Genomic DNA, 57671 nt, shown 5'->3' with positions numbered 1-57671 from the left:
CCTGGACCGAGGCAATAAGGCGGTCGCCGCGCACCTGCGATCACCACAGTGGCGGTCCATTGCGTTCAAGTCCGCCTTGGCCGCGGACCCGGCACTCGACGACGACGCCAACGGGTTCCAGCGCGGCTGGCTGGCCCTGGTCTACACCACCGCCTACGCGCTGCGGCGTGCCAACAACAGTGACAACGACGCCCAGCAGGACCATCGGGCGCTGGCCGGCGGCCGGTGGGCGGACCACATTGATCGGATACTCAACGCCATCTACCGCAGCGACGGCAGTACCACGCCCAGCCGCCTGGTCGACGACCTGAATGCCCTCGCAGGACGGCCCGCAGTCATCGACGCGGTGGACCGTCATAGCCACCTCCTCTGGGGTGATGATGTGGCGGCGCTGACCGCGGACCTGGCCCAACGCGCCTACCGGGAGACCATCGCCGCAGCGATCCTGAACGCCGCGCAACGGGCCTGCCCCGATGCCCAGGACGGAGACCTCATCGTCGACGTCCTGCCGCCCGAAACGGCCGAGGGCACCACAACGATCTGGCTGAGCGAGACCGCGATCGGCGGCCTCGGCGTCATCACCCAACTCGTTCCCTATTACCAGCAGGACCCGCGCCGGTTCTGGGCGCTCGTCGACAGCGCACTGGCACCCAGCGACTACGAGTACCTACACACCACACTGACCCAACTGCTGCGGCATCTGGTGGCCGAACCGCAGTCCCCGGCGGCCCGCGCTGTTGCTACGCTGCGCGATCCGCCCTCGGCTGCAGAAGCCGAACAGGCGCTGGTGACGCTGCGTTCGTCCTGGGCGAAGATCGATGGCTATCCCCGTCCCCAGGCGTTGGCGGCGCTGTCCACCCGGCTGCTGCGGCAGGGCACCGACGCCGGCACCGACCGGCTGGTGCTGGACCTGATGCACGCCTGGGACAGGGTCCAGGATTGCCTTGGGTTTGAAGTCGAAGCAGCCATCTTCGCCTACCTCGTCGGCACCGGTAGCATCGCAGTTGCCGGGCTGGACCCGAGCCGCTTTGGAGCCGACCAGGTGTACAGCATGCTGTGGCCGCGGGGCGCGGAGGCCCGGTCCCAGCACTTGGTCCACTACCAGCCGTACTCGCCGCCAGCGCTGCTCGACCGCCTACTTGTCCGAGCGGCCCACGACGAGCGGCTGACTCAGGTTGACGTCACCGAGCCAGACTGGCGGGAACGCTACCTCGAGGAGGTCGCTGCGCGAGGAGCAGTGCGGCTGGTCGCACCGGTCGACCGGATTGCTGGCCTTACTGCCGCCATGCGCGCGATACCAACCATCGCCGTGGACCACAGAGCGCTGCGGGTGTATGGCGATGTCCGCGCCGTCGATCGAGAGGACGCACACGTGCGCTGTGTGGTTGAGATTCGGGAGTTCGCCCAGTGAGTGACGAGCGGGTGGTTCGGACCAGCGGCAGCACGGGGGTTCGGATCGACGGAATCCTAACCACGGTCCTGCTTGCCGAGTTGATGACGCCGAGCCGCCGTCTGTGGCTCGTGTCACCGTGGATTGGCGACGTGGACGTTATCGACAACCGCGCCGCCACCTACGACAGCGTCTTCGTCGACCCCTCAAGTCGTGTCTACACCTTCTCTGAGGTGCTGGCCGGGATCACCCACGGCGGTGGCCGGCTGTCGGTGGTGACACGATCCGACCCCTTCAACGATGCTTTTGTCGACCGGCTGCTGCGGCAGGCGGCGCCGGGCTACGCCCAGGTGGTGCGCGCCGAGGACGTGCATGAGAAGACGCTGTGCGGGGACGACTGGTTGTTGACCGGCTCAATGAACTTCACCTACCGCGGCATGAGGGTGAACGACGAAATCGTGAATTACCGGGTGGATCCCGCGGCCGCCAGCACTGCTCGGGTCGACTTTGCCCGCCGCTTCGAGAAGGCCAACTAAGGGCCACGATGGACTCCGAGACCTTTCTAGACCGCTTCTTCGGCCCGGGCAACACGTCCTGGCCTGGGCGTGACCCCCGCTCCCAGACCGCCGTATTTCTCTCCGACTACCTCGCCCTGCTGTCCGACAACTCCGATGCGCCCTACATCCTGCCGCGCAACGAACCCGGCAACCCACACAAACACATCTACGTCATCCCTCGGCTCAGTCGTCATGCAACGACAGTGCGGGAGTGGCTGGCCGCGTTCGTGGTGCCGAGCCACGCCGCCTTCGTCAACCGCCCCGAGGCGCTGCGTGCCGGTGACCCAGTCGATGACGCCGTTGCAGCATTCGTCGGCCACCGCCGCGTGTTTATCCTGGAACATCCACAGCAAGGCTCCCGCAGTGTGTGGGCGGCGCTAAGCCGGATGCGCCGCACCATCAGCCAGCGGCCGACCAGCCACTCTGATGTGCCGATGCCCGTGGGGCGCTTGCTGGCAGAATTCGACCTGGCAATGGCCGCCGGCGACCACCGCGCCACTGCGGAATTGCTGGGCCGGCTGGAGGGCACCGGCCTCAGCGGGATGAACCTCACCTACCTCACCATCAAGCGGCTCGCCCGGCTGGGCAACCACGGTGAGCTCCTACGCCTGCCCGCGCTACGCGACGTGGTCGCCACACGCCCGCCAGCGCCGGTTCGTGAGGCGATCCTGGATGCGATTTACTCCACGGTGCTTGCCGGCCCACTCGCCGACGGCAACACCGAGGCGGCATTGCAAGGCCTGGTCCTTCGCGGGGAGTTGGTGCCGGCGCTCGCCGACGGCTCGCTGTCCGGTTTCGGTGTCGAGGCCCTTACTGCGATCGCGCTCGCGGCTTTCGCTACTAACGACGCCGCGCTGTGGGATCGGCTCCGGAACGATGGCGACGCGTGGCAGCGACTCGGCGCAGCCTGGCCCGACTTACTGACGTCCGCCGGTTATCCGGCCTCGGCCGTCGAGCATCACGCCCTTCCGACCACCCCCACGGAGGCATCCCCGGGCGAGGACCAGGAAGACGACGCGCTCTCCCACGTACGGTCTATCCCGGCCCGGCCAGGATCCTGGCTAGAGTTGGTGGGGGCGATAGCCAGGGCCGAGGACGTTAGCGAGGTGATTGCCGAAGGGGCCTGGCGCTCCTGGCCGCCGGCGGCCACTTGCGATCTAGCGCTCGCCGAAATGCTCAACGGCCTCGACGACGACGGCGCCGAACGGGCTTGGACAACCGTCGGAGCTTTCGTCGACAGCGATGGATATGGACACCCAGCCAGTCACACTGCGCAAGCATTCCTGACCAACGCGCTGAGCCACAATCGGTTTCGGTCTAGTGACATGGCCGGCGTGGTCGCTCTTCTGGAAATCACTCTGCGCGGCGGCCTGCCAGCGGCAGAGTACAGAACTCTGCTGGACGACCTTGGCGCGGAAAGCGACCGCTGGATCAGCGTGAACCAGGCGTCAGTCGTCTTGGACATGTGCGACGTAGTCGCTCGCGCTCCAAGCCCCGACAAGGAGGCGCGCCTGCGACTCCTTCAGCTACTCCTGGCGCCGTTGGCCATGCAAGGCGGCCGACTGGAAGCCGACCAGTTCGCGTTGGCGTGCCTCTTGAACGACGAATTCGGCTTGGGTCTTGCCTGGACTTCCCCGGCGAACCCGCCGCCCAGCACCAAGTCGACGCTTACCTCAGCACGTCAGGTGCTGTTGTACTCCTTGGACGAAGGGGCACTGCGACGCGCGAGCAGCATTCTGGCTGGATTGGCGCCCGCGTTGAACGTGCAGCTCAGTAGCGACCACGTTGGAAGTCGGCAGCTGAAGCAGTGGGTTCATCGGGCCGACATCATCATCATGGCTACCCGTTGCGCCACGCATGCTGCCACCGGCTTCATCCGGTCGACTGCGCGTCCTGACGCCACGATTCGTGAGGCTGAGGGTGCCGGATCTGCGTCGTTATTGCGTGCCGTGATATCTGCAGCTAGCGAGCGTGGAGCGATTGCGGTATCGAGCGCCTCTTGATCTGTGGTGCCGCATTAATAGAACGCGACCGAGGTAACTGACGCTGCTGACCCCTATTCGGCGTCAGATGTCAACATCGGCTGTGTCCGCGTTTCGAGTTCCGAGGGTTTGCCTTGGCCCTGCATCCAGCAGGGCCAAGGCGGTTATCCAAAGCCTTAATCGCGTATGGCGCGGCGGCGCTTGGTGCCGACTCCTCGGCGCGGGTACCTCCCGGGAGACCAGCTAAAAGAGCCTACTCGACCGATCGTGCCGCTTTCCCTGCTTCGCATAGTATGTGGAGACCAGGAAATCGGTGATTCGTTGAATATCCCGAGGGGTGTTCTGAACATCGTTCCAGCGGCGCGGGATCCCGTCGCCCAGATCCCACGTGCCCTCGGTCCAGCGACAGTAATCCTTGACGGTCTTCAGTCCCGTGGCGAATCCCTGAGTGTCCGGCACATCGTCGCCGCTGCCGCCCGTGTCGGCGATGGCGTCCATCAGATAGCCCATGCTGATGATTCCAGCGCCGTGCATCAGCCGCGACTTGCGCGGGGGCTTGCCCCACGCATCCTCACCGAACACCTCCCGCACCGCGGTCCAGAAGTCGCTCAGTACGGTCACCATCAGTCCGATGTTTGGCAACGTGCTATCGCTGCCACGGAAGCGATACAGGACACCGTCCGAGATGCTGTTCTCAAGCATGCGCAGCATCGAGTTGTCCTTGATGACGCCCGTCGGGTTCGTCGGGGTCTGAATCATGTGACGCAGAGGCGAACGCTCGTCGAAGTTGAGGCGCTCGAGAACGGTCGCGGGGAGTTGCCGTACGCGCAGCTGGTTCGGCAGCGGGCCAGAGGCGGCCGGGAGTAACTCGTGAATGAGTCCCTTTGGAAGCGGCTTGGTCGAGTTCACGAGGATGAACTGAGACCGGTGGTCAGCCTGGTCGGCGGTGATGAAGGCCGTGACGCAAATCGGGAAGGCTGCGACGTCTGCGTCACGGATGGCCGCGCAACGCTGCTGGCCGTCCACGATGAACCCAGGCTTGTCGACGTCCTCCCAGTCGTCGCTTGCCGGTACCAGGAGGGTGCCCAGGCGGACGTAGCCGGGGCCGTCAGTCGCGGCTTCGGCAGGGACGAAGCGGACCCGGTCGTCGAAGGCGACGACGATGGCATTGGGCAGCAGGGGGCTGTCGTCGGACTCCACGTAGCGGCGGATCGCCGCCACGTGCGCCAGGACCTCGGGTCGTTGGTAGCCGTGCAGTTGCTGCTGGCTGTCGCGCCGGACCCGCGAGACGGCGGCGAACGACGGGACTTGCTTGCCGTCCACCGCAAAGGTGTAGAGACGGCGGTTTGGTCCCTGCCTGATCTCGAGAGCGGGAAGATGCAGCATCTTCCCGCGGCTGTCTGCCATGGCGCTATCGTCTTCCTGCTTAGTCACGGTCGTCATCTCCAAGCTGCCGGCGCAGTCGCTGCCCGAATACGTGTAGGTTGTGGAAGCCGCGACGCTTGTTGCGTTCCGCCCCGCGGAAAATGATTGTTTCGATGCCAGCCTTGTTGCAGATCGAGCAGTCGCAGGCCTGCCACGGCCGATTCTGGAGTGTGTCGCGGTACTGGCTGCTCCTGTCCGCCTTGCCGTCCCACACCGAGCTGTAGGCGACCAGCGCCTCCAGGGCGACCTCCACGTCGACCTCGCCCCTGTCGAATTCGCGAAGGCGTGTCAGTGCGGCGCGTTCCAACTGCATGGCCCGCCCTTGGCTGATCTCGCCGGAACGAATCCGTGCCTTGAGCTTCGCGTTTCCGTCGACCTGAGGAACGCGAAGCGCCACGTAGGTTCGGTCGAGTGCGTAATAGTTGTCCCGGTCGTCCTTGAACGCCTGCCGGAAGGGTGACGTGCTGTCGAAACTCGTCACGCCGTGACCGGCGAAGGTGGGGATTTCGTCGACGCGGCTGATGCCCAGGAGATGTAACTCCGTGTCCGGCTCGCGTACGTCGTCGATGGCGCGGAGACAGGCAAGGATGTCCTTTGTCTTCAGGGGGACCATGCCTCCGAGCGCGATGCGCCGGTACCCGATCCGCTGCAACTCCACCACAGAATAGGCGTAAGACTCCGGGCTCCAGCCCTGGGCTACGCCGAGGGGGGTGAAGTGGACATCGCTTGACGAACAGCGTTGCCAGAATTCTGTGGCAAGGTCGAGCGTGATCTGCTGGCGGCGGACCCACTCGGTGGCGCGGTCGTCGGTACGAGGGATTTTCGGCTCGTACTGGAAGATGACGTGGTCGACAGAGATCCCGTAGTCGAATCCGCACCCCTCGTAGAAGCTGACCACCTCTTCGACCGTGTAGGGCGGGTAGTCCTCCCCGACGTACGAGAAGGCTCCGCAGTCACCCATGATCTTCAACGGGGCGCTGCCGTTGTCGAGGCGGAAGAACTCCCGGGCGCCTTGCCGATACAGCCGGTGACGCTGGGGCCCGGTGTACTTGCCGGTGCTGGAGCTGGTGGTGCCGTCCACGATGGCCTTGGAGACCAAGAGACCGTTAAACGGCGGCGGCTTCAGCACTTCGTGCGCGTACAGATCGTCGCGTTGGCGTACCCGGAACGGGTCGCGTTCCTCGCTGAGGAAGTCGAACGTGGGGTCTACCTGATCCTGGCTGTCAGGAAAGAAGAACTTCACCGAATTCCCGCCCGTTCGTTCAGGTAGACGCGGATGAGGTAGTTGGACAGCTCCTGCACATGGCGGGACAGGTTCTCGATCTCGTTCCAACGAAGGTTGAGCTCGTCCCACCTTCCCCCCGTCCACTGGCAGTGGGGCGCAATTACCGCGAGGTGCTTGCTGACCAGCTCAGGCGCCTCGGGGAGTCGCGGGTCCACCGTGCCCAACACGCGATCCATCAGTCGTCCCATGGCCCGTATGCCCGCCCCGTGCATGAGTCGGCTCTTGCTCGGCGGCTTGCCCCATGCCTCGGGGAAGGTGTCGCGGACCGCTGACCAATAGGTGCAGAGGGCCTGAAGAATCCCGTCGAAGTCGGTTTCGTTGCGGCTGACGTCTCGGTAGGGGAAGAGGCAGCCAGCCGGCGAGGTAAGGCTCTCCTGGATCATCTCGACGACGACGGTATCGGTGATCACAGCGTTCGGTGACTGCTGGCGGTTGGTCGATGCCCGTTTGATCAGGCCATAGAAGGGCGATGCCTTGTCGGCGTTCAGGACGTCGCACAGGGCAGAGGGCGCCTTCCGTATGGCGAGTCGGGGAGGTAGCGGGCTGTCGACCTCCGGCAGGAGTTCGGTCACCAAACCACGCGGCAGCGGGCGGGTGTTGTTGATGCGCAGGAACTGGTCGCGCTGGAAACCGACGCTGTCCGCCACGAACGCCGTCACTGGTACCGGAAACTGCTGCCGCTGGGTACGGGACAGCGCAAGAGCTCGCTGCTGCCCGTCGACGATCCATGCCGGCTTGGGCTTGCCGGGTTGCGCGAAGGGGATGCTGAGTAGTCCGGAGGTGGCCAGTCCGTCCCCGGCGCCTGGTCCTCTGCTGGACTGGAACCGCACGCTGGAGGACAGGGCCAGGATGATGGGATTGGGGAAGACCGCGGCCTCGGTGTCGAGGTAATCGACGATTTCTTGTATGTGTTTCCGCACCTGCGGGCGTTGATAGCCGATCAGCTTCCCGGCGTCGTCCCGACTGACGCGGGAGATGTCCGCGATCTGCAGGATCTCGTCCGCTTGCAGCGCGAAGAGATAGAGAGCGGGGGTGCCGGGCTGGGCGATTCGCAGGGCACGACGCGCTAGGGTCCTGGGATCGTGTGTGGGTGGCATCAGACGCGCCGGTCCGGTGAAAGTTCGTCGAAGAGTTGCTTGAAACGTGCCTGCTCACATGACTTACCGGAGTCCCGTAGCCGTCGCAGCAGGCGCGTTGCCGAGGTTGGCCCGGCCGCTGCGAGTGGCCGTATGAAGGCTTTGACCTCGTCGTCGGTCATGCGCTCGCGATGGGCCCGAGGCGCTGGCGGGGGTGCCGTTGCGGCCAGCTCGTGGGCCAGGGCGCGGAGGTGGGAGCGACGGTGGGTTCCGGGATCCGCGGTAACGAGGCCGACGAGGCGCTGCGCGACCCGGACGTTGAGGGCGAGCAGACTGCCGCCGACCGCCGGCCTCATCCGAGCGGCCACGCCGACGACCAGTTCGTCCAGGTCGGGATCCGCCTGGGCCGGGCCGACGATCGTCAGCCGCTGCGGGTCGCGCAGTTGCCCTGCCGCCCTACGGAGGTCGTCACTACATGCCCGGAGGTAGGTGTTTGACAGGACGGCGATGATCGTGTCGTCGGGGTTCGTTCGGGCGAGGTCGTAGAACGACCGCGGCGCGCCGGGTTCCGGGCCCACCCATCCGCTCAGCCCGCGCCACCAGTCGCGGTTCTCGGTCGAGCTTCGCCCGACCGAATCTCCTTCCCGCATCGCGAAGGTCGCGGCATAAGGACGGACGTGTGCGGTGGCAGGGATCAGTCCGTACCCCGCCGAACACACCCAGAGTTGAGCCTCCACGCTTACCGTCGTGACCAGGTTACGCGCCGCCGTCCAATGCTCGCCGGCATAGAGTGAGGTCGCGGCAGTGGACGGCTGGCCTGGTTCGGACAGTCGTCGAATCCACTCCGCGAGCCTCTGTCTCGGCAGGTGGTCCGACAGGGCTCCGACGCGCAGGGCGGCGGGCACCGCGAGGTTCTTGCGGTTCGCGCAGGTCACGACGACGTGCATACGTGGCGACGCTTCCGCCAGGCTTCGATCCACGGTGGCGCCCGGTTGATGCTCGTCGGCCTTGGCTTCCGTCACGAGGCATCGCCCCGGTATACCGCACCCGACGTGCACGTCTCTCTGACCACGATGGCCGATAGCGGTAGCTGATCGACAAGCTTCATCCAGATCCACTGGGCCAGTACCTCGCTGGTCGGGTTCTCCAGCCCAGGCACTTCGTTCAGGTAGTAATGGTCCAGTTGGTCCAAAATTGGACGGAATGCTGCCTTGATGTCTCCGAAGTCCATCACCCATCCGGACGATGCTCCGACCTCGCCACGCACGTGTACCACAACTCGGTAGGAGTGGCCATGAAGGCGAGCGCACTTGTGCCCTTCAGGCACTTGCGGCAAGCGGTGAGCGGCTTCGAAGGTGAACTCACGGAAGATTTCCATCAAGCAATCCCGATGTATTTGTGTGTCTGCAGGCTCAACGACCACTGAGGATGGGCGAGACAGTAGTTGATGGCGGCGCGGGTGTTGGCCGCCTGCTCTGGGCCGTCCATGGGTTGAAGGAGAAAGTGGGCGAAATTCAGATCTTCGAATCGCTCAGGCTCCGCACCCGGCTGGGGGTACACAAGCTTGAGATCGTCACCCTCGGTGAGGACTAGATTCGTGCCAGCCTTCGGGCTGACACAGACCCAGTCGACGCCGGCGGGCGCGATTCGCGTCCCGTTCGTCTCGATAGCGACCTCGAAACCTTCATCGTGAAGTGCTTCGACGGCCGCTGCGTCAAGTTGCAGCAGTGGCTCTCCACCAGTGCAGACGACATACGGCCTACTCTTCGGGTGGGCTGCACCGGCCCAGGCCTTGGCCACCGCTGCAGCCAGGTCCTGAGCTGATCGGAACCGTCCCCCTCCGGGTCCGTCAGTACCGACGAAGTCTGTATCGCAGAACTGGCATATGGCTCGGTGCCGGTCTGCCTCGCGTCCCGTCCACAGGTTGCAACTCGTGAATCGACAGAAGACCGCCGGTCTTCCGGCATGGGTGCCCTCGCCCTGTAGCGTGTAGAAGATCTCTTTGATGCGGTATGCGGATCTCATGACTGGCTGCCGACGGCGGGGTCTGACATGCCGAGTTCGGCGAAGCCCCGAGTGCGCAGCAGGCAAGAGTCACAGGTGCCGCACGGTCGACCATCGATGGGGTCGTAGCAGCTGTGGGTGAGCGAGTAGTCGACACCGAGGCTGAGGCCGAGCCGGATCGTGTCTGCCTTCGTTAGGTGGATCAGCGGGGTGTGGATCTTCATCCGCTGACTGCCTTCGACGCCGGCTTTGGTCGCGAGGTTTGCCATCCGCTCGTATGCCTCGATGTACTCAGGCCGGCAGTCCGGGTAGCCGCTGTAATCGAGAGCGCTTACTCCTATGAAGACGTCGGAGGCGCCAAGGGTCTCTGCCCAGGCGAGCGCGAACGACAGGAAGATGGTGTTCCGAGCTGGCACGTAGGTGATCGGGATCTCGCTTCCGATCTCCTCAGCGTTCTCGTGATGAGGTACAGCGAGGCCGTCGTCGGTCAGCGCGGAACCGCCGAAGATCCTGAGGTCGATGTCCGCGACAACGTGACGGGTCGCCCCGAGAGCCTTCGCGACCCGTGTGGCGGCTTCGAGTTCTACCGTATGCCGCTGCCCATAGCGGAAGCTGAGGGCGTTGGCCTCGAACCCCTCCTTGAGGGCCACAGCAAGGGCCGTGGCCGAGTCGAGACCGCCGCTTAGCAGTACTACCGCTTGGGGCTTGGATGCCGACATCTGAGGCTCCTCGCTTCGTCGATGGTCGAGAAACTGCAGTAGCTTGCTCCGCCGATGATGCGTAGTTACTGCTCGCAGGTTGCGTCACGTTACCCGAGTACTGCGCGTTGTCGAAAGGTGGCCAGGGCGTGTCCTTCGACCTCGACACCCCTCCTTGGCGGGCGCACCAGACGAGGACCCAACCCCGGCCGCTGGCAGCTTGGGCGATGAGAAACAGCACAAGCGGAGTCAGTTGCGGCGGGATCTGTGGCTCGATGGTTCGGAGGAGTGGACGAGACGGAAGGCAGACAGTTCAAACTCCCTGTCCCTAGGAGCCAGCGACGCGTTGCTCGGGGGCATGGAGCCGGGACACGATCATCGACCAGTCCAGCTCGGCGGGCAGCGGTGTCGCGATCACGCCCGCGTCCCGAAGCAGCTGCAGGTGTCGGTCGTAGCTCGGGTGGGCAGCGAGCTCTGCCTTAACGTTCGAGAACGCGTACACCGGGATGCCGGCACCGAGCGCTTCGTTCAGGATGCCGAGCGCCAGCGTGTCGTTGATCCCCTGCGCCCACTTGTTGATCACGTTGAATGTCGCCGGTATCACGGCAGCGGCAGTAGCCGGCGGATGCGGCTCCGGATCGCCGGGCATCCGCCACTCGGCCCGGACCGGATAGCCAGTCTGCCGCTCCAGGGCTTCGCGGTCGATCCAGGTCACAGCGGTCGGCGTCGCGGTGAGGCATACGGTCCACCCGTCTTCCTGGAGCAGCTCGATCAGTTCGCCGATTCGTAGCACCGGAGGAGCGGCGCAAACGACCAGAGCCAGCACTCGCTGCTGACTCATGCCAGCAGCCCGGCTCGTTCCGCCAGTGGTCGCAGCCCCGGCGTCGCCACCCGTCGCTCCTTCGCTAGGAGGTCAAGCAGGAGCGTGCGCGCCTGGACGTTGGCGCGGACCACCTCGGCAGCTATCCGCTCGGCTTCGAGCAGGTGCAGCACCGACACCGATCTGTCGCCGGACGACAACATGGCGGCTGCCGCCAGGTCGATATGCACCTGCGCCCTTCTGCCCACCAGCACAGTCGGCAGCCGCGAGGTGTCGAGGCGCGTTCCGATCTCCAGGGCTTGCTCCGAGTTTCCGGCCCGAACCGCTGCGGAAACCGCGTGAATCACGACGTTCGTCGGACCGAAGCCGGTCCACAGCCGGTTGCAATCGGCACCCAGCGTCGTTGCGAGATCTTCGGCTCGCGCCAGGAAGTGAGCTGCTTCCTTCGGGTTGCCCTGCCCGGCGGACAGCACGGCGGCCAGAAGCAGCAGGGCACCGTGAGCAGATAGCAGGTCAGGATCGCCAGTGGGGCCAACGGAGGCCAAGCGCTCAATGCTGCCCCGCACAACCTGCTCGGCTTCGGGCGCCCTCCCAGGCAGCCGCATGAGACCACAGGCCGCTTGGTACGCCGCGACCGCCGCCAACGCCTGGTCATCTGCGAGCCTAGCGGCGGTTGAAGCCCGGTCGGCGGTCAGCAGGGCGGTGTCGCCGTCACCAAACTTGGCGGAAAGCTTCGACGCCGCGATGTACGCGGCGGCAAGCAGCCGAAACACGTTCCCACGATGCAGGCCGGCCGACCTGCTGGACAGCTCCGTGGCTTGGCCTAGCACGTCGGGCAGCAGGCGGGCGGTCGACATGTAGTTCGCCCGCTGGTAGAGGTGGTGCACCCGGACCACAGACCGCCGCACCTCGACAAGCGACTGAGTCGGCCGGGCGGGTGAGGTCAGGTAGCTGGTCAGGAAGGCCCGGAGGCCGCTCAGCGGCTCTGGCCGGACCACGGCGGAAGCGGGACCGCGGATCTCGTTTCCCATGGCCTGCCCTCGATGCGCTGCCACCGACACGTCGACGAGCATGTCGTCGAGTTGTTCGAGCGTAACCCCCAACGCGGAGGCGATCCGAGTTCGATGCCACGGCTGCGGATCCGTCTCGGCGTTCTCCCAGCGCACCACGGTCGAGCGCTCCACGCCGAGGATGCCGGCCAAGCGCTCCTGGCTGTACCCAAGGGCCTTCCGCCGTTGACAGAGCCGGTGCCGCTTCAAAGCCACGCCCGATCTCCCTCCGTTCTATCGCAACTGTAGTAACAGTCCGTCGATTGTGCGGGCACGCAGAAGCCTCATTTCTGCGTCACACAGGCCCCGCCGACGCTGTAGTTCCTGGTCAGCTCCTCGCCGAGGCTGAATGCACGGCCCGGGGCGGGTGCCGGGCTCCGGTCGCGTCGACCCGAACGGCGGCGGCCGTCCCCGCCCGCCCCGGCGCCGCTCCACGCACCATGACGCCGGAGGCGACCCGGGGCCACGCCACCTTCGAATCTGCCGGGCCTCGCCGACGACCAGGTCAGCGCAATGGTTAGGCCAGATGGTCCGGGGCTGTAGTACGTGGGTTCAGAGTCCTGGTCGCGGCAGAGGAGGTAACGAAGGATGATCTACGTGACAGGGGAACGTCTCAAGGCCCACGAGGTGCGGGTCGCCGCATTCGACACCTGCTGGCGCGGCCTCGACCCCGACCAGGTCCACGCCTACCTCAACCAGCTAGCCGACGAACTCGACCGACTGCACCGCGAGCTGACCACCGCCAACATCGAGGCTGAGCGCATCCGCCAGGCGCTGCGGCAATGGCAGTCCCGCCACACCGGCTGCCGTCACACCGGTCCCGGTTCTCCCAACAGCATGTGGCGCTGATGACCGCACCCCGTTGGATCATCCACCTGCCCACCACCCTGACCAGCCTCGACGCCGCCGCCGAGCTGGCCGTCGCACTGCGCGACTCGCTCGGCCACGTCACCGCTGTCGACTTCGGCGAGACCACGCTCAGCGAGGAGAATCGTCAGTTCCTGCGTAGCCGAATCTGGTGTGACGCCAAGCTCGACGGCGCCAACCGCTGCCGACGTCGCAACGACCACGCCGGTCCGTGCGGAACCACGGCAGAGTAACTTCCCGGCGTGCCCGACCCCTTGATCGACGACCTGCTGGTCGGCTTCACGGCTCCCAGCCATACACGATGGAGGCCATCGCCAACTTTCCCCGCGCCCGCCGTGCAAGTGGTCCTCGACGGCGGCACGGTCATCTACGTCGGCCGGACTGGGAATCTGCGCAACGTCTCCGGCAGCACCTGACCCCCGGCAACCGCGAGTCGTTGGTGCTGCACGAGCAGGTCGGCCAGCTCCTCGACAAGCAGGGCCCGGTAGCAACAGCACAGGACATCGCCGGCTGGCTGAGTCGCTGCGCGGTCCGCTGGCAGGAGACCGACAACGCGGAGGGTGCGAAGGAAGCCGTGGTCCTGGCCCTCAAACCCCGTTTCAGCCGGGCAGGTGCCGAAGCCCCGGTGACCGAGCGAAGCCAGCCACGCTGGTGTGCTCTCGGCTCGCCCATGAACGTCACACCTCAGGGAGAGGCCCTCGCATGGCAGGAAGCTTCTTTTGCTCGGTCACCGCCAGCGGGCTGCCCTTCGGAGAGAGCAGCTTGACCAGGTCGAGCAGATTGTCCTGAAGCCTTATCAGACGCGTGTTGCCGTCGTGGCCGACTGACTCCACGGTGTCCACTTCGGCCCGCAACCGGTCGAACCACTTTGCGAACTGAGGGTCGTTGTCCAGCTTGCCACAGAATGCGGCGTACCCCATGACCTCGAGGCCGCCACCCTGCGGCGACTCTTCGCGGATCAGCATGAGCTCCCCGATGGCCCGTTGCTGCCCTCGAAAGAGCCGAAACGGTCCGGTGACCGAGTCGGTGGCGAGGATGTGGGACGTCCGGCCGATAGCGTCGAACAGTGGCTCGACAGTTTCCAACGCCCTTCTGTCCCAGAAGCGCTGGTCGCGTCGGATGATTTCGAGCCAGCCGAGGTATTCGGCGAGGACGAAGACGGTGTTGTCCCGTGCGTATCGCTGCTCCTCGGCGTCCCCGGAACAGAGGTAGCGAGTGAGGAAACCCAGGCTGATCCCGTTGTAGAGGCGGGATTGCAGCGACTGGGCCGACCAGAGCAAAGGCTCTCGGTAGCGCCGGAACAGATCCTCGGCAAGGTGCCGTTTCGCCTGTTGGTCAGCCTGCTGTTGCAGCTTGTAGCCGGCGACGGTCGTCCGATGACTGGCGATCGCCGACACGAGCGCGCAGGCGAGGGCCACGCCGGCGGACAGGACTGCTACGGCGACTTCGGGTTGCATCTATACAGCATGCCGTAGTCGGCCCGTTTCCGTGGGTGTTGATAAATGAAGATGCTGCCGGCGCCCGTCGAGGGGGTCAGTCCGCCCCGGCCGGGGAGTGGTCTTGCGCCCCGGCATGCGGATGATGCCCGTGTCGATGCCCTCCTGGCGGGGCGCGACGAACCAGCCCTCCTCAGTGTCCGGGTCGTAGTGCAGGACGACGTTCTCCTCCGTCAGGCGGCGCAGCCAAGCATCCAGTACGCGCGGTCAACCTCGACGGTGGCGGCTCCACCGCGATGGCTGTCGAAGGCGCCCTGGTCAACCGGGCGAGTGAGTCGGCCGAGCGGGCCGTCGGCGACGCGCTCGTTTACGTGGACGGGCCCGTACCGCAGCGGGAGCTGACTACCACTAACAACAGCCGACGGCACGTGTCCCAGGCAATGTCGGCCCACCCTCGGGTGCTGCGGATCTCAGGCTCTCTACAGCTTTTGTGGCAGTGGTTCCAGGATGGGGAGTAGCCGCGGCCGCTCCCTACGGGGCCCATCCAGGCGCGACGCCCCCTTAGTCATAAGTCGACTACTCGCCGTAGTCGGCTTGGAGATAATGCCGGGTCGAGCGACTACCTAGCGTGAGTGCTCATTGACGAAGCTCCGCGGCGGGCACCGAGGAAGAGCCAAGGGCGCCGCCGCGGGCGTGACAGACAGGAGAGTCACATGTCAGCGCAGCAAGCTTCCCGCCGGATCGGCCCCCGCGCGCTCAGCCTCACCGTCGGCCTCGCCGTCGCCGGCGCGGTCATCGTCCCGGCCGCCCCGGCTTCCGCCGCCGTCCCCGGCCTCGTTCGCATCTCCGCGACCAGCGCCAGCAACTCCACCGACTTCCGCAGCGTCACCGCTACCTGCCCCGCCGGCAAGGTGCTGACCGGCGCGGGCTACGAACTCAACGGGGCGACCGGCGAAGCGGTCGTCGACGACTTCCGACCAAACGGCGGCGCGGCCACCGCGCCGACCGCCGTCACCATCGGGGCGTACGAGGCGGAGGTGTTCGCCGGCAACTGGTCGGTCACCGCGTACGCCATCTGCGCCAACCCGGTCGCCGGCCTGGTGCGGGTGTCGGCCACCAGCGCCAGCAACTCGAACGACTTCCGCAGTGTCACCGCGACCTGCCCGGTCGGGAAGGTGCTGACCGGCACCGGCTACGAGCTGAACGGCGTCACCGGTGAGGGCGTGGTCGACGACTTCCGGCCCAACGGCGGCGTGGCCGCCGCGCCGACCTCGGTCACCGTGGGCGCGTACGAAGCCGACGCCTTCGCCGGTAACTGGTCCGCGACGGCGTACGCGATCTGCGCCAACCCGCTCGCCGGCCTGGTGCGCAACTCGGCGGTGAGCGCGAGCAACTCGAACGACTTCCGCAGTGTCACCGCGACCTGCCCGGTCGGGAAGGTGCTCACCGGCGCCGGCTACGAGCTGAACGGCGTCACCGGTGAGGGCGTGGTCGACGACTTCCGGCCCAACGGCGGCGTGGCCGCCGCGCCGACCTCGGTCACCGTGGGCGCGTACGAAGCCGACGCCTTCGCCGGTAACTGGTCCGCGACGGCGTACGCGATCTGCGCCAACCCGCTCGCCGGCCTGGTGCGCAACTCGGCGGTGAGCGCGAGCAACTCGAACGACTTCCGGAGCGTCACCGCGACCTGCCCGGTCGGGAAGGTGCTCACCGGCGCCGGCTACGAGCTGAACGGCGTCACCGGCGAGGCGGTCGTGGACGACTTCCGCCCCAGCGGCGGCCCGGCCACCGCGCCGACCGCCGTCACCTCCGGTGCGTACGAGGAGGACGCGTTCGCCGGCAACTGGAGCAACACCGCGTACGCCATCTGCGCGACCGCCTAGCCCGCGACCGCCTGGGCGGGGCCGGCCGGTGGGAGGGCGGGGTTCTCCCGCCGGCCAGACGGCCGGGTGCCCGCAGGCGGCGACCTCTGCCTTCCGACCTCCGCCTGCCAGCAGGTGAATTCCCGTGCGTCACCGCCCCGGCACACCGCTGTCCTCGCCGTTGAGGAAGTGGTGCGCGGACGCTTCGAGGGTCGTCGCCGTCGCGGGTCCATGCGAGCGGCACGTAACACGACCGGTCGTCCGGCCGCTGAGGTTGACGAGAGCGCCGACCTGGGAGCGGTGCGGTTGCGGAACGCAACTTACCGATAGCACATTGCTATAGTCAAGTATTTACATGTACTGATCTAGCCCCGTACGATCGCAGCGTTTGCCCAGCGTGGTCATCGGGGGTTGATCAATGCACGTGTCGCTGTCGGAATCCGTCCGCACTCTCTGGACCTCACTGATCCGGAACCTGAGGCGGCGACGCGGCGCAGGCCGCTCCCGCCGTGGGATCGCCGCAGTGCTGGCCAGCCTGCTGGTGCTGTCCCTGCTGCCGGCGTCGTCGGTGGTCGGGCCGCCCGGCGGGACCGGCAACCCGGTCTCCTGGCTGGCCGACCGCCTCAACGGCCTGAAGGACGTACTCACCGGCAGCGGTCCGGAGGACCGCCAGGGCGAGCTACGCGCCGGCGCCGACTGGTCACCGCCCGGACGGGCCGCCCTGGTGGCCCAGGAAAAGCCCAAGCCGCCGGGCAAACGGGTCAAGGAAATCACCCGGGGCCGCACCGCGACCCGGACGGTCTACCAGCTCGATGACGGGCGGTTGCAGACCGAGCTCTCCAGCGTCCCGGTGCGCTACCGGGACCGCTCGGGGGCGTGGCGGGACATCGACACCCGCGTCGCGCCCGTGCGGGACAACGGATACGTCTACGGCAACGACGGCACCGGATTCGCCACCCGGTTCGGCGACCGGTCCGACGCGCTGCTCAAGGTCCAGCTCGGCGACCGCTGGCTGACCGTCGGGGTGGCCGGGCCGGCCCGGCAGGTCAGGCCGACCGTCAAGGGCTCCACGGTGACGTACGCCGGGATATGGGACGGCGCGGACCTCGTCTACGACGTCGCCCCCACCGGGGTGAAGGAGTCCATCGTCCTGTCGAAGGCCCCGGCCGCCGCGCCGTCGTACGACTTCACCCTGCGCACGGCGGGGCTGACCACGCAGACGCTGCCGGACGGGTCGGTCGGTTTCTTCGCCACCGGCAAGGACACCACCGGCCGGCCGGTCTTCACCTTCCCGAAGCCGTTCATGATCGACGCCAAGCGGGAAGCCGCGTCCCCGCACGGGCACGCCTACTCGGACAAGGTGGCACTGAGCACCGCCGGGTCGGGCGCGACCAGCACGATCAGCCTCAAGCCGGACCAGGGTTGGCTGGCCGCCGAGGAGCGGAGGTACCCCGTCGTGCTGGACCCGACGATCAGCGTGCAGCCGGACGTCTCCACCGCCCGGGACGCGATGATCGTCTCGTACGGGGCCACCAGCAACTACGAGGGCGACCCGCGGCTCGGCGTCGGCGTCGACCAGTGGGGCCGGATCCGGAGCCTGCTGGCCTTCGACCTGACCGGGGTGGTCCCGACCGGGACCCCGGTCGACGCGGCGGACCTCTCCCTCTACTGTGACAACAGCGTGCTGGCCGGCACCAGCGCCAGCACCCCGGTCGCGCTGGAGGCGCGCGCGGTCACCCAGGCGTGGACGCCGTCCACGGTGACCTGGAACTCGATCAACGCGGCTGTGGGCGACCTGGCCGGGACCGCCACCTACACCTCGAGCCAGACCAACTCCTGGACCAGCTTCCCGGTGACCACCATGGTCCGGGAATGGGTGGCCGGGACCCGGCCCAACCACGGGTTCATGCTCAAGGCCGCCAACGAGGCGCAGGTCGCCGGCGGGCCGATGTTCTGGGCCGGCGAGTTCCCGGTGGCCCCGGCCGGTGAGTGGCCGACCTACACCACCCGGACCGCGCCGAAGCTCACCCTCACCTTCGGGCTGCCGGCGGTGACCCTGGCCGACGTGCAGACGGTCCGCGCGACCGGCGCCGAGCTGTCCTGGTCGGAGTACGCGGACCCGTCCACCGCCTCCGGCGACGACCTGGTCGAGTACCAGCTGCACCGCGGTGGCACCGCCGACTTCGCGCCCTCCGCCGCCACCCTGGTCGCGCCGCTGCCCGACGGCACCACGACGTACGCCGACAGCACCGCGACGCCCGACACCACGCTGTACTACCGGGTGGTCGTGGTCCGCAAGGACGGGCAGCGGCCGGCGTCCCCGTCGGTGGCGGTGAAGACGCCCCCGGCCGGCTACGTCGACGCGATGCTGCCCACCGTGGCGGACACGACGCTGACCGCCTGCCAGTACACCCAGCCGCACGACCTGCTCAACGGCCGACCGATGGTGGGCGTCGGATACGTGCCCGGCGGCGCCGGCATCACCCGGGCGCTGCTGAAGTGGGACACCTCCCAGATCCCGGCGACCGCCCGGATCACCCAGGCCGAGGGGCGCCTGTGGCGCACCCTGCACAACGGCAACGCGGCCTACTTCGCCACCCACGCGGTGACCCGTGCGTGGGACGAGGCCACCGCCACCTGGCTGAACGCCACGGCCGGCACGCGGTGGACGTACGCCGGTGGGGACGCGGTGTCCGCGCCGATCCAGGTGGTCGGGTTGGTCCCCACCCTCAACTCGGTGTGGGTCAACTTCGACCTGACCTCCCAGGTGCAGGCCTGGCGGGACAATCCCGCCGCCAACCACGGCATCCTGGTGCGGGTCACCCAGGAGCCGAACAAGGCCTGCCCCGGCAGCGGTGAGGGCGCCACGTTCGTGTCGGCGGAGGGCGCCGAGCCGTCGGTGCAACCCCGGCTGCACGTCCGCTACACCGACACCACCGTCACCTACCACGCCGCGGCCACCCCGCCCCGGCTGAACCCGGGCGAGACCGTCACGGTGCCGGTGACCGTCACCAACACCACCGCCGAGACCTGGCCGGCCGCCTCCACCCGACTGGGCTACTGGTGGAAGAACCCGGACGGGACGAACGCCAGCAGCCCCGACAACCAGCTGCTCAGCACGCTCCCGGCGGACCTCGCGGCCGGCCAGACCATCACCGTCAACGCGCAGGTGAAAGCCCCGAACCTCTCCGGGACGGCCAACAAGGCCGAGGCGTACACGCTGGCCTGGGACCTCTACGACACCAGCACCAACAACTGGAAGTCCGCCTCCCACCAGCTGCCGCAGCTACCGCAGCAGATCCGGGTCGAGGACCCCACCAGCGACCTGCTCGGCCTGGAGAAGTTCTACGCCTACACCGGCAAGAGCACCGGCGGTGGCGGCACCCTCATGACCAACCTGTACGCCGGCAACACGGTGTGGTCGTACAACGCCTTCAGCAACCCGTCGCGCGGCCCGCACACGTTCGTCCGGATGAACTACAACAGCCTGGACACCTCGGCGTCCTCGATGGGCTTCGGCTGGTCGCTACAGACCTCCACCATCCAGCGGCTGGGCTCGCAGCTGTCCTTCCATCCGCCCGGCCGGAAGTGGCCGAGCCAGGTCCGGCTGACCGACGGCGACGGCACCACCAACGTGTGGGTGCTCGACACCCACGGCCTGGACGTCAAGGACTGCACCCCGGCCACCTGTGACTACACCCACCCCCGCGGCGTCCACCTGTACCTCCAGCAGACCGGCTCGGCCGACGCGACCCGCGCCTGGGTGTTCACCAAGCCGGACCGGACCCAGTTCTTCTTCGACGAGGACGGCTTCCAGTCCGCGATCGTCGACAAGAACGGCAACACCATGTCGTTCGTCTACGAGCGGCGCAAGTCCAACAACAAGCCGACCAAGTTCCTGCGGTACATCACCGACGCCACCGGCCGGCGCACGCTGACCCTGGACTACTACGACAAGGGCGACAGCTACCGCTACATCGACGACGACACCTGGCAGGAGGTCGCCGCCGACAACCTGACCAACCCGCACATCATCGACAACGTCAGGTCGGTGACCGACGTCGCCGGCCGGACGATCACCTTCACGTACACCGGCAAGGGCCTGATGGCCAAGATGATCGACGGCGCCGGCTCCGCGCAGCCCAAGGTCTTCGGATTCCGGTACGACGCGACCCAGGGCAACAAGAACGTCAAGCTGATCAAGGTCACCGACCCGCGCAACCACGACACCCACCTGAGCTACTACACCGCGCCGGTCGACCCGCAGAACAAGTGGAAGCTGCAGGACCTGACCGACCGGATCAACGGGGTCACGCACTTCGACTACGTCGACCCGGACGGCCCGCAGGGTGGCAAGATCCACGCCACCGCCACCGACCCGCTCCAGCACGACACCCGGTTCGTCCTGGACGCGTACGGGCGGCCGGAGTCGGTCACCAACGCCAAGAACCAGAGCGTCGCGGTCCAGTGGGACGGCGACCACAACGTCACCCGGCTGACCGACGCCAAGGGCGGCTACCAGACCTGGGACTACGACCCGAAGACCGGCTACCCGCTGACCGTCAGGTCGGCGGAGGCGAACAAGAACGGCTGGCCCGGCACCACGCTGAACTACCGGACCAGCCTCAACGGGTACGTCGCCGACCTGACCGAGAAGTCCTCGCCGGAGGGCCGCACCTGGCGCTTCACCTACGACACCAAGGGCAACCTACGGACCGTCACCGACCCGGTCGGCACCACCACGGCCGACCCGGTCGACTACACCACCAGCTACGACTACGACAGCGCCGGCCAGCTGACCCGGGTGACCGACGCCAACGGGCACACCACCGACCACGACCTCTTCGACCCGAACGGCTACCCGCGCACCATCACCGACCACCTGGACAACGCCACCACCTTCGTCTACGACGCGCGGGGGCGCGTCACCCAGGTGACCGACGCGCTGGGCACGAAGACCACCCAGGCGTACGACCTCTTCGGCCGGCCGTTGGAGCGCACGGTCCCCAAGGACCAGGACGCCGGTGACCTGATCACCACACCTGCGCCCGAGTACGACCCGAACGACAACATCCTGAAGGCGTTCGCGCCGAACGGCACGGTCAGCGTGGCCGAGTTCGACCCGGCGGACCGGGTGACGTTCATCCTCGCCCCGAAGGACGAGCCGGACGACCCGGAACGGAAGACCTCGTACACCTACGACGCGGTCGGCAACCAGCTGACGGTCACCGAGCCGAAGGGCAACCTCACCCCGACCGCCGGGGACTACACCACCACCAACACCTACAACGAGATCTACCAGCTGGTGACGGTGACCAGCGCCAACGGCGACAAGATCACCTCCAGCTACGACGAGGTCGGCAACCTCACGATGGTGGTGGACCCGCGGAAGAACGCCACCGCGGACCCGGACGACTTCACCGAGAAGCGCGCCTACGACCTGGACCACCGGATCACCACCGTCACCGACGCGGCCGGCCACACCAGGTCGACCGAGTACGACCGGGACGGGCTCGCGGTCGCGACGATCGACCAGGAGGGCAACCGTTCGACCGTCCGGCACAACGAGCGCGGCGACGTGATCGAGCAGAAGGTGCCGTACCGGAACGACAACGGCACCATCGTCCACAACACCACGCAGTACCACTACGACGAGGTCGGCAACCGCACCAAGGTGGTCACCCCGCGCGGCGTCGCCACCGCGACCGCCGACGACTTCACCTACCAGACCGTCTACGACGAGCTGAACCGGGTCAAGGAGCAGTGGACCGCCTACGACCCGAACGACTCCCGCTACAACAAGCCGGACAAGACGATCTACGAGTACGACCCGGTGGGCCGGCTGGCCACGGTGTCCGCGCCCCCCTCCAGCGGGGAGTCCGTCCGCAACGACACCACCTACACCTACTGGGACAACGGCTGGACGAAGTCGTCCACCGACCCGTGGGACATCGTCACCTCCTACGACTACAACGTCCTCGGCCAGCAGACCGAGAACACGCTCACCTCGGCCGGCGGGTCGGTGTCCCGGACGATGCGCTGGGACTTCTACCCCAGCGGCAACCTCAAGGCCCGCAGCGACGACGGCGTGCCGGTCGGCCAGCAGGCCGTGCTGGTGGACAACTCCGACTTCAACAACGCCGCCAGCGCCGGCGCCTGGCCGGCGGCGACCGCCGGCACGTTCCAGGGCTACGACTACCGGACCAGCGACGCGGGCACCGGGGCGGAGACGTTCACCTGGGACCTCGTCATCCCGCAGGACGGCGACTACGACGTCTACGTCCGGTACCCCGCCGTCTCGGGAGCCGCCTCCGACGCCCCGGTCACCGTCGAGCACGCCGGCGGCTCCGCCATCACCCGGGTCGACCAGACCGCCGGGGCCGGCACCTGGGTGAAGCTGGGCCGGTACGCGTTCACCGCGGCCGGCACCAACCAGAAGATCACCCTGACCGACGACGCGAACGGCACGGTCGTCGCCGACGCGGTCAAGCTGGTCCGCGACAACAGCGCGGACGTCGACAACGAGAAGAAGAACTTCACCTACCGGTACGACCCGAACAGCAACCTGGTCGAGGTCCGCGACCTGAGCCCGGACGCCCGCGTCGACAGCTACGTCACCAGCTACGACGGGCTCAACCGGGTGACCACCGTGGAGGAGCGCGTCGGCAGCGACGTGCGGAACCGCACCGCCTTCACCTACGACCCGAACGCCAACGTCGACACCCGCACCCACGACGCCACCTGGTCGCGCTTCGAGTACGACGCACGGGACCTGCTGACCACGGTGACCAACGCCGCCTCGGCGTCGGCCACCGACAAGCGGGTCACCACCTACCGCCACACCCCGCGGGGCCAGGTGGAGCACCAGGTCAAGCCGGACGGCAACACCGTCGACTTCGACTACTACCTGAACGGCGCGATCCGGCACCAGGTGGAGAAGCGAGCCGGCGGCGCGGTCGTCGCCGAGCACACCCTCGAGTACACGGCCAACGGCGATCCCGCCCGGGACGTGGCCCGGGTGATGAACGCCGACGACAGCGCGGCGTACGTGGACAACACCTACACCTTCAGCTACGACCCGCAGGACCGGATCGCCCGGCTCGACAAGACCGGGGCCAGCCCCACCGTCGAGTCGTACGTCCACGACGCCAACAGCAACGTCATCACCCAGACGGTCAAGGACGTCACCACCAACCACAACTACGACCGCAACCGGCTGATGACCTCCACCGCCATGGGCGGGCTGACCTCGAAGTACAACTACGACCCGCTGGGCCGGCTGGACACCGTCTCCACCGGCGGGCAGGTCACCGAGAAGTACCGCTACGACGGCTTCGACCGGATCGCCGAGCTGCGCTCGGGGGCCGGGAGCGCCGCGAAGACCACCCGGTACGTCTACGACCCGTTCGACCGCACCGCCGCGCAGACCACGAACGCCGGCGGGACGGGGGAGAAGACCACCACCTTCACCTACCTGGGCACCTCGGGTGACGTGCTCTACGAGGAGGTCGCCGGCAAGGTCACCAAGTCGTACGAGTACTCCGCCTGGGGCAAGAAGCTCACCCAGCTGAAGAAGAAGGACGACGGCGCAACGGAGATCTCCCACTACACGTACCACCCCAAGGGTGACGTGGAGGCGATCACCAAGCACGAGGACGGCACCACCCGGGCCACCTACGGCTACACCGCCTACGGCGACAACGACGACAACAAGTTCACCGGCGCCGACAAGCCCGACGCGCAGAACCCGGACGCCGAGCCGTACAACTCCTACCGGTTCAACGGCCACCGCTGGGACCAGGCGTCCGGCACGTACGACATGGGGTTCCGCAACTACGACCCCGGCCTGAACCGCTTCCTCAGCCGCGACATGTACAACGGGGCGCTCGACGACCTGACCCTGGCGATCGACCCGTTCAGCGGCAGCCGGTACGCCTTCGCCGGCGGAAACCCGATCTCCAACGTCGAACTCGACGGGCACGGGTTCTTCGACGCGGTGAAGAGCTTCGCCTCGGGCGTGGTCGACCACATCAAGGAAGACCCGCTGCAGTTCCTCGGCGAGGTCGCGGTCGGCGTCGGGGTGGCCCTCGCGGTGGGCGCCATCTGCTCCACCGGCGTCGGCTGCGTGATCCTCGCCGGGGCGGCGGCCGGGGCGGCGAGCGCGGCCTACGGCTACGGCACCGACGTGGCCCAGGGCGAACACTCCTGGGACTGGGGCGACTTCGGCAAGAACGTGCTGATCGGTGGCGTTGTCGGCGGGGCCACGGCCGGCATCGGCAAGGGCATCAAGGGCGGCTGGAACAAGATCCGCGGCAAGGGTGGCAACCCGTCGGCCCCGCCCGCGCAGGGAACGCCCGCGCCCCACGCGGGCGCGCCGGAGCCCACCTCGACCCCGGCGCCGCCGGCGGCCGCTCCGGCGCCGGCTCCGGCCCGGCCGGCCACCGTCCCGTCGCCCCGGGGCACCGGGGGCAGCAAGCCTCCCGTGGTCGAGGTGCAGCCGCCCTCTCCCGGTCTGACCCAGGCCGAGAGCCTCGCCCAGTTGGAACGCCGGCTCCCCGCCTTCGCGCTGTTCAGCCGGACGGCGGCCACGTCCAGCCGGACCTACGTGGGTGCGCTGAACACGCGGACCGGGCAGACCGCCCTCGCCTCCTCGGGCGGGATGCCGGGGTGCGCCGCCTACTGCGCCGAAGGTAACGCCCTGTTGGCACTGGGCGGGAACCCGAGTGAGGTCCTCTTCACGGGAGCCGTCACCGTCCGGAGGAGCGCGCAGGGCGCGCTGGAGGCCGTGCCGATGCCCGTCTGCGTGAAGTGTCAGCTCGACTATCCGAGGTCCAACTTCCTACCCGGGGTCCGCGGCGCCCCTGGTGGGTCCTGGTGAACCTGACGATCGGACGTATCGAGCAGTAGCGGGTGAGCCGCGGCGGCGGCCCTGCCCGGTCTCTCCGACATCGAGTCGGAGGCGACCGGCGGGGTCGCCGCCGCGGCACGGAACGCCACCGGAAACGCTGACGGCTGCGGGCCCGGCGCAGGGTATGCCGCCGACGGTCGGCTCGTGCGAGGATGCCGACCGGTGTCGAGGAGAGGCGTGGAGGCAGTGTCGACGGAGATCGTTGAGCTTGAGATCGCACGGTACGACTGGGACGCTCTGCGGTGCGGCTGCGGCGGGAGCGCGGCCCACGTCGCGGAGGAACTCGTGGCCCTGGCCCGGGCGGCTACCGAGGACGACGCGCGCTTCGAGGTGCTCGAGGGGCACGTCATGACCCCCGAGGTGCTGCTGGAGCCCGCGCTTCCGGTGGTCTCCGTGGCGCTGGCGGCACTGGCAGACAACGTGTCGCCCCCGGCCCGCTTCAAGTTCCTCGAGATACTGCTGCTCATCGTGTCGGCGGAGAGCCAGTCGGCCGAACTCGCGCTGCTCGGCAGGGACCTTCCCGGCGAATGTCGCGCGGCGGCAGGAGGCGGCCTGTGGCTGCTCTATTCGGAGGTCTTCTCCGGCGGGTCGGTGGGATCGTCGAGCTACGCCTACGAGATCCTGACGATCCTCGAGGAGGACCCCGACCGGCTCGAACGCGTGCGGGAAGCCGCTGGCGACCGGTTGAGCTGGGATCTGCGCTGAGCTTCGAGACGACCGGCTGACGTCACAGATTTCGGTACCCGAAGCATCAGGTCGCGCGAAGATCGCGGCCTGACGCTTCTGGCGCGACCACCTCGCGGGGCATACCGGCGTCTACTTCGGTGCGTGGGACTGCTATCAAGGGCGGCGTGGTCATCCAGGCAATCGCCGTCGTCTGCCTGATCTTCCCGCTGATCGGGATCTGGCTGATGCTCGTGGCGGCGTACGCGTCCTTCGTCGTCCGGCCCGTCTACGCGCACCTGCTGGCGAAGCGGCGGTTCGTTCTCGTCCGCCGCTACGGCCCGGCCGGCGCCCTGCGCCGCCTGCCGCTCCGGCGGCCCGATCCGGCGCGGATCACGGCGGCGATCCGGCACGCCGGACCGCTGTACGTGGTGCCCTGGGCCGGCTTCAGCGTCGGCGCGGCGCTGCCGCTGCTGCTGAGTTTCGCGCTTCCCAGCGACGAGAAGCAGCTCCAGGAGGCGCTCCTCGAAGCCGCCCTGGCCGCCGGGGCCATCGGCGCGCTGATCGCGGTGCTCGCCTGGATCCGCGGCCTCGGCTACGTCGCCCGCCCCGACCTGCCGCGCCGGGGAAACCTGCCCCGGCTGGCCTTCCCGCCCGGCACCACCGCCGAGGGCCGCGCCCGGGTCGCGCTCAACGCCTTCGGGTACGCGCAGATCGGGCCGCTGGCCATGGTCGGCTTCCTCTACCCGTGGCTGCTGCTGTTCGCCCTCGACGCCGGCCTGCCCGACACGTCCCCCGACCAGCAGGGCGGCCCGCCCGGGCTCTCCATCTCACCGCTGGTCGGGGTCGGCTACCTGCTGCTGTTCTTCGTGCCCACCGCGCTCGCCGTCCGGGCGACGGCCGGGTTGCTGCGGCGGCGGCTCGCGGCCAGCGCCGCCGTGGTGGCCATCGCCGAGTTCCTCGGCCCGCCACCGGACCCGAAGCCCTCCGACGCCGCCGACCGGCTGGCCGACCGTGTGCCCGACCCGCTGCGGCACACGCGGGACCGGCTGGTGCGGGTCGCCGAACGGCTGACCGAGACGGCCCGGCAACTGGACGCCCGGCAGCGCCGCGGCTTCACCCCGCACCCGCTCGCGACGGTGCTGCGGGGCAGCGCGAACCGTGTACACGAATTCCTCGCCAGCGACCGGGCACTGGCGCCGGCACCGCCGGACGACCTGGCGCGCGTGCTCACCCTGACCTTCCAGGTGCTCGTCGGGCCGGCCCGGCCCGAACCCCTCGCCGAGCTGGCCGACCTGGTGGCCGCGTTCGACGAGGCGGGCGCACCGGCGGTCGCGCTCCACGCCCGACCGCCGGGTCGCCTCGCCGCGGCCCTCACCCGGGCCACCACCGGCGTCGAGCGCGCGGTGCTGCTGCTCGGCGGTACGGCCACCATCGTCGGCCTGATCCTCGCCGTCGTCCTCGCCGCGCTCGGCAGCGGCAATGCGAACGACCTCGTCGGCCACCTGATCCGCTGACCCCGAACGAAGCTAGGCGATGGTGGGGTAGGCGAACTGGACGCCGGTCAGCTGTTCGGACACGTCCCACAGGCGGCGACCGGTGTCGGCGTCGGTCGCCGCGGGGGACAGCCGCACCAGCGTCGGCCGGCCGCGTAGCTCGGCGAGGCCGTCCGGCCCGATGAACTGGCCGCCCTGCACGTCCGGGTCGGTCGCCGCGTAGAGCTGCGGCAACGCGCCGTCGGACGGGGACTGGGCGAGGATCGGGTTGCCGATGCGGCCGAGCGCCACCCGCCACAGGCCGACCGGCGCGCCGCTCTGCAGGTTGGTGGCGGTGTAGCCGGGATGGGCGAGCACGCTGCGCACCGGGCTGCCCGCGGCGGTCAGCCTCCGGTGGAGTTCCCACCCGAAGACGGCGTTGGCGAGCTTGGACTGGTTGTAGAAGGCCATGGGGGAGTAGCGGCGCTCGCCGGTGAGGTCGTCGAACCGGAGCCGCCCCTGCCGGTGGTTGATCGAACTCACGGTGACCACGCGCGGGTCGCGTCCCGTGGCCAGCAGGTCGAGCAGCAGCGCGGTGAGCGCGAAGTGGCCGAGGTGGTTGCTGGCGAACTGCAGCTCGTGGCCCTGTGCGCTCAGCGACCGGGGCGGCGCCATCACGCCGGCGTTGTTGACGAGCACATCCACCCGTGAGTGGTCGGCGCGAACCCGGTCGGCGAAGGCTCGGACCGAGTCGAGATCGGCCAGGTCGAGGTGGCGTACGTCGAGGCTCGCGGCCGGGTGCTCGGCGGCGATCTCCGCGACCGCTCGGCGGCCCTTCGCCTCGTCGCGTACCGCGAGGATCACGTGCCCGCCCCGGCGGGCGAGCGCCCGGGTGGTCGCCAGACCGAGGCCGCTGTTGGCTCCGGTGACGACGAAAACCCGGCCGGTCTGGTCCGGGATCCGTTCGGTGGTCCAGCCTTTCCGCATCATGCGGCATATCATGTCGCCGATGGCACCCAGTGTCAATAAATGCCCAGGATGTCATCCGTGGCATCGCTTACCATTGGCCGGTGACCACCCGCCCGGAAGCCACCATGGCCCAGCGCAAGCGTCAGCTCGTTTCGGACGAGTTGACCGAGGCGGCGCTGCAGCTGTTGGCGCTTAACGGGTTCGACGTGGTCACCATCGACGAGATCGCGGCCACGGCCGGCGTCTCCCGGCGTACGTTCTTCCGCTACTTCGCGTCCAAGGAAGACGTCGTCGTCCAGTTCCTGACCGGCATGGGCGCCGACATCCGCGCGGAACTGGCGGCCCGCCCCGTCGAGGAGCCACCCTCCGTCGCGTTGCGGCACGCCGTCTGGGTCCCGATCGCGGCCTGCGCCGACCACCCGGACCGGGCGCTGCGGGTGGTCCAGCTGATCCTGCGTACCCCCGCACTGCTTGCGCGTTTCCTGGAGCGCCAGGCGCAGTGGCGCGACGACCTGGCGGCGGAGCTGGGTGGCCGGCTGCGGCTCGACCCGGCGACCGACCTGTATCCGCAGCTGGCCGCCGGGATGGCGCTGAGCGCCTTCGACGCCGTGCTGCAACGCTGGAGCGACAGCGACGGCGTCGAAGACCCCGCCGACCTCACCGACCGGGCCTTCGCCGTCATCGCCCCGGCGCTGGACGCCGTCGCAGGGCGAGTCGCCGGCGCATCGCGATAGAGCCGGTCACCGGCCCGGGGGCTGGTATTCGAGCCGTTCCCGGGTCGCCTCGTCGATCTCGTCCGCGGTCAGGATCGGGGTGACCCGGGTGTCCACCCCGCCGGCCGCGCGGATGTCGATGGCGAGCGCGGCCGCGGTCTTGTGGTCCGGCAGGTCGCACACCACGTAGGTGTCGTCCGCGCCGAATCCGAAGTACATCGACTCCATGCTGCCGCCGGCGCCTTCGATCATCTTCCGGACGACCTCGACGCGTTTGGTGCCACCGTCGACGGTCAGCCCCTTTATCCCCTCAACCGTGTAGCTCGATTTCAGTAGGAATTTGGCCACGCCGCCATCACCTCCTGAGATTGATCGCCCAGGGCTCAGCCCGTGCCCTGCCGCTGGACGCGCTCGGCGCCCTCGACCTTGGCCCGGCCCTGGTCGCGTTCGCTGCCCGCGGACCCGGTCGCGGTGCGCAGGTGCCGGGCCTTCGGCGAGTGCTCCACCGGCGAGCCCTGGTGGCCCCGCGCGCCGCTGCCGGGATGCTGCCGGCCGCGCGCCGATTCGCCGCCGGGATCATGCTTGTTTGGCTTGTGGCTACCCATGGCCGGCGCGTACCCGGTACGCCGGCCGCTACGCATCCGACGATCCGGGTCGGGCGGGCGCGCGAGTCACGATCAAGGCAGCAGTGGCTCATCGATGATCCGCTCGCCGACGAGCTCGGCCAGAAGATCAACGACATCGGTTTCTGGATGCAGAAGTGACGGACGCCGTCCACCGGCCGGATCTGCCGGAGCGGATGTGCCCGAGTACGCCCGCGGCCAACGCCACGGTCTTCCTCGGCATGATCACCCCGGCGGGTCGGGTCGCCTACGTCACACCGCAGCTGCCGGCCGAGGTCGCGCTCGCCACCCAGGCCGACTCGGACACTCCGGTGGAGTCCCGCTACCGGCTCGCCGGCCCCTGCGTCACCTCCAAGTGCGGCTTCTGGACCGGCGACCACTGCGGCCTCGGCGAACGCCTGGTCGCCTCCTACCAGGAGACGGCCGGCGCCCCCGAGACCGCGCTGCCTGGCTGTGCGATCCGGCGGACCTGCCGCTGGTTCGCCGAGCAAGGCGCCGCGGCCTGCACTCCCTGCTCCCACGTCATCACCGACGCCCACTGACGACGCAAGCGTCGCGAGGGAAACCCTGCACATGTCCTCTCTACGTGTATAGGGTTTCCCTCATGGGGTCGGCAGACGAGGCAGCGGCTGAGACGGCACCTCTGCGCGCACTCCCGCAAACCTTCACGTATTCCCAGGCCAAGGCAGCCGGCCTCTCGGACAGGCGGATCTACCGATTGCGTGATCAAGGGGCCATCGCCGCTATCGGACGAGGTCTCTACCGCCGTAACGACGCCGAGGTGGCGGACGTGGATCTCCTCGAGATCGCCCGCCGAGCATCGTCCGCAACCCTGTGCCTCACTACCGCTCTGGCGCGCCATCAGCTGATCGACGAGATTCCTGCCCGCATTGACGTCGCCTTGCCGCGTGGACAGCATCAACCGGCCACCGCGGCTCCAGTCAGCTGGCACTCGTTCGACAGGGCCACCTTTCATATAGGGCGTAACGAGCTTCGCCTCGACGCGGAGACGTCGATCGGGTTGTATAGCCCAGAACGCAGCATCATCGACGCGATCCGGCTGCGGCATAGTGAGGGCTCGGAACTGGCGTACTTAGCGTTACGGCGCTGGCTGAGACGCGGCGGCTCGTCGCCGTCGCAGCTGCTGACGATGTCTCGGCGCTTCCCCCGGGCAGAGCGACCGCTCCGAGAGGCACTGGAGATCCTGCTGTGACCGCACGTCCGACCCGAGCTACCGTCGCTGGTTGCGCCTATCTCGACTTGCAGAACCTTGCTCGACGCACTGGGCGGCCCACGGACGAACTTCATCAGGTCTACGCCTTGGAGGGCTTCCTCGCCCGCTTGGCCCTGTCCGCCTACGCGGACAAGCTCGTACTCAAAGGCGGCGTGCTGTTGGCGGCCTATGCCGCCCGCCGCCCTACCCGCGACGTCGATCTGCAAGGACGATGGATGTCAAACGACGTCGACCAGGTTCTCGACATCGTCCGTAGCATCGCGCGTCAGGAGATCGACGACGGCCTGATTTTTGATACCGACAACGCGGCAGCGGAGACGATCCGGGACGATGACGTCTATGCCGGGGTACGCGTCAGCCTCACCGGCACGCTCGCCGCAGCGCAGTTGGCGTTCCACGTCGACGTGAATGTCGGCGACCCGATCTGGCCCGACCCGCAGCCGATCAAGCTGCCCCGCCTACTCGACGGAGAGATCGTGGTCGCCGGCTACCCGCTCCCCATGGTGTACGCGGAGAAGCTGATCACGGCTCTCCAGCGAGGGCCGGCGAACACCCGATGGCGTGACTTCGCGGATGTCTTCCTTCTGGCAGGACAGCACGATGTCGACGGGCATGAACTGGCGGTGGCCATGCGACGGGTGGCCGAGTACCGCGAGGTGACGCTCACGCCGCTGAGTAACGCCCTTGACGGCTACGCTGCCCTGGCAGAGCGGCGGTGGGCCGCGTGGCGACGGAAGCATCGCCTCGATGATCGGCTGCCACGAGACTTCGGCGAGGTGCTGCAGCGGGTGTACGCACTCGCCGATCCGGCGTTAACCGGCACGTGTGACGGGAGGACCTGGAGCTCAGCCTCTCTTGTCTGGACGGCTGGGTGACGCCGGCAGACCGGCCACCCGCCGGACCGCCAAGCCATCTCGCGCGGCTCAATCAGTCGGTGACACGTCGAGCCGGGTGATCTGCTCGGGGTCGGCGACCAGGTCGATCGTCGTGATCCAGCCGTCGGTGAGCGTGAACCGCATGACCATGCGTGACGTGTCGCCGGCCGCCCACACGGGCGCCGGACACCCCGTCGAAGAACGCCGGCCGCGCCGCCCGGCCGTCCGGGTGGCTACGTCCCCGCTCGCTTCGCTTGCGGCGCTGATCGCCGTCGCCGCGACGGTCGCGGGGTGTGGGACGCTCCGCGCGACTGGTCTGCCGATAGTGTTCCGGAAACGGCGGGTAGGGGTGAGGACAGGTGCTGGCTGGGTTCGCGGTGCCGCCCGCGGTGGAAGCGGAACAGGTGGTCACGGCCGTGCTGGCCGACCTGCGGTCCGGCGACCATCGCGGCGTGGTGGTCGACTCGCCGCCCGGGGCCGGCAAGTCGACCCTGGTGGTAAGCGCCGCCGTCGAGCTGGCCGCCGCCGGCGAGCCACTGATCGTCGTCGCGCAGACCAACGAGCAGGTCGACGACCTCATCGACCGCCTGGCGCGGCAGGCGCCCGAGCTGCCGATCGGCCGGCTCTCCGCCACCGACTACCAGCCGTCCGAGCGGGTCACGGGGCACGAGACGGTGCGGGTCGCCGCGAAGGTCACCGACCTCGGCGGTGCGGCCGTCATCATCGGTACGGCCGCCAAGTGGGCGACGGTCGGCGAGGGCACCTGGCCGTGGGCGATCGTCGACGAGGCGTACCAGATGCGCTCGGACGCCCTGCTGCGGGTTGCTGGCAGGTTCGAGCGGGCGCTGTTCGTCGGCGACCCCGGGCAGCTCGACCCGTTCTCCACGGTCGACACCGCGCGGTGGACGGGCCTCACCTGGGACCCGATGCAGTCCGCCGTGGCGGTGCTGCTGCGCCACAACCCCGAGCTGCCCGTGCACCGGCTGCCGGTGTCCTGGCGGCTGCCCGCCTCGGCGGCGCCGGTGGTCGCCTCGGCGTTCTACCCCTTCACCGGGTTCCGCGCCGGCACCGGCCCGGAGGACCGGGCGTTGTCGTTGACGAAGGCCGGGCCGGGCGACGCGGTCGACGCGGCGGTCGAGCTGGCCGCGATGTCGGGCTGGGGCCTGTACCAGCTGCCGGCGGGACACACCCTCCGGACGGACGTGGCGGCGGCCTCGGCCTGCGCGGCGCTCGCCGTGCGGCTGCTGGAACGGGGAGCGGTCGCCGTCTCCGAGCACCGACCGGCGGGTACGCCGGTCACCGCGGACCGGATCGCGATCGGCGGGGCGCACCGCGACCAGGCCGCCGCCATCCGCGCGCGGCTCGGCGCCGCCGGAGCGGGCATCACCGTCGACACCGCCAACCGGCTGCAGGGCCGCGAGTACGACGTCACCATCGTGCTGCACCCGCTGTCCGGGCGGCGGGACGCCACGGCGTTCCACCTGGAGTCGGGGCGGCTCTGCGTGCTGGCGTCCCGCCACCGGCACGCGTGCATCGTGGTGGCGCGGGACGGGATCGGTGAGCTGCTCGACGCCCACCCGTCGACCGAGCCGATGCACCTCGACGTCGCGGTGAAGTTCCCCGACGGCTGGGAGGCGAACCAGTCGATGATGACCCACCTGGACCGGCACGCTGTCCGGGTCGGCGTGCTGGGGAATTCCCGGTAGCGGATCTCGTCGGTCACCCCTGTCGGGCCTCGGGAGCGACCTCCAGCCCGAGTGCACCTCGACGACATCCGGGGCCGGGTCAAGCTGCCGGACGCCGGCGCGGAATCGGTGCAGGACGTGGGCGGCGGGAAGCTGACCGCCACCCTCCGGGACGCCGACGCGCACCATCGGCCTGCTCCGATCGGCATGACCCGGGGGAGTGGACGAGGCCTTGCCGGTGTCCACTCCGGACGGGCCAACGCGATTCGCCGCGCTTCACTACTGTCACTGCGGTGACGGGGATTAGGCTGCGCCGTGCCGGTCGACTGGGTTTCGTGCTGTTCGCTCTCGCGGCGTTCGGGCTGTTCACGATGCCGTGGTTCCGCGGCGACGGCGGAGAGGTGATCATCGGCCTGGACCTGGGCTACGTCGAGCCCGAGCTGCCCAGCACCCCGAATCCGCTGACCCAGTACTTCCTGGAACTGGCGCCGCTGCCGGCGTACGTCGGGCTGTTGCTCGCGTTCACCGTGGCGGTGCGGCGGCGGTGGGCACGGATCGTCGCGGTGGTGGTCGTCGTACTGGCCGCCGCGCTGACCGTGGCGGCGGCGGCCGGGCTGCTCACCAGCGTGGAGGACTACTGGGAGCCTGCCGAGGTGGGCCGCTACCGGCTGTTCGCGCTGGTGACCGTCGCGCTGGCGGTGTTGCTGCTGGCCGCCGCCGGCACACTGGCGGTCGGGTTGCGCCAGGTGTACCAGGGGGTCGTGGTGGCGCTGCTGCTCGCCTTCACGGCCTTCCACGTGGTCAACGTCGCGATCCTCGCCGGGTCGGGGGTGGGGGAGAGGATGACGGTGGCGGCGTGGCTGCCGGCGCTGGCGTACCTGCTGGCGGCCGGCTGCGCGGTCCTCGCCGCGACCGGCGCGGCGGCGGCCGAGCGGTCGGAGTTTGCCACCGCTCCCGCACCAGTCCCTCAGCCGGCGGTACGCGCGTAGCCGCCGTGGGCGACGCCGCCGCTGGGGTCCTCGTCCGCCGCGCCGGGGGCCTGCACCACCCCGTCCAGGCTCATTCACTCGTACGCGACCACCCGCCGGCTCATGCCGCCCTACCTTCCATTGCAAGCCCGACGGTGGTAGTCGTACGGGCTGACGCGGGCGAGGCAGGTATGGCTTTCATGCTGGCTGCCGCGGATGGCTTCGGTGGCATGGCCGCCTGTCTCGTCTGCTCTTGCTGACTGCTGATTGGGCTCTGCGATCGATCGCTGTGTAGGGCGTTGACGGCGGCAAGAGCATGCGCGTGTCCGCGACGGGAGAAGGGAGTCACATGGCGGTCGCGATCGGGGTGGACGTGGCCAAGGAGTTCCATTGGGCCACGCTGGTGCACGCCGAGACGGGCCGGCTCCTGGTCAGCCGGAAGGTCGACAACGACCCGCCGGCCATCCAGGCGCTCATTGACGACATCCGAGCCGCTGAAGCCCAGCATGGATCGGCCACGGTGGCCATCGACGTGCTCGGCGGCATCGCCGGGCTGCTGCAGGTCATGCTGGGCGACGCCGGACTGCGGCTGGTGCACGTTTCCGGACTGGCGGTCAACCGCGCTCGCCGGGCCACCCGCGGCGGGGAACACAAGTCCGACCCGCGGGGATGCGAAGGTCATCGCTGACCAGATCCGGCTGCGCGCCGACGAGCTGCGTCCCGTCGAGCCGTCCACCGACGTCGACAGCGAGTTGCGGCTGCTGGCGGCCCGCCGCCGGGAGCTGGTGGTCGACCAGACCCGCCGCATCGGCCGGCTGCGTGACCTGCTCGCCTCGATCCATCCCGGCCTGGAACGCGCCACCGACCCGACGAACAAACTCGTCTCGGCGCTGCTCGCCCGCTACGTCACCCCGGCCGAGATCCGCCGCGCCGGCCGACGCCGCATCAGCGAATACCTGCGCACCACCGGCCGGCACACCACCGCGACCATCGACGCTCTGGTCGACAAGGCACTGACCGCCGCCGGCGCTCAACACGTCGTCGTGCCCGGCGAAGCGGTCGCCGCCGACCTCGTCCGCGACCTCGCCCGCGAAGTGCTCACCTGCCGCGACAAGCTCACCAACCTGGACAAGCGCATCGCTGAACTCCTCGACCGCCACCCTGACGCGGCCCTCATCCAGTCCCTGCCCGGGATGGGGGCCACCCTCACCGCCGAGTTCCTCGCCGTGGCAGGCGGCATCACCCGATTCGCCACCGGCAACCAACTCGCCAGCGCCGCCGGCCTCGCACCGGTGCTGCAACAATCCGGCAAGGTCCACTACCTGCGCCGCGCCACCAGCGGCGACAAAACCCTCAAACGAATCTTCTACCAGTCGGCGTTCTGCGCCCTGCAACGCGATCCCGCCAGCCGCGCCTTCTACGACCGCAAACGCGCCGAAGGCAAACGACACCACCAAGCCCTCATCGCCCTGGCCCGCCGACGCATCAACGTGCTGCACGCCATCCTGCGCACCCGCCAGCCCTACCGACTCGATCATGCTCTCGCGGCTTGACTCAGTCATTAGGCTGCCACCACCGCGAGCTTGTCCAGCGCCGACGTCCAGCCGTCCTCGACGTTCTCGGCGACGTGCGGCATCGCCTCGGCCAGCGCGTCGAGCCGTTCGTGCAACAGGGTCAGCGCGGTGCCACCGCCGGGGGCGGGACGCAGCGTGACGGTGAGCCGGGATTCGTAGGTCGTGCCCTCGGTGCGCTCCGGGCCGACGAACGTCCACCGCCAGACGATCCGCACGTCCGGGACCAGTTCGACCAGTTGGCAGTCGAAGCCGCCGACGTCCGTGCCGGCGTCGGTGTGCCAGACCTGGTACCGGCCGCCGACCCGCTCGTCGACCTCGACCCGGGTCGCCACCAGGTCGGCCGGCGCCATCCAGCGCCGCAGCAGCTCCGGTTCGAGCCAGGCCCGGTAGACCCGGTGTGGTGGCGCGTCGAGGGTGCGTTCCAGGCGTACGACAAGACTCATCTCTGCTCCTCCGGATGCTCGCGCAGCAGTTCTTCGAGGGCGTCGAGGCGCTCGGTCCAGTGCCGCTGGTAGAAGGTCAGCCAGGCCGAGGCGGATTCGAGTGGGCGCGGCTCCAGCCGGCAGACGTGCCGCCGGCCGGTGACCGTACGCCGGACCAGGCCGGCCTGGCGCCTGCACGTGCTTGGACGCCGCGGCGAGGGACATGTCCAGCGGCTCGGCCAATTCGCCGACGGTCAGCTCGCCCTCGGCCAGCCGTCGCAGCACGTTATCAACTCCGGCACGACCGCCCGACCGCGTGTCGCCCGGCCTTGACGGCGCTGTGCGACAACCGGCTGGTCAGACGGGGGTGTTCGAGGTTCCGACGTGTCTCCATGACGCCGGCAGTCAGGGCTGATCCAGTAGTAAGCCTTCGGCGACGCGGCCGCTGCCGCGAGCCAGTAGGCCGGGCACGAAACTTAACGGGTTCGACCTGCTGGGCGGATGGGTGCCGGTGCGGCGTGATGAGGTAGCGGCTGGGTCGGATCCTGCGGCCGAGGTTGCGTCATCCTGGGAGCCCGGCACATCTTCGCTGGGGATCTCAAGGTCTAGCTTGAGCCGCCTGGTTTCCTCGTCTAACGCCGCCAGGAACCCCTCAGTATCCTGCGGGCTCATCTGGCGCAGCCGGTCGCTGACGCGCTCCATGCCGGCGGCGAACTCGTACCGCTCGATGTCAGTCATGTGCCAGCACAGCATCGCCCGTTCGGACGCCGTCGGCTCTCCCCGATAGGCGACAACCGCGTTATGCGGCAGTGACTTCAGCAGGACGTGGCCGACGCCCGGCTTCTCGTCCAGGTCGAGCGTCATGTCGTCTGCATCTTCGAGGTCAAGGTCGGGTGGCGTCGTCGACGCATCTTCTCCGTGGACATCGGTCATCGGAACATCCTCGCCGTGGTGTTCTTGGCTGTCAGCAACTGAAGGTAGTGAGTCAGCTCGTCTTTTAGGCGCCAGCGTAGATAGATCGCGTTGATGATGGCAGCAAGTCCGACGAACAACACGCCAACGTTGACCGAAAGGTGACCGATCACTGGATCAAGCGCGGGAAGTCCAACGTTCTTGATCATCCATTCGGGAGGCGGCTTGACGTATAGGATGGCGGCGGCAACCGAGGTCAGGCCGGTGACCAGCAGGCCAGCGAAAGTTGTCAATGAGGACCGCTGAAGTTTTTCCATGGAATATCCGACGAAGGTGGCGGCGACTGGGGAGATCGCCAAGAGGAAGGCCAAGACATCCCCGGACACGTCCGCCCCGTTTCTCGGAACGAAGAACGCGAGAACGGTTATCACGAACGCCGACAAGGTGGCGAGCCAGCACGTGAGCCCGAGTGCTCCAGGTGGGACCTCATCGAAGATGATCTGCATGACAAGGTCCTTAGGTTTGCAGGTGTCGAAGCGTCGCGTGTATAGGTGTGCGTACGGCAAGGCTTGATGGTGGCGAACCCGTAAATAGGCCAGCTTACTCATTGTCTTGATGTCGTCCTGCCGAATCGTGATACCTGTCTTCGCGGACTGGACGTAATGCGCCTTTACGTAACTGTTGGGACCGGCGTGCATGCGGAAGTGGTAACTGTTAGTAATGAATGGCAGGTTGAGCGGGATAACGAATGAATTTGGTTGAAGGCCGTATCTCACGCGACGCCGACGTTCGGGAGTGGCCACGCGCCCGTAGAGCGGAACCGTCTTCGTGTATCGCAAGACCCACTTATAGCCGGTCGGAAGGGGTGCCTCAGCCACGATGACGTAGTTGCGTACCAGGAAAGCGCAGATCCGCCGCAGCTTCGTCAACTGCTTCTCGTCGGCAATCCCCCTCACCGGCGCCACTGCCTTGTCAAAGTATGTGTGTGCGTCTGCTAGACGCACGCGACCCTGCCGGAAAACGAGCCGCAGTAACGCGTAGAGCACCGATGGGTGGTCCTGACCAAACGTCTTTTCGAACTCTGCCTGTAAAATATGTGCCACTACCCCTCGCGCATCTTCCTGTGAAAGGAACGGCAGGGCACTTCCGCCACCATCAGAGGTGTCCACGTTGTCCATCATCGTGCCCTTTGTGGCGGTAATCATCGGCACGAGCATGACGGGCGGCTCGCCACCGTTCTGAGCATTACTCTGCGTCAGTACGTCCACTGACGCGCGGACGCCACCGGCGTTGCTGCCGGAGTTCATCGGATCCGCGGCCTGCATCGACTGAGGGGCGGCCTCCACTACACCTTGGGCAGCAGACTGCCGCTGGTGCGGGATCGGCGGCTCACCTGCCTGGCGTCGTAAGTCGGACAGGTCGTCCAGGGAACTGGTATACGTCGTCGATACGGTGACACGAAGACACTCGCCCACCGGCTCGACTTCGTCAGTCACCCGCACGTGGTAGCGAGCCGGCTCCACCAGCATCTGCCCGAACAACCGGATCGACGAACTCGGGTACTTCTTGCTGACCCGGACCATCGCCTCGATGATCTCCCGGTCGGCCGCCCGTCGGTCCCCCGGATCGATCGGCGGCTTGCCGGGCGCCTCCTCGAAACGCTGCTGCGCCCTCCAGTGCCGCTTCGCCGCCCGTCGGGCCCGCCAAACCAGAACTAGCGCGAGCAACCCCGCGCCAATCCGAGTGGCCGATTCGTCAAGCCATATCGGACGCGCCGGCACGGACGGCATTAGCCAGCCAGCGAGCCCGTCCACGACGGCTACAGCAACTAGCAGCCCTGCCAGGATCAAGTAGGTAATGGATGCTGTTGCCGGTCTGGCAAGGCCCACGCCGACCAACCCCTTCCGCACCACCGGCGGCATCGAAGATTCGTTTCGTTGGGTAACGACAGCCTCGCGCAATGTGAGGTCGATCACATCCTCCAGACGGGTGAATCGCTCGGAACTACGGACATGGATCCCTCCGGAGTTCGACCCGTTCCACAGCCCCGATGACATGGGCAGCGTGGCGTGTGCAACGGGTAGGGAAGATTGCCGTCTGCTCTCACTAGGCCGGAGTCCGCACAGGCACGGAACTCGTCTGTGACCGCAATCCTTACCGGCGGTCCGGAGCGGGTACCTCATCCAGAGTCGCTCGCTTATCAGCAGGCCCGGCTGTGGCGCGGATAGGGCCGACCAGTAGCTGACCGCCGGTAAGTGCAAGTCACCTGGGTCCTAGCCCCTTACGCCAGCCCCGATGCTGGGCGCCGGGGAGCCGGCCACCACCGCCTCTGCGCCCTCTGCCCAGGCCGGATGGTTGGTGGGCCCTAGGCTAGCTGTACTACAGGGCGTCAAGAAGTGGTTGTTTCCGCTGTGGGCTGGCGAACTCAATCCACACCCCGTGACGGGCTGCCTCGCGGTGTCGGGGTCTTCCGCTACCGTCTGGTCGTCATGGAGCCGCGGTTCGGCGAGGTCGTCATCGGGCGGGAGCACCCCGCGGGGCTGCTGCGCGCCGAGGTCGACCGGGCGGCCGCCAGCCACGGCGGCCTCGTCCTGGTCGCCGGCGAGCCCGGCATCGGCAAGACGACGCTGGTCACCGCCGCCGCGAAGGAGGCACGCCAGCGCGGGGCGCTGGTGCTCGGCGCGGCCTGCTGGGACTCCGACAGCGCGCCCGGCTACTGGCCCTGGGTGCAGGTGCTGCGCGGGCTGCGCCGCTCACCCGACGACTGGGCGGTGGCCCGGGAGACCGCCGAGCCGGGCCTGGCCCCCCTGCTCGGCGAGACGACCGACCGCGCGATCCGCGAGGCGATAGACCGCGCGGGCGGCAGCGCGCTAACCCAGGTGCGCGGCGACGAGCACGGCGACCGGGACGAGTTCGACCTCTACGACGCGGTGACCACCGCGCTGGTCGCGGTCTCCCAGCGCCGGCCGGTGGTGGTCGTCCTCGACGACCTGCACTGGGCCGACCCGGCCTCGATGCGGCTGCTCCAGTTCGCCGCCCAGCACACCTGGTTCGAACGGCTCCTGCTGGTCGGCACCTACCGCGACGCCGAGGTGGAGGCCGCCGACCACCCGCTGCGGCCGCTGCTGATGCCGCTGGTGGCCAAGGCGACCACGATCACCCTCACCGGCCTCGGCCGCGACGAGGTCGGCGCGCTGATCAACCGCACCGCCGGCCGCGAGCCGGACGCGGCTCTCGTCGACGAGGTGCACCGGCGCACCGGCGGCAACCCGTTCTTCGTCGAGCAGACCGCCCGGCTCTGGCGCGCCGACGGCCAGGTCAGCACCATCGCCCCCGGCGTACGGGAGGCGGTGCGGCGGCGGCTCGGCCAGCTGCCGGCGGCGGTGGTCGAGGTGCTCACCGTCGCCGCCGTGCTGGGCCGCGAGTTCCACCGGCAGGTCCTCGCGGCCAGCGCCGGCGCGCCGGCGGCGCAGGTCGACCGGCTCCTCGACCGCGCGGTGACCGCCCGGCTGGTGCTGGCCCGCGGCGGCGGCCGGTTCGCCTTCGCCCACGACCTGGTCCGGGAGACCCTCTACGACGGGCTCGCCGACGACGACCGGCGGGCCCGGCACGCCGCCGTGGTGCGGGCGGTCGACGGGTCGGCGACGCTCGCCGAGCGGCTGATCCCGGCCGACCTGGCCCGGCACGCCCACCTCGCCGGCGACCAACTCGACCCGTCCCGGGCGGCCGAGCTGCTGGTCGCCGCCGCTCGGGACGCCGGCCGCCGACTGGCTGTGGACGAGGCGCTGACCCACTTCCGCCGGGCGCTGGAGGTCGCCACCGACCCGACCCAACGCGTGAAGACCATGGTCGAGCTGGGCCAGCTGCTGCACCACGGCGGTGACGGAGACGAGGCCCAACGCCTCTTGGACGCGGCCGCCGAGCTGGCCCTCACCGTCGACGACCCGGTGGTGCTGGCCCGCGTCGCCCTCACCGTCCACCGGCACCACCAGGCCGGCTCCCGGCGCACCACCGATCCGACGGGTCTGCTGCGGGAGGCGTACCGGCGGCAGATCGGCGAGCCCGATCCCGCCGCGCCGGCCGGCACCCTCGTCACCGACCTGATCACCGCCACCGAGACGCGCGCCCGGCGCGGCCACGACGACGAGGCGCTCACGTTCAGCCTGTGGGCCCGGCACGACACCACCTGGGGGCTCGGCACGGCCGCCGAGCGAGCCGCGATCACCGCCGAGATCCGCGAGGTGGCGCGCCGGAGCGGCGACCGGGAGACCGCGCTCTGGGCGACCTCGCTGCGTTGGGTCGCGCTGCTGGAGCTCGGCGACCCGCGCTACCACGCCGAACTCACCGCCTTCGTCACGGAAGCCCGCACGGGCGACGCCCGGCACCGGTTCGCCGCGAGCATCGACGGCGGCATCATCGCCGCGTTCCGCGGCGACTTCAGCCGAGCCGGCGAGCTCTTCGCCGAGTTGGGCGACCTCAGCGAGTGGGAGCACTCCGACTTCGCTTTCATGCGCCACCACCTGCGCTGGTCGTGGCTGCTGCTGCAGGGCCGGTTCGACGAGGCCGACGCCCTGCTCGACGGACTGGACCCGACCGACTACCCGTACCTGCAACTGGTCCGGGCGATCAGCGCCGCCGAGCGCGGCGGCGGCGCGACGGCGCTCCGGCTGACCGCCGCCATCGAGGCGGCCGGCACGACCTATCCCCGGGCAGTGTCGCCGCTGTGGCTGCGGCTGCGCGCGCAGGTCGCCGCCGCGACGGGCGACCCGCGGCGCTGCGCCGAGGCGCGCGACGCGCTGGCGCCGCATCGTGGGCAGTGGCTGGTCGCGCTGTTCGGCTGCGACGTCAGCGGCCCGGTCGACCACTGGCTGGCCCTGGTCGACGCGGCGCAGCAGCGCTGGGACGATGCGGTGGCCGGGTTCGCCGCGGCCCGCGACACCGCCGACCGGATGGGCGCCCGGCCGTGGTCGGTGCTCGCCCGCGCCGCGCTGGCCGACGCACTGGCCCGGCGGGACCGCCCCGGCGACGCGGCCGCCGCCACCGCGTTGCGCGCCGCCACTGCCCGCGACGCCGCCACCCTCGGCATGCACCAGGTTGCCGGCGCGCCGCCCGGCGCGGTGCTCACCCCCGCCGGCCCGCTGACCGGCGCGTCGCCGCCCGCCGGCCATCCCGCGGCCGGCGCGTCGGCCGCCGCGGCGAGTCCCGCGCCCGCTGGCCAGCTCTCGACCGTAGCGTCCGCCGCCGGGGCGAACCCGGCGCACGCGGGCGTCGTCGGGCAGCAGCCGCCCGTCGAGGCGTACGAGTTCCGCCACGACGGCCCGGTCTGGCAGCTCGGCTACGCCGGCACCGTCGTGCACCTGCCCGACGCCAAGGGCCTGCACGACCTGCACCTGCTGCTGAGCCGCCCCGGCGTCGACGTGCCCGCGGTCGAGCTGCTCGACCCGGCCGCCGGCCCGGAACTCGTCGCCGCCCGCCGGATGGGCGGCGACCCGGTCCTCGACGACGAGGCCAAGGCCCGCTACCGGCGGCACCTGGCCCGGCTCGACGACGAGATCGACCGGGCCGCCGAGCGCGGCGACCAGCAGAAGGTGGCCGCCCTCGACGCCGAGCGCGCGGCGCTGCTCGCCGAGCTACGTGCCGCCGCGGGGCTGGCCGGCCGCAGCCGCCGCCTCGGCGACGAGGCCGAGCGGGCCCGCAAGACGGTGACCGCCCGGATCCGGGACGTGCTGCGCAAGCTCGACGACCGCCACCCGGCGCTCGCCGCCCACCTGCGCGAGACCGTCACCACCGGCGGCACCTGCCGCTACCTCCCACCCGAACCGCCGCCCTGGCGGCTATAGCTGTACTGACCGGGACGTTGATCGAGCATCGGCGTCGTGAGTCCACGATCACAGGCGGTGAATGAATCAGGACCGGTGGCTCTTCGCCCTCTGTCGGGCGTAGTAGGCGCGGGCGCGGTTGCGGTCGCCACAGTCCTTCGTGTTGCACCAGCGGCGGTTCCGCCGTGGTGAGGTGTCGAGATAAACCCAGCCGCACTTGGCGTCTTCGCACTGGTGGAGGCGGTCGAGGTCGTGGCGCTGGGCGAGAGCCACGAGCCCGCGGACGATGCGATTGCGGGGCAGGCGGAGGTCGGTTTCCCGGTCTTGCCATTGCCAGCGGTCGCCCGTGCGGACCAGGTCGGCTGCGGCGATCGCCGCCCGGTACATGCCCGCGAGGTCTGCGGCGGCTTCGGGGTCATCCTCGAAGAGAGCTGCGTAGACCCTCTCGCGCGCTTCGATGACCTGTTGCCGTTCCCGCTCGGCCCGGGCGTCGTCCTGGCCGGCGAGGTCGCGCAGGGCCACGGCCTCGTCTCCGCTGATCAGGTCGGACTCGATGCACCAGTCGACGACGTCGGAGAAGGTCTTCAGGTTCTCAGTGCGTTCGCACCCGCCGAGGCGCCAGTCAACGGTGTTCACCAGGTCGAGCATGCGGTCGCCCGCGATGTGGCCGAACCTCACCGTCAGCTCCTCTCATGGCCAAAAGCTTTGTTGCATGTGAGACTACCCAACTGGCATGCTCATTCCCAATCGGCCAATCACCCATGAGAACACCACCGGGAGCCCGATCGTGCCTGCCGCCGCCCCACGCAGATCGTTCACTGCACTTTGGGCGTCCCAAGCGTCCTCAAACCTCGCCGACGGGCTGCTGCAGGCCGCGGCGCCGCTGCTCGTCGCCACGCTGACCCGTGACCCGCTCGTGGTGGCCGGTATGACGGTGGTGCAGTTCCTGCCCTGGCTGGTCGCGACCCTCCCCGCCGGCGCGATGGCCGACCGGATGGACAGACGTCGGATACTTACCGCTGGCAACTGGCTGCGCGCGGCCGCGTTCGCGCTGCTCGCCGTGGCCTTGGCGAACGAATGGCGCCATGTCGCACTGCTCTACGCCGCAGTGTTCCTAGCCGGTTGCGCCGAGACGATGGTCGACAACGCCGCCCTGACCATCCCGCCCCGTCTCCTGCCACGCGAGCAGCTCGAACGCGCCAACGGCCGGTTGTTCGCGACCCAGTCCGTCATCAACACCTTCATCGGTCCGCCTGCCGGGGCGGCGTTGTTCGCGCTGGCAGCATCAGCGGCCTTCTACACCGGCGCGGCCGCGTTCGCCCTCGCCGGCCTGGCAGCTCTGCTGCTGCCCACGCTGCGCCCCACCAGCGAGGAACACGGGCGCCGCCGCTCGACCCCGACCACCATCACCCAGGACATCCGCTCCGGATGGGCCTACTTCTGGCGCCACGACCTGCTGCGCCGAGTCGCGTTCATCTCCGCGGCAATCAACTTCTTCGGCGCGGCCACCGGCGGTTTGCTCGTTCTGCTGATCACCGGCCCGTACCAAATGCCCATGTCGCACTACGGCCTGTTCATCGCCGTTCCCGCCGCCGGCGCGATCGCCGGCTCGCTGCTCGCCGAACACGTCGTGCCCCGCATCGGCGGCGGCCCCATCACCTGGCTCGCCGCCCTCGCCCCGGCCGCCAGCTACGCCATCCTCGGCCTGGGTCAGAACACACCCCTCGCCCTTGCCGGCATGTTTTGCGCTGCCATTGCCACCTCGCTGAACCAGATCGTCGTCAGCACCCTGCGCCAAGCAGCAGTCCCCGACGAACTCCTCGGCCGCGTCACCGCCGCCTACCGCCTGGTCGTCCTGGGTGCCGTTCCCCTCGGAGCCCTCGCCGGCGGCTTGCTCGGACGCAGCCTGGGAATCCGCGCCACCTTCATCGCCGCAGCCCTCGGACTCATGCTCGCCGCGCTCCTGCTCGCCTCCCGGGTCACCACCCAAGCCCTCCGTGACGCCGAAACAACCCATCGCACCACCCGAGCCCTCCGTGACGCCGAAACAGCCCATCACCCCTGATCCTCGTCGCCGCCGAGGGCGCGAAGCTGAGCTACCGCGTCGGCGCCGGGCGGCGGCACGACGCGGGGCGCGGCGGGCGCTGCTACCCGCCGACGCCACCGAGGTACGCGTCACCCCTGCCGGCGGCACGGCCACCACCGTCCCCGTCACCCCGTAGCCGGCCACCGGATCGACGACGGGCACCACCACGTCCGTGGCGGTGCCCGTCGTCGTCAGGATCAGCGGCGGTTGTAGCGGTACATGGTCAGGGTGCCGAAGACGACCACGAACGCGGCGCTCCACACCAGCGTCCACATCGTGCTCGACGGGTCCGATTCCCCCGACATCACCGCCCGCACCGACGCCACCAGCTGGGTGATCGGGTTGACCTTGACGAACGCCTGCAGCCAGCCGGGCATGGTGGCCGGCTCGACGAAGACGTTGCTCAGGAAGGTCAGCGGGAACAGCACCATCATGCTGACCCCCATCACCGACTTCTCGCTGCGCAGGACCAGGCCGAAGAATGTCCACACCCAGGAGAACGCGAACGAGAAGACCACCAGCAGGCCGATGCCGCCCAGCACGCCGAGCAGCCCGCCGTCGGGGCGGAAGCCCAGCGCCAGCCCGACCCCGAGGATGACCACGGCGGCCAGCACGTAGCGCAGCACGTCGCCGAAGATCATGCCGACCAGCGCGGCCGGCCGCCAGACCGGCAGCGTCCGGAACCGGTCGAAGACGCCCTTCTCGATGTCGGTGTTCAGGCCGACCCCGGTGTACATGGTGATCATCACGACGCTGGTCACCATGATGCCGGGCAGGAAGAACTGCAGGTAGTCCCGCGGGCTGTCGGCGAGGGCGCCGCCGAACAGGTAGGTGAACATCAGCACCATGATGATCGGGAACGCCGTCACGTCGAACAGCTGCTCCGGCACGTGCTTGATCTTTAGCATGGCGCGCCAGCCGAACGTCAGCGACGCCGACATCGGGCTCGGGCGCGGTGGCCGGGCGCCCGGCGCGAGGACGGTCGACAGCGCCTCCGCCGACGGTACGTAGACCGTCGGGGCCGGCCCGGTCGTGGTGGTGGCGTTGCTGCTCATCGGGCTGCCTCCAGCTGCTCGTCCCGCTCGTCGGCCGGTGTGGCGGGGTGGTCGGTCAGGGCCAGGAAGACCTCGTCCAGGCTCGGCTGGCCGAGGGAGAAGTTGTCCACCACGATTCCGGCGCGGGCCAGGTCGCCGAGCACCCGGGCGGCCTGCTCGCTGGCGTCGAGGTCGCTGCCGTCGCCGCCGACCCGGGCGGTCAGCGCCACCGGGTCGGGTTCGAGCTGCACCGGCACGCCGAGCGCCGCCTGCAGCAGCCGCTCGGCCTCGGGCCGCTGGTGCGCGTCGCGCAGTCGTAGGTGGACGGTGCCGGAGCCGACCGAGGACTTCAACTCGCCCGGGGTGCCCTCCGCGATCACCCGGCCGTGGTCGACCACCGCGATCCGGCCGGCCAGTTGGTCGGCCTCGTCGAGGTACTGGGTGGTCAGCAGCACCGTGGTGCCGTGCGCCACCACCGCCCGGACGATCTCCCACACCTGGTTGCGGCTGCGCGGGTCCAGGCCGGTGGTCGGCTCGTCGAGGAACAGCAGGTCCGGGGTGTTGAGGATGCTGGCCGCGATGTCGATGCGCCGCCGCATGCCGCCGGAGTACTTCTTGACCTGCCGGTCGGCCGCGTCGGTCAGCCCGAACGCGGCGAGCAGGCTCTCCGCGCGCTCGCGGGCGGCCGGCTTCTTGTGACCGAGCAGCCGGCCGAGCAGGATCAGGTTCTCCAGCCCGGTCAGGTCCTCGTCCACCGAGGCGTACTGGCCGGTCAGGCTGACCCGGGCCCGGACGACGTCGGCCTGGTGAACCACGTCGTGGCCGAACACCCGCGCCCGCCCGGCATCCGGGCGCAGCAGCGTCGCCAGCACCCGTACCGCCGTGGTCTTGCCGGCGCCGTTCGGGCCGAGCACCCCGTAGACGGTGCCGGCGGGCACCGTGAGGTCCAGGCCGTCCAGCGCCCGGGTGTCCCCGAACGACTTGGCCAGGCCCTCGGCCTCGATGGCCGGGCCGGTGCTGCGTCTACTCATGATCCCTACCTTCCTTGCGTACCTGTCAGGAGACGTACGGGCGCGCGGCGCGGCCGTCGCGCAGTGCCAGGCCCCACCAGCACAGCTGGTCGAGCAGGACGCGGGCGGACCGGCGCAGCTGGTCGGTGGCCAGCGGCGTCGGCTCGCCGCAGAGCAGGTCGACGCCGACGACGTCGCGCATCGTGACGGCGTGCAGAGCGGTGAAGACGGTCCGGAGCTGGTCGACCGCGTGCAGGCCGACCGAACCACAGCCGTACGACACGAACCCGACCGGCTTCGCCTGCCACTCGTCGTACGCGTAGTCGATCGCCTGTTTCAACGAGGCCGGGAAGCTGTGGTTGTACTCCGGGGTGACCACGACGAACGCCTCCGCCCGGCCCACCTGCTCGGCGAACGACCGCATGGCCGGGGTCGGCGCCGCCGGGTAGCCGGCGGGGAAGTCGTAGTCGGCGAGGTCGACCACGGCGACCGCCAGCCCGTCGTGCCCGTCCGCCTGGTCGACGAACCAGCGGGCGATCCGGTCGCCCGCCCGCCCCTCGCGGGTGCTGCCGATGATCACGGCGAGTCGCAGTGGGCTCATGGTTCCTCCTCCCGGCCGCTCCGGTCCCACCCGTCAGGCGCGAGAAGCCGGCCGGCGGCCCGCTAGTTCGGATCTAGCGGGCCCGCGAGGCTCGGCGCGTTCCGGCGCCGGAGTGTCGGTGGTGGCTGTTTGAATGCGCCGGAAAGAAACGGGGGGACACGATGACCGACGTGGGCATCGCGCCGTGGAGCGAGGACGACCTCGACCTGCTGCGGCAGCTCAACGCGCCGGAGATCCGGGCGCACACCGGCGGCCCGGAGACCGATGAGCAGGTCCTCGCCCGGCACGAGCGCTACGTGCGTTTCGGCGACACCGGCAAGGGCTGCATGTACGCCGTGGTGCTGCCCGACGGGGCCCGGGTAGGCAGCGTCGGCTACTGGGAACGCGAGTGGCGTGGCCAGCAGGTCTACGAGCTGGGCTGGGCGATCCTGCCCGGCTACCAGGGGCGAGGGTTGGCCACCGCGGCGGTGCGCGCGGCGGTCGACGTGGCCCGCGCCCGGCGCACCCGCCGCTTCGCGCACGCCTACCCGTCGGTCGACAACGCCCCGTCGAACGCGGTCTGCCGCAAGGCGGGCTTCACCCTGCTCGGCGAGACCGAGTTCGAGTTTCCGCCCGGGCACCTGATGCGCTCCAACGACTGGCGGCTCGACCTGACCGGGTAAGCCGTGGCGGCGGGCCGCAGCGGAAAGCACCGGGCCTCAGGCCGCCGCCCGCCCCGACGGGTCGGGGCGGCGGGCCAGCAGCCGGGCGTTGGCCGCCTCGACCAGCGCCTCGGGGTCGTCGGCGTGGAACCGCAGCTCGGTGACCTGCTCGCCGCGCGCCTTGCGCGTCGGCACCTCGATCGGCTCGCGCAGCAGCAGGTCGATGCTGGTCTGGTTGGCCATGCCGAGGCTCACCGTCACGTCGTCGCCGCTGCGCTCCACCTGGACGCTGCCCTCCGGCGGCATCGAGCGCCGGTTGACCCGCAGCCGCTCAACCGCCGACCAGGGCACGGTCATGTCGAGGGTGATGCCGTTGCGGATCCGCAGGCCCGCCTCGCCGACCACGTGCGGGTGCACCTTCAGGCTGGCCAGCAGGCCGAACATCCAGAACAGGCCGTAGATGCCGAGGCCGAGGACGATGTTGCTGACGATCTCCCAGGGCAGGATCATCTCGAAGATCGGGATCTCCACCGCGGAGATGATGATGAAGATCCACATCAGCGTCATCACCGCGCCGCTGTAGCTAAACGTCCGGTCGCCGGGGCGCAGCGCCTCCGGCCGGCGGAAGATCCACCGGTAGAGGCTGCGCCACATGCCGATCTCGTAGCGGGTGGCGAAGCGCAGCAGCTTCCAGGCCTTGGCGATCACTGATCCTCCTCGCGGATCTCGTGGGCGAGGCCCTGCTCGCGCAGCCGGCCGAGGATGTCGTCCAGCCCGGCGACGAGGCAGTCCAGCCGCTCGGCGGGCATCCCGCCGAAGAGCAGGTCGGCGAAGCCCTGCTGGTCCCGCTCCATCGCCTCGATGGTGCGGGCACCCTGCTCGGTGAAGGTGACCAGGAACGCCCGCCGGTCGGTGGGGTGCGGTTCGCGGGTGACGAAACCGGTGCTCACCAGGCCGTCGACCAGCCCGGTGACGGTGCGGGGGCTGACCCCGAGGGCGTGGGCGAGTTCCCGCTGGGTCACCGGGCCGCTGCGGCGCAGTTCCCAGAGCAGGGTGGCCCGGGAGGTGGTCAGCCCCTCCCGGGCCAGGCCGCGGCTCATGTCGTCGCTGAGCACCACGACCAGTTCGAGCACCCGGTCCAGCGCGGTGGTGAACCGGTCCCTGTCCGACACCGTTACCTGCCTTCATAGTGAGTGTGCATCACTATGATGCCACGTCACTGAGTGCCCCGACGAGTCGGGGCGCCGCTACCGCGCCTCGTCCAGCCGGGCCCGCTGCTCCGCGGTCAGCTCCAGGTCCACCGCGGCCAGCGACTCGTCCAGCTGGGCCACCGAGGACGCCCCGACCAGCGGGATCGCCGGCACCGCGGCGCCGATCAGCCAGGCCAGCACCACCTGGTTCACCGTCGCCCCGGTCTCCTTGGCCACCGCCTCCAGCGTGGCCAGGCGGCCGGGGACGCTCGGCAGGTTGTACGCCTCACCCAGCGCCTTGTCCGGGCGGGTGTAGCCGCCCCGCACCAGCGGCGAGTACGCCACCAGTGCCAGCCCGGGCTCGGCCCGCAGGTAGGAGAGCAGGTCCGGGCCGGCCGAGCCCGGGTCGCCGTCCCGGTCCAGCTCGCTCGGCAGGTCGGTACGCCGGTGCAGGTAGGTGTGGTGGTACTGGAGCACCTCGTAGCCGGGCAGCCCCGCGGCGGCGGCCAGGTTGCGGGCCCGTTCCACCCGCCACGCCCGGTGGTTGCTCGCCCCGAGCAGGCCGACGGTGCCCTCGGCGACCAACTCGGCGAAGCCCTCGACGGTCTCCCGCAGCGGCACCCGGTGGTCCTCGATGTGCGCGTAGAGCAGGTCCAGCTTCGCCACGCCGAGCCGCTCGCGGCTGCGCTCCGCCGACTCCCGGATCACCCTCGCCGACAGCCCCTCCGGGTTGTCGAGGTAGCTGGTGCCCGGGGCGAGCGGGCGGGCGCCGAGCTTGGTGGCGACCACGATCTCGTCGCCGACCCCGCGGCTGCGTCGCCACCGGCCGAGCAGTTCCTCGCTCTCCCCGCCCTGGCCGCCGTTCATCCAGAACGCGTAGTTGTCGGAGGTGTCGATGAAGGTGCCGCCGGCCTCGACGTACCGGTCGAGGATGGCGAACGACGTCGCCTCGTCGGTGGCCGTGCCGAACAGCATGGCGCCGAGGCTCAGCACGCTCACCTCGCGGCGGGTCTTCGGGTCGGTGCCGATGGTGCGGTATCTCACGGATGTCCCCTCTCACGCGGCCCGCCAGCGCAGCGCTGCGGGCGGACAGGGACGAGCCTCGGTGCTGGAGTGCACTCCAGGTCAACCCCGGCTCAGCAGGCTCGAGGTCGACCCCCGCTCACCAGGGCAGCACGCCGTACCCGCCGCCACCGTCGGCGAGGTGCCCCCAGAGCTGGCCGGAGGGGCCGTCCCCGGGCAGCGTGGCCAGGTGCACGCTCACCTCGGCGCCCTCGTCCGCGCTGCGATAGCCGTGGTGGCCGTTCAGGTCGGTGGCGCAGTAGCCGGGGTTGGCCGCGTTCACCTTGATCGGGGTGTCCCGCAGTTCCTTGGCGTACATCGCGGTGACCATGTTCAACGCCGCCTTCGACGACGGGTACGGCACCGAGGTCAACGGCCAGAAGGAGCTCTCCGGGTCGGTCATCGTGCCGATCGAGCCGACCTCGCTGGAGACGTTCACGATCCGGGCCGCGGGTGCCCGCAGGAGCAGCGGCAGCAGCGCGTTGGTCACCGCCACCACCCCGAAGACGTTCGTCTCGTACACCAGGCGCAGCGTCTCGACGGTGGTCTCGCTGGGCAGCGCCCGCTCGCCGTCGCCGAGCACGATGCCGGCGTTGTTGACCAGCACGTCGAGCCGGCCGTACTCCTCCTCGACCAGCTTGGCGGTGGCCGCCACCGACTCGGCGTCGGTGACGTCCAGCGGCACGAACCGGGCGTCCGCGCCGCCGGCCCGTAGCTCCCGCTCCGCCGCCCGGCCCCGCTCGGCGTCCCGCGCGCCGACCAGCACGGTCATCCCACGCGCGCCGAGCTGCCGGGCGGTGGCCAGCCCGATTCCCTTGTTGGCCCCGGTGACCAGGGCGATCATGTTCGTCATGACCTCGACGCTGCCTGCACGGCCGGGCCGGCGGGAGAGACCGGCCGAGGCTGGGACCGGCGGTACCACCCTCGCCGCCACCGGCTGGGGCAAGCTTGACGACATGACCAGCACCGGCCTGCGACGCGACGAACTGGCGGCGTTCCTGCGCAGCCGCCGCGCCCGGCTGCGCCCGGCCGAGGTCGGCCTGCCCGACGGCGTGCGCCGCCGCACCCCGGGACTGCGCCGGCAGGAGGTGGCCCAGCTGGCCGGCATGTCGGTGGACTACTACGTCCGCTTGGAGCAGGGCCGGGGCCCGCACCCGTCCCGGCAGGTGCTCGCCGCGCTGGCCCGGGCGCTGCTGCTCACCCGGGACGAGCGGGAGTACCTGTTCCGGGTGGCCGGGGAGAGCCCGCCGCCGACCGTCGGGCCCAGCCGGGAGGTCAGCCCCGGCCTGCGGCACCTGATCGACGCGATGACCGAGACTCCGGCGTACCTGGTCGACGCCAGCTACCAGATCCTGGCCTGGAACCGGCTGGCCAGCTATTTCGTCGGGGATCTGGCGGCGGTGCCCGCGGCCGACCGCAACATGATCCGCTGGATGTTCCGGACGTCCGACGACGGGTACTGGGACGACCCCGAGGTGTTGCGCTTCGCCCGCACCTCGGTCGCCGAACTGCGGGCCGCCTACGGTCGCCACCCCGGCGACCGGGGCCTCGCGGAGCTGGTCACCGAGCTGCTCGGCACCTCACCCCGGTTCGCCCGACTGTGGGCCGAGCACGACGTGGCGGAACGCCGCCCGATCGTCAAGCGGGTGCCGCACCCCGACCTGGGCTCGCTGGAGTTCGAGTGTCGGGTGCTGCACGTGCCGGAGACCGAACAGCGGCTGATCGTCTACGTCCCGGAACCCGGATCACCCACTGCGGCGATCTTCCGCCGGCTCGCCGAGCGCATCGGCACATCCGGCTGACCGGGGCCGGTTGCCGCACGGCAGTACTGCGTCGGCTTGGGTTCGCGGATGCGGCGCTCAGGCTGGGTCGAGCGAACTGAACTGGATGCCGGCGAGTCGCCACCCGTCGGGCAGTTCGATCCATACCTGGCTCAGTCGGACTTTTAGTGTCATCAGCTCACCACGCCAGGTCGCCCGGCTGTGCTGGGCGCAGCGCACGATCGCGGCGCGGTCGTAGCGGCGCACGTCGAGTTCGGTTGTCGTCAGGGATAGGTAGGCGAAGTCAGCGTGTCGGTCGATCCACTGCCGTTTGTCCAGTAGGTAGCCCCGCTCGCCGATGGACATGAAGTCATCCGCCAGCAGGGCGTTCAAACGGTCCGTGTCGGCGTGCAGTTCGGCGTGGTCGAATGCCTGCTGGAGTTCGCGGATGTCAGCTGTCACGTGGGGGTCCTGTCGTGCGTGGTGTCGTCTGGACGGTCAGATTGCCGAGAAGCGCTGATGGCAGTGTGTTTCACATCGTGACGACGAGCTTCCCGGTCGTGTGCTGGCGGACGAAGTCGACGCATGCTTGAGCGCCCTGGTCGAGGGTGTAGCGGCGCCCGATCGTGGCCGGTAGCTCGCCACTGACCGCCAGTTCACCGACCTCGCGCATCCCGCCGAAGGTGCCGTCCATGTCCAGCACGAAATGCAGACCGACGTCGTCGCGGTCGATCCAGTCCTGCTGCGGTACTGGGTAGGTGATCGTGAGGAGGCGTCCGCCCGGGCGGATGGCGCCTGCGACTCCGGCAAGGTGGTCACTCGGCAGGCTCAGGTTGAAGGCGACGTCGACGTCGGACGGGTACCCGAATTCCGCGTATCCGATGGTCTTGTCGGCACCGAGAGCTCGGAGGAGGTCGGCGTCAGCGACAGTCGCCGTGGCGATCACCCGCGCCTTCGCGGCGGCGAGCAGCGGGATCACCGCGGTTCCGACGCCGCCGGTCGCGCCGACGACCAGGACGGTTTCGCCGGGCTGCACCGCGGCGGTGGCCATCAGCGCCCGTGCGGTCAGGCCGACGGTGGGCAGCGCGGCCGCCTGCTCGATGTCGAGGCCAACCGGGCGGTGCGCCAGGAACGGCGTGTCGGCCTCGAAGACCGTGTACTCGGCCAGTGAGCCGGTGCTCAGCGACGGCCGGATCGCGCCGGCCATCGCCCGCAATGCCCGCGGCACGGCATGACCGAAGATCTCGTCGCCTACCTGGTAGGCCGTCACGCCAGCGCCGACCTCGCTGACCGTGCCGGCAAAGTCGTTGCCCGGCACGTGCGGAAACCCCAGCGGCACGACGTCGCGGAAATCGCCGCTGGGCAGCCGGACGTCCGCCGGGTTGATCGAGGCGGCGGCGATCCGGACCTGAATTTGTCCCGGCCCGGGCCTGGGCGCCGGCACGTCCCCCACGGTGTATTCCTCGGGCGGCCCGTAGCCGGTCACGACAACTGCCTTCATGCGCTTCCCCCATAAACGGACCGAGCGGTCATGTTATCGGTCGCGAAGCTAGCAATAAACGGACCGGGCGGTCAACTTGCTAGGGTGGCAACGTGACCACCGCCCGCCCGTTGCGTGCCGACGCCGCCCGCAACCGACGGCTGCTACTGGCAGCCGCCGCCGACGAGTTCGCGGAACGTGGCCTGGACGCCTCGGTCGCCGACATCGCCCGCCGGGCCGGTCTCGGAAAGGGCACCCTGTTCCGTCACTTCGCCACGAAGGACGACCTGCTCGCCGCGATCGTCCTCGACCGGATCGACGAGCTCAACGCGGTCGGCGAACAGTTGCTCGACGCAGCGGACCCGGGCGTCGCGCTGCTGAAGTTCCTCACCGTCGCCGCGGACCAGCAACAGCAACGCGACCTGTCGTTCCTGCAGGAGGCCGGCGAACTGAACGCGGACGTGACCAGAGCCCGCGAGCAGATGTTCCGCACCGTGCACAAGCTTGTCGATCGGGCACGTGAGCACGGTGCCGTACGAGCCGACGTCACCGGCGCCGACGTCATCCTGCTGATGTGCGCACCCAACTACGTCACCAGCTACCTGCCAGACGCCCCGACCGACCTGTGGCGGCGATACCTCGCCATCATCTTCGACGGCCTACGCCCGGAAGGCGCCCACCCGCTGCCCCACCCGCCGCCAGCCGCTCCTTGACCGGCATTGATGAGTCGGGGCCAGCGCGGGTTCGCCGGCATGACCAACATTGCCGCCCTTGGGCTTCTTGACCGGGTGGCGGAAGCCGTCGCCGGCGTTCTCGCAGCCGAGGTCGGTCAGGGTGGGAATGTCCAGGGTGCAGGCGAGCCGGTTGAGGGCGTCGACCAGGCGTGGGTGCGGGCGCAGGTGGTGTCATGCTCGCGGCCGGGGCGGACCGGGCGAGCCCGTCTGATGGCCCTAGTCAGCCAGGAAGATCGCGGATCTGTCGGACGGGCGGCCTGGCCAATACTCTGAGCCCCATCCGCACTGCCTGGGGAGAGTCATGACAAGTAGGTTCACCGAGTTGGCCGTTGACTGCCACGATCCGGAGAGGCTTGCGGCCTTCTGGTGCGAGGTCCTGGACTTCAAGGTGATCGACCGGAGCGAGGGCAAGGTCGAGATCGGCTCCTGGGTGCCGACCGTCGAGGATGTTCGGGCCCGTCAGATGCCGCCCACCCTGCTGTTCATCCAGGTACCTGAGGGCAAGACCGTGAAGAACCGGCTTCACCTCGACGTCAGCCCAATCGACGGCAGCACCGAGGACGAGGTGACCAGATTACTCGGCCTCGGCGCCACCAAGACGGATGTGGGCCAGGGGTCAGACCGAAACTGGGTGGTCATGGCAGACCCCGAGGGCAACGAGTTCTGCGTCCTACGCACCCTGGCACCGCAGACCTAGGCTGCGAGCGGCCACCGCACCCCATCACACACCGCAACCGTCACGTTGCCGAGAAGACCTCAGTCCGCTGCGGACTCGGCCACGATCCACAGCGTGCCCGATCGCAGCGACCCTTCCCGCTTCCCGGCGAGGTCGGGTCAGGCGGCTGGTTTGTCGCGGGAGATGAGGTCGGCGTCGGCGTGGGTGCGTTGGAACTCGAGATCATTTGAGGTGTAGGCGTCGGAGGTGATGTTGGAGTGCGGAGCGCTTCCTGGATCTCATTGAGGGGCGACGCCGACGTTGGGTGCGGCCGGCTCGGGGTCGACGGGTTGGGTGGGGGTGCTCGCGATGCGTCGAGTGCTTCTTCATGTGGTTCGACTCCGCGCCGCGGTGATGCGCTGACACTCTCAAACCGGCGTTTGTGTGCTCTGGCGAACGCCCTCCGATCTCACAGACGTCTCACGATGCCTCACAAGGTCCACACAGTCCCGGTTCGACACGTTTCGCCGATGGCGGGCCAGGACGTCGGCACGGCGCGGTGGTGCGGGCCGACGGTCGTGTCGGTCCGTGCCAGCCGGGGTGGTCGTAGCTGAGGCCACAGCTGCTGTCGATGACATTGGTCGTCGGTGGCGGGCATGCTCAGACCGGCAACACGGCAATGATCCCCACTCGTGTCACTGTCCATGCGATGGCACTGGCATGCGATCTCATTGTTGACAGAACGGTGTCATGTCATCCGGCCCCGGTCGGTGCGATGCCCGTTGTCAATCCGCAGCTCACCGTCGGCCTGTCCCACACATGTCAAAGATGCGGGTCGATTGGTGAGTCGTGTGCCAGCGACGGTGTCAACCACGGCGACAGGCAGGCGGTGCGGGTGCCGCTGTCGGGAGACGTTCGGGTAAGCCGTCTGCCTTGCGTCGGCTTTGCGGCGCCGGCGTGTCAACCGGCCCATGACACTCGATCGTGGCGCCTGCCAGTTATGACACCGCCTGTTCGTGTCATGACATCTCCGGCGTCGCTGGGTGCCACCCGTGGTCCTTCGTTGACCACCCCTACGGCCGGCAGGGAGCGGCCCCCCAACCTCGCGGACCACCAATGAGGCCATGTCGTCGCGATGCGCCAGCGCCTCGCGTCTGCGGCCCGGAGCCCCTACCACGTGCGCCGCACGATCTCATCAAGCAATCACAGGGATGGGTGACCGCTGTTGAACTGCGTTGTGAGCACGGAATTGTCCTCAACGATGAGGCGGGAGCGTCACGAGCACCGGACTCACAAAAACCCCCGACCTCTCACAGGCGTTTCTCATTTCTGGCGGACCTGCTCGACGACGCGCCCCGCCCTTGCTGACTGGCGAGGTCCACCAGGGCGCTGCCTGCAGTCATGTCCGGTCCCGTCCGCGGTGCCGGGTAGCTGCGCATGCGTGACCTGCACACACAGGCCGCCGACAAGCTGACAGCACTTTCCGTACCAGTCGTTGGCTGATGAAGGTCGGCGGGGTGCCCGCCGTGTGAGTCGCTGTGAGATCGAGGGGCGTTCGCAGGAGCACACAAAGTGCGGTTAGAAGGTGACGGAGTCTCGGCGCAGCCGCTGCCTCCGAGGCTGTCATCACCGCAGTTGGCACAAGCCGCAGCAACGCGCCTACCACGTTCGACGGGACAGACGCCTCTACCGCGCCACCTCGGTGTGCTGGTCACTCTCCTGCTGGCAGCCGTGGTCCTGCCCCGCCGCCTCCAGAGCGGGCTCCTGGCAAGGTCGTGCGTGACGGTTTCGGCCCTGCGTCACTGTGTCCAGTGCTTCCCCACCGCCGGGTTCCCCATACGCAGGGCCCGGTGTGGCAAGACCCTCTCCGCGCGTCTGCCGCCCTCGGGCAACGGCTTGCTGTCCGTGGTGCGGTCCGTGCTGGTCGACGATCCGGGGTCCGTCTTCAGATGGACGGCCACACGGACTCCCACCACGGGCTGTCAGTGCAGCACCCGGCCGGTGTGACAGCTTCGGCCGCTGCTCAGAGACACCTAGGTGTCATCTCTTCCCCTACCGCAAATTCCGGAAGGAAACCGCTGTGCCTGACCAGGTCCTGCGCGTGCAGTCCGTCCTGACCGCCCGCGA

The 57671-nt window shown here is 69.2% G+C and carries 50 protein-coding genes and 3 pseudogenes (1 of these 53 running past the window's edge); 26 read left to right on the top strand and 27 right to left on the bottom strand.

Annotated elements, in window-relative coordinates; all coding sequences use genetic code 11:
* The 3 genes in view from dpdJ to ACVCAH_RS17825 are tightly spaced (at most 8 nt apart) and all read left to right on the top strand, a layout consistent with a single transcriptional unit that may run on beyond the window.
* Nucleotides 1-1411: the 3' portion of a protein DpdJ gene (dpdJ, locus tag ACVCAH_RS17835; protein ID WP_447137273.1), read on the top strand. It extends 3011 nt beyond the left edge of the window; only the last 1411 of its 4422 coding nucleotides appear in the window; the start codon falls outside the window, past its left edge; the stop codon is at nucleotides 1409-1411.
* Nucleotides 1408-1926 (top strand): phospholipase D-like domain-containing protein DpdK, encoded by a 519-nt coding sequence (gene dpdK / locus ACVCAH_RS17830; RefSeq protein WP_447137272.1) that lies wholly within the window; start codon nucleotides 1408-1410, stop codon nucleotides 1924-1926. Before dpdJ ends, dpdK begins: the two co-directional genes overlap by 4 nt.
* 8 nt (nucleotides 1927-1934) lie before the next feature.
* On the top strand, nucleotides 1935-3950 hold the full coding sequence (locus ACVCAH_RS17825; protein ID WP_447137271.1) for a protein DpdD: 2016 nt from the start codon (nucleotides 1935-1937) through the stop codon (nucleotides 3948-3950).
* A 222-nt stretch (nucleotides 3951-4172) separates the two neighbouring features.
* On the opposite strand, the gene dbpB (ACVCAH_RS17820) is transcribed toward ACVCAH_RS17825, so the two are convergent.
* The 9 genes from dbpB (ACVCAH_RS17820) to ACVCAH_RS17780 all read right to left on the bottom strand — a co-directional run bounded on the left by dbpB (ACVCAH_RS17820) (nucleotide 4173) and on the right by ACVCAH_RS17780 (nucleotide 12502).
* Nucleotides 4173-5363, bottom strand: coding sequence for a DGQHR domain-containing protein DpdB (gene dbpB / locus ACVCAH_RS17820; RefSeq protein ID WP_447137270.1), 1191 nt, complete (start codon nucleotides 5361-5363; stop codon nucleotides 4173-4175).
* Nucleotides 5356-6597 carry a tRNA-guanine transglycosylase DpdA gene (gene dpdA, locus ACVCAH_RS17815; RefSeq protein WP_447137269.1) on the bottom strand — a complete coding sequence of 414 codons (1242 nt, stop codon included), beginning with the start codon at nucleotides 6595-6597 and terminating at the stop codon, nucleotides 5356-5358. Before dpdA ends, dbpB (ACVCAH_RS17820) begins: the two co-directional genes overlap by 8 nt.
* Complete coding sequence (gene dbpB / locus ACVCAH_RS17810) at nucleotides 6594-7736, bottom strand: DGQHR domain-containing protein DpdB (RefSeq protein ID WP_447137268.1); 1143 nt, start codon at nucleotides 7734-7736, stop codon at nucleotides 6594-6596. The genes dpdA and dbpB (ACVCAH_RS17810) overlap by 4 nt, the downstream gene beginning before the upstream one ends.
* A complete protein-coding gene (locus ACVCAH_RS17805; protein WP_447137267.1) occupies nucleotides 7736-8737 on the bottom strand; it encodes a hypothetical protein in 1002 nt (333 codons plus the stop codon). The genes dbpB (ACVCAH_RS17810) and ACVCAH_RS17805 overlap by 1 nt, the downstream gene beginning before the upstream one ends.
* A complete protein-coding gene (gene queD / locus ACVCAH_RS17800) occupies nucleotides 8734-9093 on the bottom strand; it encodes a 6-carboxytetrahydropterin synthase QueD (protein WP_447137266.1) in 360 nt (119 codons plus the stop codon). Before queD ends, ACVCAH_RS17805 begins: the two co-directional genes overlap by 4 nt.
* Nucleotides 9093-9740 carry a 7-carboxy-7-deazaguanine synthase gene (gene queE / locus ACVCAH_RS17795; protein WP_447137265.1) on the bottom strand — a complete coding sequence of 216 codons (648 nt, stop codon included), beginning with the start codon at nucleotides 9738-9740 and terminating at the stop codon, nucleotides 9093-9095. Before queE ends, queD begins: the two co-directional genes overlap by 1 nt.
* On the bottom strand, nucleotides 9737-10438 hold the full coding sequence (gene queC / locus ACVCAH_RS17790; RefSeq protein WP_447137264.1) for a 7-cyano-7-deazaguanine synthase QueC: 702 nt from the start codon (nucleotides 10436-10438) through the stop codon (nucleotides 9737-9739). The genes queE and queC overlap by 4 nt, the downstream gene beginning before the upstream one ends.
* 307 nt (nucleotides 10439-10745) lie before the next feature.
* Entirely contained in the window at nucleotides 10746-11258 is a 513-nt protein-coding gene (locus ACVCAH_RS17785; protein WP_447137263.1) for a flavoprotein, read from the bottom strand.
* On the bottom strand, nucleotides 11255-12502 hold the full coding sequence (locus ACVCAH_RS17780) for a helix-turn-helix transcriptional regulator (protein ID WP_447137262.1): 1248 nt from the start codon (nucleotides 12500-12502) through the stop codon (nucleotides 11255-11257). The genes ACVCAH_RS17785 and ACVCAH_RS17780 overlap by 4 nt, the downstream gene beginning before the upstream one ends.
* Before the next feature lie 372 nt (nucleotides 12503-12874).
* Here ACVCAH_RS17780 and ACVCAH_RS17775 point away from each other — a divergent pair, with 372 nt between their 5' ends.
* From ACVCAH_RS17775 to ACVCAH_RS17765, 3 genes and pseudogenes are all read left to right on the top strand, one after another.
* Nucleotides 12875-13135, top strand: a complete 261-nt coding sequence (locus ACVCAH_RS17775; RefSeq protein WP_447137261.1) for a DivIVA domain-containing protein — start codon at nucleotides 12875-12877, stop codon at nucleotides 13133-13135.
* A pseudogene (locus ACVCAH_RS17770) lies at nucleotides 13135-13374 on the top strand (hypothetical protein); the annotation flags it as partial. The gene ACVCAH_RS17775 and the pseudogene ACVCAH_RS17770, both read left to right, overlap by 1 nt.
* Nucleotides 13375-13395: 21 nt before the next feature.
* Nucleotides 13396-13569 carry a hypothetical protein gene (locus ACVCAH_RS17765; protein WP_447137260.1) on the top strand — a complete coding sequence of 58 codons (174 nt, stop codon included), beginning with the start codon at nucleotides 13396-13398 and terminating at the stop codon, nucleotides 13567-13569.
* A 261-nt stretch (nucleotides 13570-13830) separates the two neighbouring features.
* On the opposite strand, the gene ACVCAH_RS17760 is transcribed toward ACVCAH_RS17765, so the two are convergent.
* Complete coding sequence (locus ACVCAH_RS17760) at nucleotides 13831-14610, bottom strand: hypothetical protein (RefSeq protein WP_447137259.1); 780 nt, start codon at nucleotides 14608-14610, stop codon at nucleotides 13831-13833.
* 242 nt (nucleotides 14611-14852) lie between these two features.
* Between ACVCAH_RS17760 and ACVCAH_RS17755 the strand changes: the two are divergent.
* The 5 genes and pseudogenes from ACVCAH_RS17755 to ACVCAH_RS17735 form a co-directional block, all read left to right on the top strand.
* Nucleotides 14853-14966: pseudogene (locus tag ACVCAH_RS17755) on the top strand (phosphodiester glycosidase family protein); the annotation flags it as partial.
* Nucleotides 14967-15302: 336 nt separating this feature from the next.
* A complete protein-coding gene (locus tag ACVCAH_RS17750) occupies nucleotides 15303-16472 on the top strand; it encodes a hypothetical protein (protein ID WP_447137258.1) in 1170 nt (389 codons plus the stop codon).
* A 502-nt stretch (nucleotides 16473-16974) separates the two neighbouring features.
* The gene (locus ACVCAH_RS17745; RefSeq protein ID WP_447137257.1) at nucleotides 16975-25329 is read left to right on the top strand and encodes a DNRLRE domain-containing protein; all 8355 of its coding nucleotides are present in this window, start codon (nucleotides 16975-16977) and stop codon (nucleotides 25327-25329) included.
* Between the two features lie 207 nt (nucleotides 25330-25536).
* Nucleotides 25537-26064, top strand: coding sequence for a hypothetical protein (locus ACVCAH_RS17740; protein WP_447137256.1), 528 nt, complete (start codon nucleotides 25537-25539; stop codon nucleotides 26062-26064).
* Between the two features lie 146 nt (nucleotides 26065-26210).
* Nucleotides 26211-27539 carry a hypothetical protein gene (locus ACVCAH_RS17735; protein ID WP_447137255.1) on the top strand — a complete coding sequence of 443 codons (1329 nt, stop codon included), beginning with the start codon at nucleotides 26211-26213 and terminating at the stop codon, nucleotides 27537-27539.
* Between the two features lie 12 nt (nucleotides 27540-27551).
* Here the strand turns inward: ACVCAH_RS17735 and ACVCAH_RS17730 are convergent, their stop codons facing one another.
* Nucleotides 27552-28484 (bottom strand): oxidoreductase, encoded by a 933-nt coding sequence (locus ACVCAH_RS17730; RefSeq protein ID WP_447137352.1) that lies wholly within the window; start codon nucleotides 28482-28484, stop codon nucleotides 27552-27554.
* Between the two features lie 83 nt (nucleotides 28485-28567).
* Here ACVCAH_RS17730 and ACVCAH_RS17725 point away from each other — a divergent pair, with 83 nt between their 5' ends.
* Entirely contained in the window at nucleotides 28568-29200 is a 633-nt protein-coding gene (locus tag ACVCAH_RS17725) for a TetR family transcriptional regulator (protein ID WP_447137254.1), read from the top strand.
* Between the two features lie 6 nt (nucleotides 29201-29206).
* On the opposite strand, the gene ACVCAH_RS17720 is transcribed toward ACVCAH_RS17725, so the two are convergent.
* Nucleotides 29207-29527 carry a GYD domain-containing protein gene (locus ACVCAH_RS17720; protein ID WP_447137253.1) on the bottom strand — a complete coding sequence of 107 codons (321 nt, stop codon included), beginning with the start codon at nucleotides 29525-29527 and terminating at the stop codon, nucleotides 29207-29209.
* A 35-nt stretch (nucleotides 29528-29562) separates the two neighbouring features.
* Entirely contained in the window at nucleotides 29563-29685 is a 123-nt protein-coding gene (locus tag ACVCAH_RS17715) for a hypothetical protein (protein ID WP_447137252.1), read from the bottom strand.
* A 12-nt stretch (nucleotides 29686-29697) separates the two neighbouring features.
* On the opposite strand from ACVCAH_RS17715, the gene ACVCAH_RS17710 reads away from it, so the two are divergent.
* The 8 genes from ACVCAH_RS17710 (at nucleotide 29698) to ACVCAH_RS17675 (ending at nucleotide 36117) form a co-directional block, all read left to right on the top strand.
* Nucleotides 29698-29943, top strand: a complete 246-nt coding sequence (locus tag ACVCAH_RS17710; protein WP_447137251.1) for a hypothetical protein — start codon at nucleotides 29698-29700, stop codon at nucleotides 29941-29943.
* A complete protein-coding gene (locus ACVCAH_RS17705) occupies nucleotides 29940-30344 on the top strand; it encodes a hypothetical protein (RefSeq protein ID WP_447137250.1) in 405 nt (134 codons plus the stop codon). Before ACVCAH_RS17710 ends, ACVCAH_RS17705 begins: the two co-directional genes overlap by 4 nt.
* Before the next feature lie 62 nt (nucleotides 30345-30406).
* Nucleotides 30407-31015 (top strand): type IV toxin-antitoxin system AbiEi family antitoxin domain-containing protein, encoded by a 609-nt coding sequence (locus ACVCAH_RS17700; RefSeq protein ID WP_447137249.1) that lies wholly within the window; start codon nucleotides 30407-30409, stop codon nucleotides 31013-31015.
* 107 nt (nucleotides 31016-31122) lie between these two features.
* Nucleotides 31123-31911: a nucleotidyl transferase AbiEii/AbiGii toxin family protein gene (locus ACVCAH_RS17695; RefSeq protein ID WP_447137248.1), complete on the top strand. Its 789-nt coding sequence runs from the start codon at nucleotides 31123-31125 to the stop codon at nucleotides 31909-31911.
* Nucleotides 31912-32273: 362 nt separating this feature from the next.
* Nucleotides 32274-33617 (top strand): AAA family ATPase, encoded by a 1344-nt coding sequence (locus tag ACVCAH_RS17690; protein WP_447137351.1) that lies wholly within the window; start codon nucleotides 32274-32276, stop codon nucleotides 33615-33617.
* A 314-nt stretch (nucleotides 33618-33931) separates the two neighbouring features.
* Nucleotides 33932-34585, top strand: coding sequence for a hypothetical protein (locus ACVCAH_RS17685; RefSeq protein ID WP_447137247.1), 654 nt, complete (start codon nucleotides 33932-33934; stop codon nucleotides 34583-34585).
* A gap of 328 nt (nucleotides 34586-34913) precedes the next feature.
* On the top strand, nucleotides 34914-35252 hold the full coding sequence (locus tag ACVCAH_RS17680) for an IS110 family transposase (protein WP_447137246.1): 339 nt from the start codon (nucleotides 34914-34916) through the stop codon (nucleotides 35250-35252).
* Nucleotides 35245-36117: an IS110 family transposase gene (locus ACVCAH_RS17675; RefSeq protein ID WP_447137350.1), complete on the top strand. Its 873-nt coding sequence runs from the start codon at nucleotides 35245-35247 to the stop codon at nucleotides 36115-36117. The genes ACVCAH_RS17680 and ACVCAH_RS17675 overlap by 8 nt, the downstream gene beginning before the upstream one ends.
* 8 nt (nucleotides 36118-36125) lie before the next feature.
* Here ACVCAH_RS17675 and ACVCAH_RS17670 read toward each other — a convergent pair whose 3' ends face one another.
* From ACVCAH_RS17670 to ACVCAH_RS17660, 3 genes are all read right to left on the bottom strand, one after another.
* Nucleotides 36126-36581 (bottom strand): SRPBCC family protein, encoded by a 456-nt coding sequence (locus tag ACVCAH_RS17670; RefSeq protein WP_447137245.1) that lies wholly within the window; start codon nucleotides 36579-36581, stop codon nucleotides 36126-36128.
* A 384-nt stretch (nucleotides 36582-36965) separates the two neighbouring features.
* On the bottom strand, nucleotides 36966-37493 hold the full coding sequence (locus ACVCAH_RS17665; protein ID WP_447137244.1) for a hypothetical protein: 528 nt from the start codon (nucleotides 37491-37493) through the stop codon (nucleotides 36966-36968).
* Nucleotides 37490-39448 (bottom strand): hypothetical protein, encoded by a 1959-nt coding sequence (locus tag ACVCAH_RS17660; protein ID WP_447137243.1) that lies wholly within the window; start codon nucleotides 39446-39448, stop codon nucleotides 37490-37492. Before ACVCAH_RS17660 ends, ACVCAH_RS17665 begins: the two co-directional genes overlap by 4 nt.
* Nucleotides 39449-39961: 513 nt before the next feature.
* Here ACVCAH_RS17660 and ACVCAH_RS17655 point away from each other — a divergent pair.
* Nucleotides 39962-43312: an ATP-binding protein gene (locus tag ACVCAH_RS17655; protein ID WP_447137242.1), complete on the top strand. Its 3351-nt coding sequence runs from the start codon at nucleotides 39962-39964 to the stop codon at nucleotides 43310-43312.
* Between the two features lie 66 nt (nucleotides 43313-43378).
* Here ACVCAH_RS17655 and ACVCAH_RS17650 read toward each other — a convergent pair whose 3' ends face one another.
* Nucleotides 43379-43969 (bottom strand): CGNR zinc finger domain-containing protein, encoded by a 591-nt coding sequence (locus ACVCAH_RS17650; RefSeq protein ID WP_447137241.1) that lies wholly within the window; start codon nucleotides 43967-43969, stop codon nucleotides 43379-43381.
* Between the two features lie 55 nt (nucleotides 43970-44024).
* Between ACVCAH_RS17650 and ACVCAH_RS17645 the strand changes: the two genes are divergently transcribed.
* Complete coding sequence (locus ACVCAH_RS17645; protein WP_447137240.1) at nucleotides 44025-45356, top strand: MFS transporter; 1332 nt, start codon at nucleotides 44025-44027, stop codon at nucleotides 45354-45356.
* 218 nt (nucleotides 45357-45574) lie between these two features.
* Here ACVCAH_RS17645 and ACVCAH_RS17640 read toward each other — a convergent pair whose 3' ends face one another.
* The 3 genes from ACVCAH_RS17640 to ACVCAH_RS17630 are packed head-to-tail and all read right to left on the bottom strand — an operon-like array spanning nucleotide 45575 to nucleotide 48022.
* A complete protein-coding gene (locus tag ACVCAH_RS17640; RefSeq protein ID WP_447137239.1) occupies nucleotides 45575-46432 on the bottom strand; it encodes an ABC transporter permease in 858 nt (285 codons plus the stop codon).
* Nucleotides 46429-47442, bottom strand: a complete 1014-nt coding sequence (locus ACVCAH_RS17635) for an ATP-binding cassette domain-containing protein (protein WP_447137238.1) — start codon at nucleotides 47440-47442, stop codon at nucleotides 46429-46431. The genes ACVCAH_RS17640 and ACVCAH_RS17635 overlap by 4 nt, the downstream gene beginning before the upstream one ends.
* Nucleotides 47443-47467: 25 nt before the next feature.
* On the bottom strand, nucleotides 47468-48022 hold the full coding sequence (locus tag ACVCAH_RS17630; RefSeq protein WP_447137237.1) for an NADPH-dependent FMN reductase: 555 nt from the start codon (nucleotides 48020-48022) through the stop codon (nucleotides 47468-47470).
* 161 nt (nucleotides 48023-48183) lie between these two features.
* On the opposite strand from ACVCAH_RS17630, the gene ACVCAH_RS17625 reads away from it, so the two are divergent.
* Nucleotides 48184-48684, top strand: coding sequence for a GNAT family N-acetyltransferase (locus tag ACVCAH_RS17625; RefSeq protein WP_447137236.1), 501 nt, complete (start codon nucleotides 48184-48186; stop codon nucleotides 48682-48684).
* A 36-nt stretch (nucleotides 48685-48720) separates the two neighbouring features.
* Here ACVCAH_RS17625 and ACVCAH_RS17620 read toward each other — a convergent pair whose 3' ends face one another.
* The 4 genes from ACVCAH_RS17620 to ACVCAH_RS17605 all read right to left on the bottom strand — a co-directional run bounded on the left by ACVCAH_RS17620 (nucleotide 48721) and on the right by ACVCAH_RS17605 (nucleotide 51768).
* Complete coding sequence (locus tag ACVCAH_RS17620; protein ID WP_447137235.1) at nucleotides 48721-49371, bottom strand: PH domain-containing protein; 651 nt, start codon at nucleotides 49369-49371, stop codon at nucleotides 48721-48723.
* Complete coding sequence (locus ACVCAH_RS17615) at nucleotides 49368-49835, bottom strand: MarR family winged helix-turn-helix transcriptional regulator (protein WP_447137234.1); 468 nt, start codon at nucleotides 49833-49835, stop codon at nucleotides 49368-49370. Before ACVCAH_RS17615 ends, ACVCAH_RS17620 begins: the two co-directional genes overlap by 4 nt.
* A gap of 75 nt (nucleotides 49836-49910) precedes the next feature.
* On the bottom strand, nucleotides 49911-50897 hold the full coding sequence (locus ACVCAH_RS17610) for an aldo/keto reductase (protein ID WP_447137233.1): 987 nt from the start codon (nucleotides 50895-50897) through the stop codon (nucleotides 49911-49913).
* Nucleotides 50898-51015: 118 nt separating this feature from the next.
* Nucleotides 51016-51768: an SDR family oxidoreductase gene (locus ACVCAH_RS17605; RefSeq protein WP_447137232.1), complete on the bottom strand. Its 753-nt coding sequence runs from the start codon at nucleotides 51766-51768 to the stop codon at nucleotides 51016-51018.
* Between ACVCAH_RS17605 and ACVCAH_RS17600 the strand changes: the two genes are divergently transcribed.
* On the top strand, nucleotides 51767-52717 hold the full coding sequence (locus ACVCAH_RS17600; RefSeq protein ID WP_447137231.1) for a helix-turn-helix transcriptional regulator: 951 nt from the start codon (nucleotides 51767-51769) through the stop codon (nucleotides 52715-52717). The genes ACVCAH_RS17605 and ACVCAH_RS17600 overlap by 2 nt on opposite strands.
* Nucleotides 52718-52774: 57 nt before the next feature.
* On the opposite strand, the gene ACVCAH_RS17595 is transcribed toward ACVCAH_RS17600, so the two are convergent.
* Together ACVCAH_RS17595 and ACVCAH_RS17590 are read right to left on the bottom strand one after the other, a co-directional pair.
* Nucleotides 52775-53137, bottom strand: a complete 363-nt coding sequence (locus ACVCAH_RS17595; protein WP_447137230.1) for a DUF4440 domain-containing protein — start codon at nucleotides 53135-53137, stop codon at nucleotides 52775-52777.
* Nucleotides 53138-53207: 70 nt separating this feature from the next.
* Nucleotides 53208-54176 carry an NADP-dependent oxidoreductase gene (locus tag ACVCAH_RS17590; protein ID WP_447137229.1) on the bottom strand — a complete coding sequence of 323 codons (969 nt, stop codon included), beginning with the start codon at nucleotides 54174-54176 and terminating at the stop codon, nucleotides 53208-53210.
* A gap of 92 nt (nucleotides 54177-54268) precedes the next feature.
* On the opposite strand from ACVCAH_RS17590, the gene ACVCAH_RS17585 reads away from it, so the two are divergent.
* Nucleotides 54269-54868, top strand: coding sequence for a TetR/AcrR family transcriptional regulator (locus ACVCAH_RS17585; protein ID WP_447137228.1), 600 nt, complete (start codon nucleotides 54269-54271; stop codon nucleotides 54866-54868).
* Between the two features lie 45 nt (nucleotides 54869-54913).
* Here ACVCAH_RS17585 and ACVCAH_RS17580 read toward each other — a convergent pair.
* Nucleotides 54914-55086, bottom strand: a pseudogene (locus ACVCAH_RS17580) (IS5/IS1182 family transposase); the annotation flags it as partial.
* Between the two features lie 104 nt (nucleotides 55087-55190).
* Between ACVCAH_RS17580 and ACVCAH_RS17575 the strand changes: the two are divergent.
* Entirely contained in the window at nucleotides 55191-55586 is a 396-nt protein-coding gene (locus tag ACVCAH_RS17575; RefSeq protein WP_344560344.1) for a VOC family protein, read from the top strand.
* Nucleotides 55587-57671: the final 2085 nt, after the last annotated feature.

Source organism: Micromonospora sp. LZ34, assembly GCF_052981855.1.
Note: the sequence above shows the minus strand (reverse complement) of the source record. Positions and strands in the feature narration are given on the sequence as shown.

Coding starts and splice junctions, on each gene's coding strand:
- ACVCAH_RS17825 (WP_447137271.1), top strand. CDS start 1,935: ATGGACTCCGAGACCTTTCTAGACCGCTTCTTCGGCCCGGGCAACACG.
- dbpB (WP_447137268.1), bottom strand. CDS start 7,736: ATGCCACCCACACACGATCCCAGGACCCTAGCGCGTCGTGCCCTGCGA.
- queD (WP_447137266.1), bottom strand. CDS start 9,093: ATGGAAATCTTCCGTGAGTTCACCTTCGAAGCCGCTCACCGCTTGCCG.
- queE (WP_447137265.1), bottom strand. CDS start 9,740: ATGAGATCCGCATACCGCATCAAAGAGATCTTCTACACGCTACAGGGC.
- queC (WP_447137264.1), bottom strand. CDS start 10,438: ATGTCGGCATCCAAGCCCCAAGCGGTAGTACTGCTAAGCGGCGGTCTC.
- ACVCAH_RS17785 (WP_447137263.1), bottom strand. CDS start 11,258: ATGAGTCAGCAGCGAGTGCTGGCTCTGGTCGTTTGCGCCGCTCCTCCG.
- ACVCAH_RS17775 (WP_447137261.1), top strand. CDS start 12,875: ATGATCTACGTGACAGGGGAACGTCTCAAGGCCCACGAGGTGCGGGTC.
- ACVCAH_RS17760 (WP_447137259.1), bottom strand. CDS start 14,610: ATGCAACCCGAAGTCGCCGTAGCAGTCCTGTCCGCCGGCGTGGCCCTC.
- ACVCAH_RS17750 (WP_447137258.1), top strand. CDS start 15,303: ATGTCAGCGCAGCAAGCTTCCCGCCGGATCGGCCCCCGCGCGCTCAGC.
- ACVCAH_RS17730 (WP_447137352.1), bottom strand. CDS start 28,484: ATGCGGAAAGGCTGGACCACCGAACGGATCCCGGACCAGACCGGCCGG.
- ACVCAH_RS17700 (WP_447137249.1), top strand. CDS start 30,407: ATGGGGTCGGCAGACGAGGCAGCGGCTGAGACGGCACCTCTGCGCGCA.
- ACVCAH_RS17680 (WP_447137246.1), top strand. CDS start 34,914: ATGGCGGTCGCGATCGGGGTGGACGTGGCCAAGGAGTTCCATTGGGCC.
- ACVCAH_RS17670 (WP_447137245.1), bottom strand. CDS start 36,581: ATGAGTCTTGTCGTACGCCTGGAACGCACCCTCGACGCGCCACCACAC.
- ACVCAH_RS17665 (WP_447137244.1), bottom strand. CDS start 37,493: ATGACCGATGTCCACGGAGAAGATGCGTCGACGACGCCACCCGACCTT.
- ACVCAH_RS17655 (WP_447137242.1), top strand. CDS start 39,962: ATGGAGCCGCGGTTCGGCGAGGTCGTCATCGGGCGGGAGCACCCCGCG.
- ACVCAH_RS17645 (WP_447137240.1), top strand. CDS start 44,025: ATGCTCATTCCCAATCGGCCAATCACCCATGAGAACACCACCGGGAGC.
- ACVCAH_RS17640 (WP_447137239.1), bottom strand. CDS start 46,432: ATGAGCAGCAACGCCACCACCACGACCGGGCCGGCCCCGACGGTCTAC.
- ACVCAH_RS17635 (WP_447137238.1), bottom strand. CDS start 47,442: ATGAGTAGACGCAGCACCGGCCCGGCCATCGAGGCCGAGGGCCTGGCC.
- ACVCAH_RS17630 (WP_447137237.1), bottom strand. CDS start 48,022: ATGAGCCCACTGCGACTCGCCGTGATCATCGGCAGCACCCGCGAGGGG.
- ACVCAH_RS17625 (WP_447137236.1), top strand. CDS start 48,184: ATGACCGACGTGGGCATCGCGCCGTGGAGCGAGGACGACCTCGACCTG.
- ACVCAH_RS17600 (WP_447137231.1), top strand. CDS start 51,767: ATGACCTCGACGCTGCCTGCACGGCCGGGCCGGCGGGAGAGACCGGCC.
- ACVCAH_RS17605 (WP_447137232.1), bottom strand. CDS start 51,768: ATGACGAACATGATCGCCCTGGTCACCGGGGCCAACAAGGGAATCGGG.
- ACVCAH_RS17590 (WP_447137229.1), bottom strand. CDS start 54,176: ATGAAGGCAGTTGTCGTGACCGGCTACGGGCCGCCCGAGGAATACACC.
- ACVCAH_RS17575 (WP_344560344.1), top strand. CDS start 55,191: ATGACAAGTAGGTTCACCGAGTTGGCCGTTGACTGCCACGATCCGGAG.